Annotated in this window: 39 protein-coding genes and 2 pseudogenes; 13 read left to right on the forward strand and 28 right to left on the reverse strand. The window is 72.2% G+C overall.

The genetic code is table 11. From position 1 onward, the window contains the following. Positions 1-357 precede the first annotated feature (357 nt). The 6 genes from paaK to hppD form a co-directional block, all read right to left on the reverse strand. Positions 358-1,737, reverse strand: coding sequence for a phenylacetate--CoA ligase PaaK (gene paaK / locus KGA66_RS13885; protein WP_312886907.1), 1,380 nt, complete (start codon positions 1,735-1,737; stop codon positions 358-360). Beyond that, complete coding sequence (gene paaI, locus KGA66_RS13890) at positions 1,734-2,123, reverse strand: hydroxyphenylacetyl-CoA thioesterase PaaI (protein WP_211468546.1); 390 nt, start codon at positions 2,121-2,123, stop codon at positions 1,734-1,736. The genes paaK and paaI overlap by 4 nt, the downstream gene beginning before the upstream one ends. Before the next feature lie 107 nt (positions 2,124-2,230). Beyond that, on the reverse strand, positions 2,231-3,466 hold the full coding sequence (fahA, locus tag KGA66_RS13895) for a fumarylacetoacetase (RefSeq protein WP_211468509.1): 1,236 nt from the start codon (positions 3,464-3,466) through the stop codon (positions 2,231-2,233). Continuing rightward, positions 3,444-4,469, reverse strand: a complete 1,026-nt coding sequence (locus KGA66_RS13900) for a hypothetical protein (protein ID WP_211468510.1) — start codon at positions 4,467-4,469, stop codon at positions 3,444-3,446. The genes fahA and KGA66_RS13900 overlap by 23 nt, the downstream gene beginning before the upstream one ends. After that, on the reverse strand, positions 4,466-5,662 hold the full coding sequence (locus tag KGA66_RS13905; protein WP_211468511.1) for a homogentisate 1,2-dioxygenase: 1,197 nt from the start codon (positions 5,660-5,662) through the stop codon (positions 4,466-4,468). The genes KGA66_RS13900 and KGA66_RS13905 overlap by 4 nt, the downstream gene beginning before the upstream one ends. Before the next feature lie 32 nt (positions 5,663-5,694). Continuing rightward, positions 5,695-6,897, reverse strand: coding sequence for a 4-hydroxyphenylpyruvate dioxygenase (hppD, locus tag KGA66_RS13910; protein WP_211468512.1), 1,203 nt, complete (start codon positions 6,895-6,897; stop codon positions 5,695-5,697). Between the two features lie 131 nt (positions 6,898-7,028). Between hppD and KGA66_RS13915 the strand changes: the two genes are divergently transcribed. After that, the gene (locus KGA66_RS13915; protein ID WP_211468513.1) at positions 7,029-7,559 is read left to right on the forward strand and encodes an Lrp/AsnC family transcriptional regulator; all 531 of its coding nucleotides are present in this window, start codon (positions 7,029-7,031) and stop codon (positions 7,557-7,559) included. 68 nt (positions 7,560-7,627) lie between these two features. On the opposite strand, the gene KGA66_RS31005 is transcribed toward KGA66_RS13915, so the two are convergent. Next, positions 7,628-7,756: a hypothetical protein gene (locus KGA66_RS31005; protein WP_281416610.1), complete on the reverse strand. Its 129-nt coding sequence runs from the start codon at positions 7,754-7,756 to the stop codon at positions 7,628-7,630. Here KGA66_RS31005 and KGA66_RS13920 point away from each other — a divergent pair. Further along, the gene (locus KGA66_RS13920; RefSeq protein ID WP_246507785.1) at positions 7,700-8,134 is read left to right on the forward strand and encodes a DUF5990 family protein; all 435 of its coding nucleotides are present in this window, start codon (positions 7,700-7,702) and stop codon (positions 8,132-8,134) included. The two genes, KGA66_RS31005 and KGA66_RS13920, sit on opposite strands and share 57 nt — an antisense overlap. A gap of 27 nt (positions 8,135-8,161) precedes the next feature. On the opposite strand, the gene KGA66_RS13925 is transcribed toward KGA66_RS13920, so the two are convergent. The 3 genes and pseudogenes from KGA66_RS13925 to KGA66_RS32085 all read right to left on the reverse strand — a co-directional run. Then, positions 8,162-9,271 (reverse strand): aldose epimerase family protein, encoded by a 1,110-nt coding sequence (locus KGA66_RS13925; RefSeq protein WP_211468515.1) that lies wholly within the window; start codon positions 9,269-9,271, stop codon positions 8,162-8,164. A 332-nt stretch (positions 9,272-9,603) separates the two neighbouring features. Continuing rightward, positions 9,604-10,809, reverse strand: a complete 1,206-nt coding sequence (locus KGA66_RS13930) for a hypothetical protein (RefSeq protein WP_246507775.1) — start codon at positions 10,807-10,809, stop codon at positions 9,604-9,606. Positions 10,810-11,119: 310 nt separating this feature from the next. Beyond that, positions 11,120-11,729, reverse strand: a pseudogene (locus KGA66_RS32085) (LacI family DNA-binding transcriptional regulator); the annotation flags it as partial. Between the two features lie 315 nt (positions 11,730-12,044). Between KGA66_RS32085 and KGA66_RS13945 the strand changes: the two are divergent. The 3 genes from KGA66_RS13945 to KGA66_RS13955 are packed head-to-tail and all read left to right on the forward strand — an operon-like array spanning position 12,045 to position 17,083. Continuing rightward, positions 12,045-12,758 (forward strand): WXG100-like domain-containing protein, encoded by a 714-nt coding sequence (locus tag KGA66_RS13945; RefSeq protein ID WP_211468518.1) that lies wholly within the window; start codon positions 12,045-12,047, stop codon positions 12,756-12,758. Continuing rightward, positions 12,755-16,630 carry an RHS repeat-associated core domain-containing protein gene (locus KGA66_RS13950; protein WP_211468519.1) on the forward strand — a complete coding sequence of 1,292 codons (3,876 nt, stop codon included), beginning with the start codon at positions 12,755-12,757 and terminating at the stop codon, positions 16,628-16,630. The genes KGA66_RS13945 and KGA66_RS13950 overlap by 4 nt, the downstream gene beginning before the upstream one ends. Before the next feature lie 42 nt (positions 16,631-16,672). Continuing rightward, positions 16,673-17,083 (forward strand): Imm10 family immunity protein, encoded by a 411-nt coding sequence (locus KGA66_RS13955; RefSeq protein ID WP_211468520.1) that lies wholly within the window; start codon positions 16,673-16,675, stop codon positions 17,081-17,083. A 37-nt stretch (positions 17,084-17,120) separates the two neighbouring features. On the opposite strand, the gene ku is transcribed toward KGA66_RS13955, so the two are convergent. Further along, on the reverse strand, positions 17,121-18,188 hold the full coding sequence (ku, locus tag KGA66_RS13960; RefSeq protein WP_211468521.1) for a non-homologous end joining protein Ku: 1,068 nt from the start codon (positions 18,186-18,188) through the stop codon (positions 17,121-17,123). 301 nt (positions 18,189-18,489) lie between these two features. Here ku and ligD point away from each other — a divergent pair, with 301 nt between their 5' ends. The 4 genes from ligD (at position 18,490) to KGA66_RS13980 (ending at position 22,340) form a co-directional block, all read left to right on the forward strand. Then, on the forward strand, positions 18,490-19,368 hold the full coding sequence (ligD, locus tag KGA66_RS13965; RefSeq protein WP_312886908.1) for a non-homologous end-joining DNA ligase: 879 nt from the start codon (positions 18,490-18,492) through the stop codon (positions 19,366-19,368). Positions 19,369-19,477: 109 nt separating this feature from the next. Next, the gene (locus KGA66_RS13970) at positions 19,478-20,659 is read left to right on the forward strand and encodes an acetoin utilization protein AcuC (RefSeq protein ID WP_211468522.1); all 1,182 of its coding nucleotides are present in this window, start codon (positions 19,478-19,480) and stop codon (positions 20,657-20,659) included. Positions 20,660-20,813: 154 nt separating this feature from the next. After that, positions 20,814-21,329 carry a universal stress protein gene (locus tag KGA66_RS13975; protein WP_211468523.1) on the forward strand — a complete coding sequence of 172 codons (516 nt, stop codon included), beginning with the start codon at positions 20,814-20,816 and terminating at the stop codon, positions 21,327-21,329. Positions 21,330-21,470: 141 nt separating this feature from the next. Next, positions 21,471-22,340, forward strand: a complete 870-nt coding sequence (locus tag KGA66_RS13980; RefSeq protein ID WP_211468524.1) for a universal stress protein — start codon at positions 21,471-21,473, stop codon at positions 22,338-22,340. A gap of 115 nt (positions 22,341-22,455) precedes the next feature. Here the strand turns inward: KGA66_RS13980 and KGA66_RS13985 are convergent, their stop codons facing one another. Next, positions 22,456-24,825, reverse strand: coding sequence for a GNAT family N-acetyltransferase (locus tag KGA66_RS13985; protein WP_211468525.1), 2,370 nt, complete (start codon positions 24,823-24,825; stop codon positions 22,456-22,458). Positions 24,826-25,127: 302 nt separating this feature from the next. Here KGA66_RS13985 and KGA66_RS13990 point away from each other — a divergent pair, with 302 nt between their 5' ends. Further along, on the forward strand, positions 25,128-26,369 hold the full coding sequence (locus KGA66_RS13990; protein ID WP_211468526.1) for an acetyl-CoA hydrolase/transferase family protein: 1,242 nt from the start codon (positions 25,128-25,130) through the stop codon (positions 26,367-26,369). A gap of 446 nt (positions 26,370-26,815) precedes the next feature. Here the strand turns inward: KGA66_RS13990 and KGA66_RS13995 are convergent, their stop codons facing one another. From KGA66_RS13995 to KGA66_RS14060, 14 genes are all read right to left on the reverse strand, one after another. After that, positions 26,816-27,547 carry a CBS domain-containing protein gene (locus KGA66_RS13995; RefSeq protein ID WP_211468527.1) on the reverse strand — a complete coding sequence of 244 codons (732 nt, stop codon included), beginning with the start codon at positions 27,545-27,547 and terminating at the stop codon, positions 26,816-26,818. Positions 27,548-27,584: 37 nt separating this feature from the next. Continuing rightward, positions 27,585-28,163, reverse strand: a complete 579-nt coding sequence (locus tag KGA66_RS14000; RefSeq protein WP_211468528.1) for a universal stress protein — start codon at positions 28,161-28,163, stop codon at positions 27,585-27,587. 6 nt (positions 28,164-28,169) lie between these two features. Beyond that, positions 28,170-28,613 (reverse strand): CBS domain-containing protein, encoded by a 444-nt coding sequence (locus KGA66_RS14005; RefSeq protein WP_211468529.1) that lies wholly within the window; start codon positions 28,611-28,613, stop codon positions 28,170-28,172. A 122-nt stretch (positions 28,614-28,735) separates the two neighbouring features. After that, the gene (locus KGA66_RS14010) at positions 28,736-30,484 is read right to left on the reverse strand and encodes a GAF domain-containing sensor histidine kinase (RefSeq protein WP_312886909.1); all 1,749 of its coding nucleotides are present in this window, start codon (positions 30,482-30,484) and stop codon (positions 28,736-28,738) included. Positions 30,485-30,555: 71 nt separating this feature from the next. Further along, positions 30,556-31,014 carry a pyridoxamine 5'-phosphate oxidase family protein gene (locus KGA66_RS14015; RefSeq protein ID WP_211468531.1) on the reverse strand — a complete coding sequence of 153 codons (459 nt, stop codon included), beginning with the start codon at positions 31,012-31,014 and terminating at the stop codon, positions 30,556-30,558. 63 nt (positions 31,015-31,077) lie between these two features. Further along, entirely contained in the window at positions 31,078-31,767 is a 690-nt protein-coding gene (locus KGA66_RS14020; protein WP_211468532.1) for a response regulator, read from the reverse strand. Positions 31,768-31,870: 103 nt separating this feature from the next. Continuing rightward, the gene (locus KGA66_RS14025; protein WP_211468533.1) at positions 31,871-32,260 is read right to left on the reverse strand and encodes an HPF/RaiA family ribosome-associated protein; all 390 of its coding nucleotides are present in this window, start codon (positions 32,258-32,260) and stop codon (positions 31,871-31,873) included. Between the two features lie 94 nt (positions 32,261-32,354). Continuing rightward, on the reverse strand, positions 32,355-33,395 hold the full coding sequence (locus KGA66_RS14030) for a zinc-dependent alcohol dehydrogenase family protein (RefSeq protein WP_211468534.1): 1,041 nt from the start codon (positions 33,393-33,395) through the stop codon (positions 32,355-32,357). Between the two features lie 84 nt (positions 33,396-33,479). Beyond that, positions 33,480-35,204, reverse strand: coding sequence for an NAD(P)-binding protein (locus tag KGA66_RS14035; protein ID WP_211468535.1), 1,725 nt, complete (start codon positions 35,202-35,204; stop codon positions 33,480-33,482). After that, complete coding sequence (locus tag KGA66_RS14040) at positions 35,201-36,223, reverse strand: thiamine pyrophosphate-dependent enzyme (RefSeq protein WP_211468536.1); 1,023 nt, start codon at positions 36,221-36,223, stop codon at positions 35,201-35,203. The genes KGA66_RS14035 and KGA66_RS14040 overlap by 4 nt, the downstream gene beginning before the upstream one ends. Next, complete coding sequence (porA, locus tag KGA66_RS31600; RefSeq protein WP_211468537.1) at positions 36,220-37,527, reverse strand: hypothetical protein; 1,308 nt, start codon at positions 37,525-37,527, stop codon at positions 36,220-36,222. Before porA ends, KGA66_RS14040 begins: the two co-directional genes overlap by 4 nt. Then, positions 37,514-38,125: a 2-oxoacid:acceptor oxidoreductase family protein gene (locus KGA66_RS14050; RefSeq protein WP_211468538.1), complete on the reverse strand. Its 612-nt coding sequence runs from the start codon at positions 38,123-38,125 to the stop codon at positions 37,514-37,516. The genes porA and KGA66_RS14050 overlap by 14 nt, the downstream gene beginning before the upstream one ends. 41 nt (positions 38,126-38,166) lie before the next feature. Beyond that, positions 38,167-39,162, reverse strand: coding sequence for a type I glyceraldehyde-3-phosphate dehydrogenase (gap, locus tag KGA66_RS14055; protein ID WP_211468539.1), 996 nt, complete (start codon positions 39,160-39,162; stop codon positions 38,167-38,169). A 40-nt stretch (positions 39,163-39,202) separates the two neighbouring features. Continuing rightward, a complete protein-coding gene (locus KGA66_RS14060) occupies positions 39,203-39,685 on the reverse strand; it encodes a hemerythrin domain-containing protein (protein ID WP_369015871.1) in 483 nt (160 codons plus the stop codon). A gap of 280 nt (positions 39,686-39,965) precedes the next feature. Here KGA66_RS14060 and KGA66_RS14065 point away from each other — a divergent pair, with 280 nt between their 5' ends. Then, positions 39,966-40,802: a DsbA family protein gene (locus tag KGA66_RS14065; protein ID WP_211468541.1), complete on the forward strand. Its 837-nt coding sequence runs from the start codon at positions 39,966-39,968 to the stop codon at positions 40,800-40,802. Here KGA66_RS14065 and KGA66_RS32090 read toward each other — a convergent pair. Continuing rightward, positions 40,730-40,924: pseudogene (locus tag KGA66_RS32090) on the reverse strand (dsRBD fold-containing protein); the annotation flags it as partial. The gene KGA66_RS14065 and the pseudogene KGA66_RS32090 sit on opposite strands and share 73 nt — an antisense overlap. 768 nt (positions 40,925-41,692) lie before the next feature. On the opposite strand from KGA66_RS32090, the gene KGA66_RS14070 reads away from it, so the two are divergent. Beyond that, on the forward strand, positions 41,693-42,961 hold the full coding sequence (locus tag KGA66_RS14070; protein ID WP_211468542.1) for a helix-turn-helix domain-containing protein: 1,269 nt from the start codon (positions 41,693-41,695) through the stop codon (positions 42,959-42,961). Here KGA66_RS14070 and KGA66_RS14075 read toward each other — a convergent pair. Further along, a complete protein-coding gene (locus KGA66_RS14075; RefSeq protein ID WP_211468543.1) occupies positions 42,920-44,869 on the reverse strand; it encodes a RiPP maturation radical SAM C-methyltransferase in 1,950 nt (649 codons plus the stop codon). The two genes, KGA66_RS14070 and KGA66_RS14075, sit on opposite strands and share 42 nt — an antisense overlap. A gap of 564 nt (positions 44,870-45,433) precedes the next feature. On the opposite strand from KGA66_RS14075, the gene KGA66_RS14080 reads away from it, so the two are divergent. Then, positions 45,434-46,792, forward strand: coding sequence for an MFS transporter (locus KGA66_RS14080; RefSeq protein WP_211468544.1), 1,359 nt, complete (start codon positions 45,434-45,436; stop codon positions 46,790-46,792). Positions 46,793-46,861: the final 69 nt, after the last annotated feature.

Below are 46,861 nucleotides of genomic sequence, written 5' to 3' on the forward strand. Positions count from 1 at the left end.
GGCGGGTGCTGACTACTGGGGTGCATCGTGTTCCTCCCCCGGCCTCGGCGGCGCGCCCCCGCGCGCCGTCCCACGCTTTACGGAGCCTGGGCGGCGCGTCCGCGGAACGGCGTCATCCCCGGGCCGGATGACAACGTTGTCAGACGCGGGAATCTTGTCGCCTCCGCGTGGCCGCGTCAACAGCAGGACCCGAAAAAGCGATCCGGGACAAGAACTGACATGAAGTCAGATCCGTTGCCAGAGCGCGAGAACAACGGCATCAACGCAGGGTTCTGCCGAGGGTGCCCGGACACCGGGACGGCTCGCCTACCAGCGCGCGCCCGCGGCGGGGCAGCAGCGAATCGGGAGCGCGCCGCACTACCCTTCTCGCAGGTCCTTGACACGCTGGAGCTTGCCGACGGAGCGTTCCAGCGACTCCGGGTCGACGATCGCGACCTCGACGCTCACGCCGATGTTCTCCTTGACCGCCCTGGCGATCGCCGCGGCGGCGGCTTCGCGCCGCGCGAGGCCGCCCTCGCCACCGCCCTCGCCACCGCCCTCGGCGCGGGCCTCGGCGCGCACGGTGAGGTGGTCCATCCGCCCGCGCCGGGTCAGTTCGAGCTGGAAGTGCGGCGAGACGCCCGGCGTTCGCAGCACGATCTCCTCGATCTGGCTGGGGAACAGGTTGATCCCGCGCAGGATGATCAGGTCGTCGCAGCGCCCTGTGACCTTCTCCATCCGCCGGAACGGCGCGCGGGCCGTTCCCGGCAGCAGACGGGTCAGATCGCGGGTGCGGTACCGCACGATCGGCAGCGCCTCCTTGGTCAGCGAGGTGAAGACCAGTTCGCCGCGCTCGCCCGGCGGCAGCACCGCGCCGGTGTCCGGGTCGACGACCTCCGGATAGAAGTGGTCCTCCCACACGTGCAGCCCGTCCTTGGACTCGACGCACTCCTGCGCCACGCCGGGCCCGATGACCTCGGAGAGCCCGTAGACGTCCACCGCGTGCAGGCCGCCGCGTTCCTCGATCTCCTCGCGCATCCGCTCGGTCCACGGCTCCGCGCCGAAGATCCCGATGCGCAGCGACGAGGAACGCGGGTCAATGCCCTGACGTTCGAACTCGTCCAGCAGGGTGAGCATGTAGGTGGGGGTGACCATGATGATCTCGGGTTCGAAGTCCCGGATCAGCTGCACCTGCCGCGCGGTCATGCCGCCGGAGGCCGGGATGACCGCGCAGCCGGCCCGCTCGGCGCCGTAGTGCGCGCCCAGTCCCCCGGTGAACAGGCCGTAGCCGTAGGAGACGTGAACCTTGTGGCCGGCCCGGCCGCCCGCGGCGCGGATCGAGCGGGCCATCACGTCCGCCCACATGGCCAGGTCGTTCTCGGTGTAGCCGACGACGGTGGCGCGGCCGGTCGTGCCGCTGGAGGCGTGGATGCGGCGCACCTGGGACATGGGCACCGCGAACATGCCGAAGGGGTAGTTCTCGCGCAGGTCCGCCTTGCCGGTGAAGGGGAAGCGGGCCAGGTCCGCCAGGGTGCGGCAGTCCTGCGGCCGGACCCCGGCGGCGTCGAAGGCACGCCGGTAGTGCGGCACGTTCGCGTACGCGTGGCGCAGGGTACTGCGAAGCCTGTCAAGCTGGAGCGCGGCCAGTTCGTCGGCGCTGAGGCGCTCGCCCTCGTCGCGCAGGCCGTCGGGCAGCGGCTCGCCGAGGCGGCGGCCGGGCGCGGCGCCGGACCGGGATGACAACGATGTCGAAGTCACGGTTCCGCCGCCTCCCGCGCGGGACCGACGCTCCGGCTGCGGCCGCGGAACTCCGCGACCACCTCGGCGCCGCGGCTCACGCGCACGTCGTAGATGCCGTTCCTGCCGTACCGGGTGCGTTCGCGCGCGACGGCGGTCAGTTCGTCGCCCTCGTATACGGGCGCGATGAAGCTGATCTCCGCGCCGGCCGCGACCGTCACCGGTCCGTGGCTGTTGCAGGCGCAGGCGAAGGCCGAGTCGGCGAACAGGAAGACGTAACCGCCGTGCGCGATCCCGTGCCCGTTCACCATCGCGGCGGTGACCGTCATGCGCAGTTGCGCGGATCCGTCGCCGGCCGCGAGCAGTTCCACGCCCAAGGCCCGCGAGGCCGCGTCGTCGGCGAACATCCGCTGCGCGGGGCCGGTCTCGGCGCTGTCCAATCCGACCTCCAGTCGCCTACCGAACGTTCGGTGAGATGCCCGGTAGGCCAAACAACCAGGGGCGCACGCCGCTGTCAAGGGGTGGCGACGGCGGGCAGGATCCGGCCGGTGACCTCGCCGAGGCCGAGGCGGATGCCGCCTGGCCCGGGTGCGGTGGCGCTGATCGAGACCTCGTCGCCGTCCTCGAGGAAGGCGCGGCCGGCGCCGTCGGCGAGCTTGACCGGGTCCTGCCCGTTCCAGGTGTACTCGATCATCGAGCCGACCGACTCGCGCTCGGGCCCGCTCACCGTGCCGGAGGCGAAGAGGTCGCCGGTGCGCAGGCTCGCTCCGTTCGAGGTCATGTGCGCCAACTGCTGCGCCGCGGTCCAGTACATGGAGGCGAACGGCGGCCGGGTGAGCACCTGGCCGTTGAGCCGGACCTCCAGTTCGAGGTCCAGCCCCCAGGGCTCGGCGTCGCGGTCGTCGAGGTACGGCAGCGGTTCGACATCGCGCACCGGGGGCCGCACCCGAGCGTGCTGCAGGGCGTCGAGCGGCACGATCCACGGCGAGAGCGAGGTCGCGAAGGATTTGCCGAGGAACGGCCCGAGCGGCACGTACTCCCACGCCTGGAGGTCGCGCGCGGACCAGTCGTCGACGAGGCAGACGCCGAAGACGTGCTCGCCGAAGGCGGACAGCGGCACCGGCACTCCGAGCGGCGAGGGCGCCCCGACGACGAAGCCGACCTCGGCCTCGAAGTCCAGCCGCCGGCACGGGCCGAATCCGGGTGCCGACGCGTCAGGGGCCTTGCTCTGGCCCACCGGCCGGGTGACCGGCGTGCCGGAGACCACGAGCGTGCCGCTGCGGCCGTGGTAGCCGATCGGCAGGTGTTTCCAGTTCGGGGTCAGCGGCGGCGAACCGGGGCGGAACATGCCTCCGATGTTGGACGCGTGGTGCTCGGAGGCGTAGAAGTCCACGTAGTCGGCCGGTTCGAAGGGCAGGTGCAGCGTGACGCCGGCCAGCGGCGCCAGGTGCGGCTCGACCAGCGCGCGATGCGCGGGCTCGGTGAGCCAGGAGGTGATCGCGGCGCGCGCGGAGAGCCACACCGGCCGGCCGCCGGCCATCAGGGGGTTGAGCGTGGGCGCTTCGAGCAGCGTGGAGGGCGCGCCCAGGGCGCGCGCGACCGCGGCGACATCGAGCACGTATTCGCCGATCCGCACGCCGATGCGCCGCCGTTCGGGGCGTTCCGCCGTGGTGAAGACGCCGTAGGGCAGGTTGTGCACGCCGAAGGGCGAATCATCCGGTACACCGTCAACCCAAGTCAGAGTATTCACGTGCCCTCCCGGTATCGGCTTCGGGGACGACCAGGCCGAGCCTGGTCAGGTCGGCCAGCGGTTCGGCGATGCTGCACGTGCCGTACGCGGTGAACGCGGTGCGCACCCGGATCACGGCGTCCGGGCTCAGGCCGCGCAGGGTCTCGGCCAGCCGCCCGGCCGACCGCTCGGCGAGCACGTCCGCGACCGCGGCCACGTCGGCGCCCTGGCACGCCGCGTGCGTCGCGGCCAGGATGTTGAGGAAGCCGTGGTGCTCGAAGCCGGTGGCCGGGTCGGTGTGCCGGGCCGCCTCGTGCAGTCCCGCGGTGCACTTGAAGGCCACGCCGCGCACGACGCAGCCGACGATGAAGCAGGCCACCTCCTGCTCGGTAGGGAAGGCCGCCGCGACCGGGCCGCCGGTGCGCAGCTTCGCGCGGGCGGCGCTTTCGGCGACCACGTCGAGCGCTTCGCCCAGGTCGGGACCGCGCCGCACCTCGATCACCGCGCCGGCCGGATCCGGCAGTCGCCCGGCGAGCGCCGCGACGGCGCGGCGAGCGGCCTGCGCGGCGGCGGCGTCCGCGTCGCAGGCCAGTTCCACGCCGACGAGTTCGATCCCTGCTTCACGGGCGGGGCCGGCGGCGCGCAGCGCGTCCGTCAACGCGCCCGGTCCGTCCGGCACCACCAGCACGGTCGGCAGCGGCTCGGGCGGCGCCTGCGCGGCGAGCGGGCCGGCGGCGTGCAGTGCGCGCATCTCCTCGATCACCGCGGGCAGGTGCTTGGCCGCGGCGAGGAACGGCCCGACCAGGTCGCGGTACCAGGCGACGCGGTGGCCGCGATGCGCGGACACCGCGTCGGCGGCGCCGGCGTTGCCCGGCGGGAACATCGCCGCGTCGTCGCAGAGCCCTGTGAACAGCGGCGGTATTCCGTGCGCCGGGGCGGCCGCGGACGGCGCCGGCGCGAACGGCCGCCGAGTCCGGATCGCCGCGGCCGAGCCGTGCGGGCCGCGCCCGGCCGGCCGGCTCACCGCGGACCCCGGCCCGACCAGGTCCAGGCGTATCCCTCGTCCTCACTCGCGATGCCGCCCTCGCCCAGTTCCAGCGGCTTGAAGGTGTCGACCATCACCGCCAGTTCGTCGAAGAACTCCACGCCGATGCTGCGCTCGTACGCGCCCGGCTGCGGCCCGTGCGCGTGCCCGCCGGGATGCAGCGAGATCGAGCCCTGACCGATGCCGGAGCCCTTGCGCGCCTCGTAGTTCCCGCCGCAGTAGAACATCACCTCGTCCGAGTCCACGTTCGAGTGGTAGTAGGGCACCGGGATGGACAGCGGGTGGTAGTCCACCTTGCGCGGCACGAAGTTGCACACCACGAAGTCGGCGCCCTCGAAGACCTGGTGCGCGGGCGGGGGCTGGTGGATCCGGCCGGTGATCGGCTCGAAGTCCGCCACGTTGAACGTGTACGGGTACAGGCAACCGTCCCAGCCGACCACGTCGAACGGGTGGTGCGGGTACACGTATCGCGTGCCGCTGATTCCCTGCGCGGTGCGGTGCTTGACCAGGACCGGCACGTCTTCGGCCTCGGTCGTCAGGATCTCCTGCGGGCCCCGCAGATCGCGCTCGCAGTAGGGCGCGTGTTCGAGCAGTTGCCCGAACTTCGACAGGTAGCGGCGGGCCGGCGTGATGTGGCTGTTGGCCTCGATCACGTATGCGCGCAGCGGCTCGCCTTCCGCCGGGACCCAGCGATGCGTGGTCGCGCGCGGCAGGATCACGTAGTCGCCCTGCCGGACCGGAAGCGCGCCGAACACCGTCTCGACCGCGCCCGAGCCGGATTCGACGTACACGCACTCGTCGCCGATCGCGTTGCGGTAGAGCGGCGAGGTTTCCCCGGCGACAGCGTACGAGATGCGCACGTCGGCGTTGCCGAGCACCAGCCGGCGGCCGGTCACCACGTCCGCGGTCTTCCACTCCTGGCCCTCGGCGAGCGCGTGCAGCTTCAGGTGCCGGGGCTTGAGCGGGTGGTTCGCCGTCAGGGTCTGGTCGGGTAGCTCCCACGGCGAGGCGTCGACGATCGCCGAGGGTATGTGGCGGTGGTAGAGCAGGGACGAGTCGGAGGAGAAGCCCTCCTCTCCCATCAGTTCCTCGTAGTACAGGCCGCCGTCCTCGCGCCGGTGCTGCGTGTGACGCTTGGGCGGTATGTCGCCGACGGAGCGGTAATAAGCCATCGCAGCCTCCTCAGGCTCTCCGAATACCCGCCTCAGAGGTTGCCGCGCCGCGCCTGTTCGCGCTCGATGGCCTCGAACAGGGCTTTGAAGTTGCCCTTGCCGAAGCCGAGGGAACCGTGCCGCTCGATCAGTTCGAAGAACACGGTCGGCCGGTCCTGCACCGGCTTGGTGAAGATCTGCAGCAGGTAGCCGTCCTCGTCGCGGTCGGCCAGGATCCGCAGTTCGCGCAGGGTCTGCACGGGCACGCGGGTCTCGCCGACCCACTCTCCCAGTGTGTCGTAATACGTGTCGGGCGTCTCCAGGAACTCCACGCCCATCTCGCGCATCGCGTGCACGCTGGCGACGATGTCGTTGGTCGCCAGCGCCAGGTGCTGCACCCCGGGGCCGCCGTAGAACTCCAGGTATTCGTCGATCTGCGACTTCTTCCTGCCCGCGGCCGGCTCGTTGATCGGGAACTTCACCCGGTGGTTGCCGCTGGCGACGACCTTGGACATGAGCGCCGAGTACTCGGTGGCGATGTCCTCGCCGATGAACTCCTTGAGATTGGTGAAGCCCATCACCCGGTTGTAGTAGGCGACCCACTCGTCCATCCGCTCGACATTGCCGACGCAGTGGTCCACGGCCTGGAAGTAGCGGGCCGGGTGGTGCGCGGGCTTGGCGCGGAAGAGCGGGCCGGCGGGGGCGAAGCCGGGCAGGAACGGGCCGTCGTAGCGGGAGCGGTCGATCAGGGTGTGGCGGGTATCGCCGTAGGCGGCGATCGCGGCGACGCGGACCGTGCCGTGGTCGTCCTGGAGGTCCGCTGGCTCCCGCAGGACGACGGCGCCCTGCTCGCGGGCGTGCTCGACGGCCTTGTCCACGTCCGGGACCTCGATCGCGAGATCGACGACGCCGTCGCCGTGCGCGGCGACCGACGCGCCGACCGGGGATCCGGCGCGCACCTCGCCGGTGATCCGGAAACGGGCCTTGCCGGAGGTCAGCACGTACTCGGTCACCTCGCGACTACCGGTCTCCGGGCCGCGGTACGCCACACAGGTCATGCCGAAGGCGCTGGAGTAGTAGTGCGCGGCCTGTTTCGCGTTGCCGACGTAGAAGCGCACATGGTCCATGCCGATCACCGGGAACGGGTCGCCCGCGTCGTTGTGCGGGATGGCGCCGATCAGGGTGTCGGCCGAGATGTCGGATGCCGAGAGGGGGGGTGCCTCGTGGGCGGATCCCTTGCGGGCGGTCTGCGTCATCGCACTGCTCCAATGCCGAGGGTGAGGACATCGAGAACTAGCGAAAGTAGAGCGTGACCTGGCGCATATGACAATCTCAGCGGGATAAGGTAGGCAGTCTGCATAGCAGATCGCGGGTCTAGGGAGCCGAGATGGAGCAACCGCGCAGGAAACTGGATCAGCTCGACGTGCTGCTGATCCGCACCCTCGCGCGCAACCCGCGGGCGGGTTTCCTCGAGCTGTCCCGGATCACCAGGGTCTCGCGGGCGACGGTGCAGGCGCGGGTGCAGCGGCTCGAAGCCGAGGGCGTGATCACCGGGTACGGCCCGGACGTGGATCTGGCGGCGGCCGGCTACCCGGTGCTCGCCTTCGTCACCCTGGAGATCGCGCAGGGCCGGCTGGACGAGATCACCGAGGAACTGGGCAGGCTGCCCGAGGTGCTGGAGGCCCACGCGACCACGGGCCTGAGCGACGTTCACTGCAAACTGGCCGCGCCGTCGAACGAGGGTCTGCAGGAGACGTTGCTGCGGATCAACCGGATCCAGGCGGTGGTCCGCTCCACGAGCGTGATCGCGCTGTCGCCGGTGGTCCAGCCCCGGTACCTGCCGCTGTTGGCCTCGGAGCAGCGCGCGGTGCCCAGCCGCGTGCCCGCGTACCAGGCCGGTATGCCCGCCGAGTCGTAGCGACCGCGGGTCGCATCGCGTAACCCCGCATGACCCCGCATGACCCCGCATGACATCGCATCGAGCGCTCACGCCTCGACGGGATTGTCGGTGGCGGCGCTCATGATGGTGTGGTGCAGATACGGATCGAGGCGACGGCCCTGCCCGGGCGTACGTGCGCGCCGGGCGGTGATTTCCCCGGCGCGCGGAACGTGCATGTCGGCGTCCAGCGCAAGGATCGTCCCGGTGAGTTACTCGGTATGCACGCCGGTGACGCGCCGTCGGCTGAGTGGACGCTCGAGTGCGTGGCGACGCGCACTGACGACGGCGTCGAGTTGCGCGGTGAGTACATCCAGAACCGCCTCGGCGGCCGCTTCGTATACCTGTCCTGGGTTACCGTCGGCCGGGACGGCGCGGCGACGATGTTCCGGCGGGCCAAGTTGATGTTCGACGCGATCCCGTCCGGTGTGCTGGACGCGGCGCTTCGATCCGGTCGGCTGACCGCGCGGCTACGCCTGACCGACGCGAAGGGTCACCCGCTGTGTGCCCATGTACGGCCGCCGCTCGTCGAATGGAGGGCGGAGCGCGCCGAGTAGGCCCCGTTCCCGTTCCCCGTTCCCCGATCACCGCAGGTGGGTGAACCGCAGCACGGTCGTCGAGCGGTAGGTCTGCCCGGGCAGCAGCACCGTCGAGGGATAGTCGGGCCGGTTCGGCGAGTCCGGGAAGTGCTGCGTCTCCAGGGCGACCGCCGCGCGCGGGCCGTAGTTGCGCCCTGAGTTGCCGACGACGTCTGCGGGCAGCGCGTTCGCGGTGTAGAGCTGGATCCCCGGTTCCGTGGTCAGCAGTTGCATCGCGCGGCCGCTGGCCGGGTCGGCCAGGGTGCCGATCGGCCGCGGCTCGCCGGTACGACCGCCGTCGAGCACGTAGCAGTGGTCGTATCCGCGCGCGCCCTGGAGCTGCGGGTGCGGGTCGTCCAGCCGCGCGCCGAGCGCGGCGCCGGCGGTGAAGTCGAACGGCGTGCCGTCGACCGGCAGCGCGGACGCGAGCGGGATCAGGTTCTCGTCCACGGGAAGGTACGCGGACGCGGCGAGGGTGAGTACGTGTTCATCGATGGTGCCGCTGCCCTCGCCGGAGAGGTTGAAGAACGAGTGGTTCGTCAGGTTGACCACGGTCGGCGCCTGCGTGACCGCCTGGTAATCGATGTGCAGGGCGCCGTCAGCCAGCATGTAGCGCACGCCGGCTTCCAGACGCCCCGGGTAGCCTTGGTCGCCGTCCTCGCTGACCAGGCTCAGTTCGACGCCGGCGCGGCCGGCCTCGGCCAGGGGACGGGCCTGCCAGATCCGCCGGTGGAAGCCATCGGGGCCGCCGTGCAGCGCGTTCGGGCGGCCCGGGTCGTTGACCGGCAGCGTGTACTCGCGCTCGTCGAGGCGGAAGCGGCCGCCGGCGATGCGGTTGGCGTAGCGGCCCACGGCGCAGCCGAAGTAGTAGGACCCGGCGACGTAGTCGGCCAGATTGTCGTATCCGAGCACGACATTGGCCGGCGGCCGGGCGCCGCCGGCCGGACCGGGGACCGTCAGCGACTGGATGACGGCGCCGTAGGTGAGCACCGCCGCGGTCACGCCGGTGGCGTCCGTGAAGGTCCAGCGGTCGACCTGGCGGCCGTCGGGCAGTGTGCCGAACACGTCGCGGACGGGAGCGGATGCGGATGCCGGGGCGGCTGAGGAGGCGGACACGGGCGATGGTCTCCTGATCGGGTTCGGCGGGCTCGACGGGTGAGGGCTGCGGCCGGGATTCCCGCTGCTGTGGAGTGGGCAGGTGAACGCGGCGTGCCGAAGCCGAAGCCGAAGCCGAAGCCGAAGCCGAAGCCGGGAAGGGGTCGGGACCGCCACGTCGCCTTGGCAGTATCCCAGGCGACGTGGCGGCCGTTGACCGGGGACAGCGCCGGCCGGGGCCGGAAGGCGGCCAGGCGCGCGGCCCGAGCGACACGGCCGGAGGGGCGCGGCTCAACTGAGCAACTCGGTGATCGACGCGGCGAACCAGAGCCCGCTCGCACGCAGGCGTCCGGTCAGCCCAGGGCAGAGCCGCTCACGGACGGACGGCCCGCGCCGAGAAAGAAGATCCCGGGATAACCCGCGGTCCAGAATCCCTTGCTGGGATTGGCGGACAGCGTCGAGTCGCGGATCGTGAGGGTTCCGGTGCGGTCGTTGCTGACGAAGAACAGCGCGCCGCCGCCCTCGTTCGCGGCGTCGTGCTCGATGACGGATCCCGCGACGATGACCGTGTACTGATTCCCGTCGGTGTAGATCGCGCCGCCGCTGCCGCCGCCGGGCGTGCCGCTGCGCGCCGGGTTGGCGCCGTGGCCGATCGCCTCGTTGTACGTCATCACGCAGTTGAGCACGCGCCACGAGACGCCGATGCTGCTGAGCGCGCCGCCGTTGGAGCAGACGCCGCCCGCTGCGGGCGAGCCACCGAAGGTGCTGTCCACGACGTACACCGGAAGGCCCTGCCACTGTTCGAGCGCGCGCACGGCCGCGCCGCCGAGGTCGGGGCCGGTGGCGTCGCAGCGGTTGCCGACGAAGAGGGAGTGCACGATCTTGAGCCGGCCGCCGCGGTCGAAGATCGCCCCGCCTCCGCCGCCGTCGGTCTTCTGGCCCGTGGAGTCGCCGTGCGCGAGGGTCAGGTTCTGCACGGTCAGTTGCGGATACTGCTGGTTCTGGCAGTGCGAGGTGGTCCAGCCCTGGGCCTGGTCGCAGGTGTCGAGGTAGAGGATGCGCCGCGCGCCGGCGCCGTCGAGCGTGACCCGGCCGCCGCCGTCGAGCACGACCCGGGTCGCCGCGTTGCGCACCTTCGCGGTCGCGGCCATCGTGATCACCACCGGGCCGGGTCCACAGTCGAACGTGATCACGCCACCGGAGGCGACCGCGGCGACCACGGCAGCGGAGGTACAGCTCGCGGGCGTGCCGTGGCCGACGACGTGGTCGGGGTGCGAGGTGTCCACGCGCTGCCCGTCGGCCGGGACGGCCGCGTGCCCGTTCGGGTTGCCGGCGCTGAGCATGTCGGCTGCCGTCGCGGGTGCGGACGGCCGAGCCTTCGCGGGCGACGGGGTGGGCGGCGCGACGCTCGCAGAGGGCTGAATTACCGGTATGGCCGGCGTGCTCCGCGCCGCCGCGGCGCGCACCGTCGCGGAGCTCGAGGAGTTACCGCACGCGGTCAGCAGACCCCCGGCGAGCAGGAACGCGAGCGTCAAGGCGGCGCGACGCAGTATGGCCATCGCGCGATCCTAGCGTCCCGCGCTGGAAATCCGTCGCATGACTCTGCTCGACCTGGCTGCGCACGTCCGGTCATCCGCGCCCGGCTGGCAAGGCGCCGGAACACCCTCGCGGTGCTCAATCAACGCAGTGGGTCGTCTGTGGGCGTTTCGGCAACGCGGCAAGGCGGGATGCGGGGGCCGATTTTCACGGCGGACTTCCGGCGCGGGACACCAGTGCCTCGGCAGGATCGGGGAATCCCACCAGCGGCGAATAGGGCACTGGGCCTTTTGGCAAGCAGCGCCGGACAGGGCCGCGGCGCCGCGCCGGCCGTCAGGCGGACTGCCGCCGCACCAGCACCGGATCGAAGATCACCGAGGTCACCGGCCGCCGCGGATCGTCGATCTGGTCGAGCAGGATGCGGGTCATCCGCGCGGCCATGTCCTCGAACGGCTGGCGGATCGTGGCCAGCGTCGGGCGGCAGGCCGTGGCCGCGCGGCTGTCGTCGAACCCGATGACCGCCACGTCCTCGGGCACCCGCCGGCCGCGTTCGCGCAGGGCCAGCATGGCGCCCTGCGCCATCACGTCGTCGGCGACGAAGACGGCGTCCAGATCCGGGTGCTGCGTCAGCAGCCGCTCCATCGCCTTCTCGCCGCTGCCGAGCGTGAAGTTGCCTTCCTCGCTCGGGGACGTAGCCGTGGCCGTGGCCGTGGCGCACCATCGCCTCGCGGAATCCGCTCAGCCGGTCCTGCGCCGCGGCGACGTCGAGCGGCCCGGTGATCGTCGCTGCGCTGGTGCAGCCGCGCGCGAGCAGGTGTCCGGCAGCCAGCGCCGCGCCGTCGCGGTGGGCCAGGTCGACGTAGCTGATCGGCAGCATGCGCGCGGGCCGGGCGAAGAGCACCGCGCTGAGGCCGGCCCGCACCAGCAGTTCCGGGAGCGGGTCGTGCAGCCCAAGCCCAGTCATCCGGTGGACGCGGCGAATGCACCGCACCGCGCACGCTTCCGGCATTCGGCTTCCGGCTTCCGGCTTCCGGCTTCCGGCTTCGGCTTCCGGCTTCGGCTTCCGGCTTCCGGACCGGATCCGGCTCAGCCCCGGTTACTCCGGTACGGCTCTGCTCGGGCCCGCGCCCGGACCCCGCCACCACAGACCCCCGCACGCATCGACGCGCCCTGCGACCAGGTCTGCGACTTCTGATACGGTTCAGGCGGTTCGGGTATGAGGCGCTGGGAGGTACCGGTCGTGGCGCTGGATCCACCGATGGAAGTCGTGCAGCTGCTCCAGTTCATCGGAGTCGACTGGCCGATGATCAACGAGGACACCGTGCGCGAGGTCGCCGGGTACGTCCAGGAGTTCGCGGACAACATCCGGCAGGCCCATCAGGACGCGACCGACACGATCCAGAAGATGGGCTCGGCGTATCAGGGCGCTTCGTACGATCGGCTGGTCGAGCGCTGGGCGCAGATGTCTTCGTCGCACATGACCGAGCTGGTCGACGGCTGCAAGGTCGTGGTCGAGGCGCTGCACGCCGCGGCCGACTTCATCGTGGCGCAGAAGGGTGTCGCGATCGCGGAACTGGTCGTGCTGGCCGCCTCGTTCATCGCCGACCAGGCCGCCGCGGTGGCCACCTTCGGCCTGGCCGAGGCGGCGCTGGCGGCGATCGAACTGGCCGCGCGCAAGGCGATCGAGTTTCTGGAGCAGCAGCTGGAGCAGTACATCCTCAGCCAGGTCATCGAGCTCGGATTCAAGGCCCTGCAACCGATCATCCAGCGCGCGCTGGACGGATTCGTCTTCCAGGCCGCGTCCGCCGCGCTCGGCGTGCCGTCCGGCGCGGGAGGCGCGGTAGGCCAGGGCTTCCAAGTGGTCGCGGACGAACTGCGCTCCCACGCCCAGGTCCTGCACTCCCACGCCGACACCGTCGCCTCGCACGCGCAGGTCCTCACCGGCAAGCTGACGGGGGTGAGCTTCGCTTGAGCGGCGGCATAGCGCGGGCGCTGGAACAAGGCGTCGAGAACGACCTGCGTCCCGCGCTACAGGACGCGGGAAAGGCACTGGAGAACGCGGTCCGCTCTGTGGCCCACGGCGCCGAGGGCGTCGCCGAGCGCACCGAGGCGACCGAGTCGAAGGTACTCGGGAAGATCACCTCGATCGGCGGCAAGGACACCGAAGGCGCGCTGGGCGGCGCGGAACGCGACGCCGGGAAACTGGGCTCCGACGCATCCGGCGCGGCCCGCGGCGGTGAGGGGCCGACGCTCGGCCACGGCGAAGGCCAGGGCGGCGGTCCCAAGGAGAGCGAAGGTAACCACGACGCGCACACCGAGGGCGACCCGGTGGACGTGGTCACCGGCGCGATGGTCAGCTCCGTGACCGACGTGCACCTGGCCGGGCTGCTGCCGCTGGTGCTGCGCCGCGCCTACAGCTCGGCCTTCCGCGGCGGCCGGCGCTTCGGCCCCGGCTGGTCGTCCACGCTCGATCAGCGCATTGAGATCGACGGCGACGGCATCCACTACGCGGGCGACGACGCGCAGATCCTGCACTACCCGCAGCCGGCCGGCGCGCACGACGCGGTCCTGCCGGTCGGCGGCGCGCGCTGGCCGCTGACCTGGGACCGGGACAGCGACACGATCCGCATCACCGACCCGCGCACAGGCTGGACCCGGCATTTCACCGCGCTCGGCGCGACCCGCGCGGGACGAACCGAGATCCGCCCGATCACCGCGCTGTCCGACCGCAACGGCCATCGCGTGACATACGTCTGCGACGACGAGGGCGTACCGGTCGAAGTGCAGCACTCCGGCGGCTACCGCATCGCGGTGGACACCGGCTACACGGCCGGCGTCTTCCGCGTCGAGGGGCTGCGGCTGCTCGACGGCAGCGAGGGCGGCCAGGGCGCGACCCTTGTGGCGTACCAGTACGATCCGCGCGGGCGGCTGGCCGGGGTGGTCAACTCCTCCGGCCTTCCATTCGTATACGAATACGACGACAGGGACCTGATCACCGCCGCGATCGACCGCACCGGTTCGCGTTACACCTACGAGTACGACGACACCGGGCGGGTCGTGCGCGGCACCGGCGACGGAGGGTACCTGTCCGCGCGCTTCGAATACGACACCGAGCGGCGGATCACCAGGGCTTTCAACAGCCTGGGCCACGAGACGCAGTACCACTACGACGCGCACGGACACCTCACCAGGACCGTCGACGCCCTCGGCAACGCGACGGTGACCGAGTACGACCGCTTCGGACGGCTGGTAGCGGTCACGGACCCGCTGGGCAACACCACGCGCTACGTGCTCAACGAGAACGGCGACCCGCTGCGCGTCGAGCAGCCGGACGGCGGCGTGGTGTCAGCTTCCTACAACGCGTTGGGCCTGCTGGCCGCGCTGACCGGCGCGGCGGGGACCGCGTGGCGCTACGCCCACGACGAGCGCGGCAACCTGCTGACGGTCACCGATCCGCTCGGGGCGGCCACCGCGTACACCTACGACGAGCGCGGCCGGCTGACCTCGGTCACCGATCCGGCCGGCAACACCACGACCGTCGCGACAGACGCGGCCGGCCTGCAACTCGGCTTCACCGATCCGCTGGGGAACGCCAGCCGACTGGAGCGCGACGCCTTCGGGCGCGTCGTGGCGGTCACCGACCCGCTGGGCAACACCACGCGGCTGGGGTACCGCGTCGAGGGCGAGGCGCTGTGGCGGGTGCTGCCGGACGGCACGCGCGAGGAGTGGGAGTACGACGGCGAGGGGAACCAGACCCTGCACCGCAACCCGGCCGGGCTGGTGACCCGGTACGAGTACGGCCCGTTCTCGTTGCGGGCGCGGGAGATCCGCCCCGGCGGCGCCGAGTACGCCTTCGCCTACAACACCGAGCGCGACCTGGTGGCGGTGACCAATCCGGCGGCCGCGCTCTGGCGGTACGAGTACGACGCGGCCGGGCGCATCGTGGCCGAGACCGACTTCAACGGCCGCACCACGACGCGCGGCTTCGACGCGGCCGGGCGGCTGGTCGAGCGGGTGAACGGCGCGGGCCAGCGCGCCACGATGCTGCGTGACGCCGCGGGCCGGGTCACCCGGCGGGACCTGAGTGACGGCGCCGGGACCGTGTACGAGTACGACCCGGAAGGTCGGCTGCTGCGCGCGCGGTCCGGCGATTCAGTGCTCGAATACGGGTATGACGCGGCCGGGCGGCTCGTGTCGGAGAGCGCGGACGGGCGGCCGGTCGCGAGCCGTTACGACGCGGCGGGCCGCCGGGTCGAGCGCGTCACGCCCTCGGGCCTGGCCTCGCACTGGTCCTTCGACGGCAACGGCAACCCGTTGAGCATGGCCAACGCCGCCGGCGCGTTGTCGTTCCAGTACGACGCGGTGGGCCAGGAGACCACCCGGTTCCTCGGCGCAGGTGCCGCGCTCACCCAGGCGTTCGATCCGGCCTACCGCCTCGCGTCACAGGGCGTCTGGGTCTACGACGCGGCCGCGGCGCAGGTCGCGGCGCCGGAGGGCGGGGCCGGCGGCTACCGGCCGCTTGAGCAGCGCACTTATACGTATCGCCCGGATGGTTATCCGGTCGCGGTCACGGACACGTTGCGCGGCGATCGCGCCTACACGTTGGACCCCGAGGGCCGGATCACGGCGGTCAGCGGCGACGCCTGGCATGAGCAGTACAGCTATGACCGCGCCGGGAACCTCGCCGCGGCCGCCTGGCCCGGCGCCGGGGATGACGCGCGGGACGCACAGGGTGAGCGAGAATATCAGGGCACGATCGTGCGGCGCGCCGGGCGGGTCGGCTACGAGTACGACGCTCAGGGCCGTGTGGTGCGCATGGTCAGGCGCACCCTCTCCGGCCAGAGCCGGCAGTGGACGTATACGTGGGACGCGGACGACCGGCTGACCCGGGTCACCACGCCCGACGGCTCGGTATGGCAGTACACATACGATCCGCTGGGGCGGCGGGTCGCGAAACGGCGGCTGGCCGCGGACGGCGCGGCGGCCGAACTGATCAGCTTCGCGTGGGACGGGCGCCATCTGGCGGAGCAGACCCGGAAGTCGGCGGACGGGACCGTCGAGACGCTCACGTGGGACTGGGAACCGGGCGGTGATCGGGTCGCCGCGCAGACGCGCGCCGTCACCCGCCCGGCCGGCAGCGCGCTGCACGCGCCGCAGGAGGAGATCGACCGGCGCTTCTACGCGATCGTCGCGGACGCGGTCGGCACCCCCACCGAACTGGTCGCGCCGGACGGACGGATCGCCTGGCGCGCGCAGCACACGGTGTGGGGGCGCCCGGCGGGCACCGACCCCGAGACGACCGGGTGCCCGCTGGGTTTCCCCGGCCAGTACCGGGACGAGGAAACCGGCCTGCACTACAACTACCTGCGCTACTACGACCCGGAGACCGCGCGGTATCTGAGCCCTGACCCGCTCGGCCTGTTCCCCTCGCCGGACGACTACGCGTACGTGGCGAACCCGCTGCTGTGGTTCGACCCGCTGGGACTGGCCCCGCACCACGCGCACATCACGGTCTACGACCCGGCCGGCAACGTCCGCTACCACTACGGCCTGGTCAGCGGGCACACCGTGCCGGAGGAGGCCGCGCTGGGCTTCCCGAACGCGATGATGGCCACCCACACCGAGAACCGGTCGATGCGGATGCACGGCGGCAGCCCGACCGTGCCGATCCCGGGCGATCCGTACGCGAATTCGCATCCCGTCCAGGCCGGCGACCACATCGTGATCGACGGCGAGAAGCCGCCGTGCCCGCAGTGCAAGGGCGCGATGAACCGCGCGATGAACGAACTGGGCGTGAACGTGACGTACAACTGGGGCGGCAACACGTGGCACGCGACCGGGTGACGGGTCGCGCGCCGGACGGCCGGGCGAAGGGATAATCGCGGTATGCCTTCGCCTGACTTCGCTTCCGTCGCGCTGGTGACCGTCGAGGAGAACGTCGACGCCTTCACGGTCGGATTGGCCGCGGACCCCTCCGGCGCCGGAGCCTTCCTCATCCTGCAGTGCGCGCTGACAACGCCGACGGATCAGGACGCGGCGACCGGGATGGACACGTACTGCCTGATGGACGAGCAGGGCGCGGTGCATTACGGCGGAGTCGAGCGCGCCGAGTTGACCGCCGGCACGCTGCGGCTGCGGTTCGACGCGGACGCGGCGCAGGAGCTGGGCGTCACGGACCCGCAGCGCCGGCTGAGCCTGAGCGTCCCGGCCGCGGACACCGAGCGCCTGGCCGCCGGACTTCGCAGGGTTCTGACCTATGGCGCCCCGGACCGGCAGCCGGAGCTGGCCGGGATCTGAGCGCGTCCGGGCGGCGCGAAGGCCGGGCGGCGCGCCGTCACGAGACGCGGCGGCGGGCGGCGCCCTTGGCCGCGGCCTTCTTCGCCGGAGCCTTCTGCACCGCGTTCGTGCCGGCCGCGCCGGTCTGCGTCGTCGAGGTCTTCTTCGCCGCGCTCTTCTTGGCGGGCGCGGTGCGCGCGGCCGTCTTCTTGGCCGCGCCCTTGTTCGCCGGCGCCTTCTTCGCCGCGCCAGGAGCGGCGCCCCCGCTCTCGCCCTGGCTGCCCTCGCCCTCGCCGCCGGCCGCGGCCCGCGCGGCCGGCTCGGCACTCTCGTCGGCGCCGGCCGGGCGGCCGCCGCGCGCCGCCTTCACGCTGCGCTCCAGCACCGCCATCAGGTCGATCACGTTGTCGCCGGCCGCGGCGCGCGGCGCCTCGTGCGGGACGGGCGCACCTTCGAGCTTCGCCTCAACCAGGTCGTGCAACGCCACCTGGTAGTCGTCGCGCAGCTGCCCGGCCAGCTCGGGAAAGTCCGTGGACAGCGTCTGGATCAGCGACTGCGCCATGGCCAGCTCCTGCGGGCGCACCCCGGCCTCCTGCGGCGCGATCCCCTCGGCCGTGCGCACCTCGTCCGGCCAGACCATCAGCTGGAGCACCAGGACGTCGTCGTGTACGCGCAACACCGCCGGGGACTCCCGGGTCGACAGCGTGATCTTGGTGACCGCGACCTGCCCGCTCTCCCGCATCGCGTCGCGCAGCAGCGCGTACGGCTTGGCCCCGGCCTTCTCCGGCGCGACGTAGTAAGGCTTGGCGAAGTACACCGGGTCGATCTGCCGCTCATCGACGAAGGCGAGCACGTCGATGGTCTTCTTCGTCGGCACGGGCAGCGCCGACAGGTCCTCGTCGGTGAGCACGACCGTGTGCTCGTCGTCCGCGTCGAAACCCCTGGCGATCTCCCGGTACGGAACCTCCCGGTCCTCCAGCTCGCACCAGCGCTTCATGCGCACCCGCCCGCCGTCCGGCGCGTGAACCTGATGCAGCGAGACGTTGTGCTCCTCGACCGCGGGCGCTATCGACACCGGGACCGTGACCAGCCCGAAGCTGATCGCGCCCTTCCACGAACTCCTCATCCGACGCCGCCTCTCCTCCGGCACGGCCTCTCACGTTCGAGTCTCGTCCCACCTGGTGAATGACCAGGTGAGACGCCGGCGCCGCGTCGGTTGCTCCGCTTTGGCGTCGTTTACCCACGATTCCTGGTTTTTCACCTGTTTGTGTACACCTTCGCACTCGCGGACCGGCCCGGCCACCCGCCCCGACGACGCGGCGGTAACGGACCGTGAACGCCGATGACGTCATCCGCCGTCAAGACGAACGGGGCCACGCACATGAGCCGCTTGCCATCCGGGAATCAACCACACTGTGCCCACGGGCGTGGCGACGACGGTAGAAGGACATCGTCTCTCCCTGACCCACCTGGACAAGCCGCTGTGGCCCGACGGGTGGACCAAGGGACAGGCGCTGCACTACTACGCCCGGATCGCGGACGTCATGCTGCCGCATGTACGCCGCCGGCCGGCCTCCTTCCTGCGCTTTCCCGACGGCGTCGGCGCGCAGACGTTCTATGTGAAGACCCCGCCGCCCGGCACGCCGAACTGGGTGCCGCGCGCCGACGTGCCCAGCCGCACCGAGGGCACCAAACCGCACGTCACAGTGGACGACGTAGCCTCCCTGATCGCGCTGGGCAACCTCGGCTGCCTGGAAGTGCACGTACCGCAGTGGACCGCGCCCCATCCCGAACTGCACGACCTGCTCGTGGTCGATCTCGATCCCGGGCCGGGCACGAGCATCGTGCAGTGCGCCCGGGTCGCCCTCGCGGTGCGCGCGCTGCTCGCCCACGACGGGCTCGCCTGCGCCGTGAAAACCTCCGGTTCGAAGGGCCTGCACCTTTACGCGCCGCTGCGCCCCTCGCCCGCGGGCCGGGTCGGCGCCTACGCGCGCTCGCTGGCCAGGGCGCTTTCCGGCGCGCTGCCCGACCGGGTGACCGCGACGATGGCGAAGGCGGCACGCACGGGCAAGGTCTTCGTCGACTGGTCGCAGAACAACACCGCCAAGACCACGGTCGCGCCGTACTCGCTGCGGGCCGGTCCGTTCCCCGCGGTCTCGGCACCGGTCGGCTGGGCGGAGGTCGAGTCCTGCGAGCGACCCGAGGAGCTGGTCTTCACGCCGCAGCAGGTGCTGGACCGGGTCGAGCGGTACGGCGACCTGCTCGGCGGGCTGCTCGACCCGGTCCTGGCCGGCCCGCTGCCATGAGCTTGAGATTTGAGGCCCACACGGTCCGAACGGCCCATGTCCCGGGCGCCGCGAAGCGCCATAGTGGAGTGACCCGCGGCGTGCGGGCCGGAGAAGACGAGGCGCGGCGATGGATGCGAGCTTGCTGGTTCCGTGGGACGAGAGGCTGACGGCCTACGACTTCGGCCACGACCATCCGCTGGCCCCGGTACGGGTCGAGCTGACCATGCGGCTGGCGCGGGACCTCGGCGTCCTCGACGCCCCCGAGGTGTTGCTCGCGCCGGTGCCGGCGGCCCCGGACGAGGTCCTGGAACTGGTGCACGCACCCGAGTACATCCACGCGGTCAAGAACGTGGCGCACGTCCCCCAGTCCGAGCGAGCCCGCTTCGGCCTGGGCACCGACGACAACCCGCTGTTCCCCGGCATGCACGAGGCATCGGCGCTGGTGGTCGGCGCGAGCGTGGCCGCGGCGGACGCGGTGTGGTCGGGCGCGGCGGGCCACGCGGCGAACATGGCCGGCGGGCTGCACCACGCGATGCGCGCGCACGCCTCCGGCTTCTGCCTGTACAACGACGTGGCGATCGCGATCGCGCGGCTTCTGGAGCAGGGCGCCACCCGGGTGGCGTACGTCGACATCGACGCGCACCACGGCGACGGGGTGCAGGCCGCGTTCTACAACGATCCCAGGGTTCTGACGATCAGCGTGCACGAGCATCCGAGCACGCTGTTCCCCGGCACCGGGCTGGCGCAGGAGTGCGGCGGCCCGGACGCGCAGGGCATGGCGGTGAACCTCGCGCTGCCGGCCGGCACCCGCGACGCGCACTGGCTGCGGGCCTTCGAGGCGGTCGTCCCGCCGCTGCTGAGCGCCTTCGATCCGCAGATCCTGGTGACCCAGCACGGTTGCGACTCGCACGCCCTCGACCCGCTGGCGCACCTGATGCTGAGCGTCGACGGGCAGCGGCTGGCGGCCGAGGCCCTGCACCGCCTGGCACACGAGCACGCCGGGGGGCGTTGGCTGCTGTTCGGCGGCGGCGGGTACGCGGTCGTCGAGGTCGTGCCGCGCATCTGGACGCACGTTCTCGCCGAGGCTGCGCACCGGCCGATCCCGCCGCGCACCGAGACCCCGGAGCAGTGGCGCGTCTTCGCGGCCGAACGCTCGGGGCGGCTGGCACCGCTGACGATGAGCGACGGGCAGCATCCCGAGCTGCGGCTGTGGGTGGACGGTTTCAACCCGGCGGACCCGATCGACCGGGAGGTGCTGGCCACCCGCCGCGCCGTCTTCCCGCACCACGGGCTTGACATCCTGTTCTGAGTCTCCGCGGGCGACCGTCCGTCCACGCGTACTGATCCGCGCACGACAGGGCCGACTGCCGAACCCGCCCGGGACCTTCGACCGTATTCGCACCCCCGCGCCGCGCGCGACGCTGTCTATGGAACCGACAGCCGACCAACAGGAGCATCGCACCATGGACACAATCGGCCACCCACGCGTGGTCGTCGGCGTCGACGGCTCGCTCACCGGCCTGGCCGCCTTGCGCGCCGCCGTGGGCGAGGCACGCCGACGCGGACTGCCGCTCTACGCAGTGCGCTCCCGTACGACCGCCATCTCCCTGACCAACCCCGAGTCGATCAAGACCGCTTTCCTGGACGCGCTCGGCAGCTACCCTGCCGACCTGCAGATCGAGACCGCGGTCTCGACGCTGCCGATCCGCGACGCGCTGCGCGCCGCGGCCTGCGACCCGCGCGACCTGCTGGTCGTCGGCACCAGCGGCAAGGGCCCGTGGCACGCGCTGTGGTCGGGATCAGTCGCCCGCGCGCTGCTGCGCCGGGCCCGCTGCCAGGTGCTGGCCGTGCCCGCGCCGGAGATGGCCCACACCGTGCACCGCCCGCACGCGGGGCACCGGCGAAGCCAATGGGACCCGCTGCGTGAGCTGGAGAACCAACGGCCGGAGTTCCACGGCCGCCCCTATTCGGGGATCTAGCCGGACCGTGCCGGGAAGCGTCTTCAGGCCCGGACGCGACCGCCGGTTCACCCGCCCGCGGCGAGGGCGGATCCGGCCGGCCGCGAGCTGGCGAGGCGCTGTGGCAATGCCGTTCGTTTCATCAGCTCAGGGAGCCCGACGATGACACAGATCGCAACGAACTTCCGGCGCATCGTCGTCGGAGTCGACACCTCTGACAATGCGCTGCGCGCCGCGCAATGGGCGGCGAGGCAGGCCGTCGACCTCGGGCTGCCGGTTCATCTGGTGCACGCGCTCGACCTGGACCCGGTGCCCGGCGGCGTGGTCGAGAAGGCCGCGCTGGCCGAGGCGCGTCGCGACGACGGCGCGCGACTGCTGCGCCGCGTGGCAGACAAGATCGCCGAACTTCACCCTTACGTCGCCGTGCACAGCGAGATGTCCCCGCTCAGCGCGCCCGAGGCGCTGGTGGGCCACAGCGGCGAGTCCACCCTCGTGGTCACCGGAACCCGCGGGCACGGCGGTTTCGCGGGGCTGCTGCTCGGCTCGGTCAGCCTCAAGCTCGCGGCGCACGCGCACGGCCCCACGGTCGTGGTGCGCGGCGAGGAGTCGGGCAAGCCCTTCAACGAGATCGTGCTGGGTGTCGAGCCTCAGGAGGCCGAGGCGCCGATCCGCTTCGCGTTCGCCATGGCCGCGCAGTTCCGTTCGACGCTGACCGTGGTGCGCGCCTGGTGGCCGCACCCCGCTTACAGCGGCTACTACGGCGACGACCCGGAGCTGAACGAGCCCAACCAGACCGCCGAGGCCGAGGTACTGGTCAAGAGCCTGCGGGAGGAATACCCCCAGGTGGACGTGACGGCTGCCGCGATGCGCGGCAACGCCGTGCCGATGCTGATCGAGGCGGCGCGCGGCTCGCGGCTGCTCGTGATCGGCTCGCACCGGCGGCGCAGCCCGCTGTCGGTCGGTACCGGGTACGTCGTGCAGGGCCTGCTGTCGCACTCCCCCACGCCGGTGGCGGTCGTGCCGATCGCGTGAGAGGGCGCCCCCCGCCCGATCACCGGCCTCGCCCGTCGCACGCAACGAATGCCACCGCCGCCGGCCCAAAAGTCCGGCGGCGGCGGCATTCGTGTGCTCACTTCGCCCGCGGCGCCTACTCGACCGGCGCGCGGCGCAGCCTCCGCAGATAAGGATCCTTACGCCGCGACGGAGCGACGTGGACGTCTCCGGTGACGACCCGCGCCATGCCGTCCTGCTCCGCGATCACGTTCAGGCGCACGGACGCGAGCTGCGGGAAGGCGTCGATGAGAGCCGCGACCCGCCCCAGCGCCTCGGCCAGCCGCGCGCCGTCCACGCGCCGGCCGGTCTCGTCCGCGGGCAGGGCCGCGCTCGCCAGGTCGGCCAGTTCCTGCGCGCCGGCCGGAACCAGCAGCGTCGCCTCGGCGCCGGAGTCCCCGTCACGCAGGCAGGTCAGCAGCGGGCCGAAAACAGGGTCCTGCCATGCGGTGACCGTCAGCCGCCGGGCCGGCCCGGCTCCGGCGGTGTATGCGCCGTGCGCGAGCGGGATCCCGAACGCTTCGAGCAGCGCCGCGCGCTCCGAGTCGTAGAGTGCTCGCCCGCGCGGGGCGGTGGCCAGCGCGCCCTCGACCACGCTGCGGGCCGCCGCGCGGTCGGTGTGCCCGACTTCGGGTTCGTGGTCTTCCGGCCGGTCGCGCGCCGCGGTGGCCGCCGCGGCCGCCGCCAGCGCCTGCGCGGCCATCGCAGCGTCGTTGTAACAGGGCACGGGGCTGCGCGCGGGCCGGGCCTTGCCGTTGCGTCTCGCGGCGCGCTTGGGCGCGTTCAACACGGTGACCGTCTCCGCCTGCTCGGCCAGCACCGCGGCGACCGGCACGGTGACAGCCTCCAGCACCGAGCGGTCCGCGAGCCCGCCGTGCGGCGCCACCGGGACCGTCGGGGCCAGCGCGATCAGCAGCGCGTCGCAGGGTTCTGCGTTCATGGTCTCGGTCAGCGCCGCGCGCAGCCTCGCCGCGTCGGCGGTCGCGGTCACGTTGCGCGCCGCCACGACGTCGAGCCCTGCTTTCACGCAGGCCTGCACGGCGAGGCTGAGCATGCCCCGGGTGTTGCCGAGCACGGCGACGCGCCGGCCGCGCGGCGGCGGCTGGTGCGCGAGCAGCGCGGCGGCGCATACCAGGGCGCCGAGAGTCGGTACCACGGTGATACCGGCCTGGGCGTAGAGCGCGGTGCGCGCCTGGTTGGGCGACTGCTCCGGATCGACGGCGAGCAGAGGCATCCTGCGCGAGAGCCGCCGCGCGGTGCGCGCGAACTTGCGCGGGTTGCCGAAGGATTCCACGTGCAGCAGCCCCAGATGCACTCCCTCGTCGCCCTCCCAGTGCATCAGCAGGTCGTTCGCGCTCACGTCGTACTTGTCGCCGACCGCGGCGAAGGTGCCGATCCCGATGCCCAGCCGGACCAGGTGCGCCAGCACCGCCAGGCCCACGCCCCCGGACTGCACCGCGACGCCGGTCGGGCCGCCGGTGAACGGCCCCGGCGCCAGGCTCGCGTTCAGTCCGCCGCGCACCCCGGTGTTGACCACGCCGAGACTGCCCGGACCCAGCAGCCGCATGCCCGTGGCGCGGCAGGCGTCCAGCAGCGCGCGCCCGGAAGCGTCGTCGAACCCTGTCGCGGTCGCGATCACGGTGCGCGCCCCGTGCGCGCCGCAGACGCGCGCCGCGCCTGCCGCCAGGTGCGGCGGCGAGGTGATCACGGCGAGCTGGACGCGTGCGTCCGGGTCCAGGTCCGCGGCGTCCGCTCCGGCGTGCCATATCCGCCCGGCGAAGCCGCCGAGGTGTTCACGCACCGCCAGCGTCGCGGAGTCCTGCGGATCTCCGACCACGGCGATCGAGTCCGGGTCGAGCAGCGGGCGCAGGCTCGCATCGTCCGCGATGCGCTCTCGGCGCGCGGCCGCGTCCAGCAGCGCGACGCGCTGCGCGGCCAGCAGGTCGAGATCGACGGTCACCAGCCAGGTGCCGTGGTCCCAGACCTTGTGCACGGGCAGGCCGAGGGTGGTGAACACGTCCAGCATCGCCCGGTTCTCGCCCTGCGTGATCGCGGTGAAGGTCTGGATGCCGGCCTGGTCGGCCTCGTCCAGCAGGTGCTCGGCCAGCAGCGTGGCCACGCCGCGGCCCTGCACCAGGTCGGCGACGACGAACGCGATCTCGGCCTGTTCGGGGTCGCTGTCGCGGATCCATTCGGCCATGCCGACCACGGCGCCGCCGAGGAACGCGAGCAGGGCGCCGCGGGGGCGCGGCTGCACGGCCGGAGTCGGCGCGCAGACCGCGTCGGCCATCACCCGGCCGGGATTCTTGGGGAAGCCGAAGAAGCGCCGATAGACGCTCCTGCTGCCGAGCGCGGCGGCGAAGTCGTGCACCGCCTGCCAGTCCTCCGGCTCGGCCGGGCGGATCAGCACGCAGCTGCCGTCGGTCAGCAGCGCGTAGGAGCCGGGGGTGTCGAAATCTGTGTCCATCGCGAACGACCCTTCTGCCCGCGCAGGCGCGGCTCATGCCACGAGTGTGTGCCCGGCCGGTCTCGCGAGGGCCGTGCCGGACACACTACGAGCATGGTGTGCCGCGGCGGCTGAGCGAAGGGCCGGAAGTCCCACGGCCGCGACCGGGCGGGGGCGCGGGTCGGGGCCGCGGGCGCTGACCCGGCCCGCCGTCTTCCTCCCTGATCCGGTTTCGGGCGTGGCGGCGGCCCGGGGCGTTTCGCGGGCCGCGCGGGACCTTGGTCCCTCAAATCGGCGGCGGCCCGCGCATTAGCGTCGAGGGTATGAGAACCGTCGACTCCGCGCGCCTGCTCCAGCTCTTCGAAGGCATCACCTACCCGAATCCGCGGCTGGTCGCTTCAGGCAACCACGCGGCGCCGTGGCATCTGCTGGAGCTGGCCGACAAGGCGCTGCCGGAGTACCGGCTGTTCCAGCTGAACGCGCAGCCGGGGATCGCGGTGCGTGAGGGCGTGCGCCACGAGTCGCCCTTCGTCGGGCCGGGTATGCGCGGCCTGCCGGCGCTGGACTACCTGCCGGCCCGCCTCTCCCTGGTGCCGCGGATCCTGGCCGGGACCCACCGGCCGGACGTGGTCCTGCTGCACACCTCGCCGCCGCGCGACGGGAAGGTCTCGCTCGGCATCGAGGTGAACATCATGCCGGCCGCCGTCGAGCAGGCCATCGCGGCCGGGGGCCTGGTCGTGGCGCAGATCAACGCGCACATGCCGTACACCTTCGGAGACGGCGAGCTGCCCGTCGACATGATCGACTTCGCGGTGGAACACGACGCGCCGCTGCCCTCCCCCGCCGCCCGGCGTGATCCTGACCTGACCCGGTGCGCGGCGCGCATCGGCGAACTGGTCGCCCCGGGGATCGTGGACGGCGCCACGCTGCAGACCGGCATCGGCGCGGTCCCGGACGCCGTGCTCGCCGCCCTGACCGGGCATCGCGGCCTGCGGATCTGGTCGGAGATGGTCAGCGACGGCGTCGTGGAGCTCGAGGCGCGGCGCGCGCTGGACGAGGCCGCGCCGATCACGGCCTCGTTCCTGTTCGGCTCGCCGGAGCTGTACGCGTGGTCGGACCGCAACCCGAGGCTGCGGATGTCGCGCACGGAGACGGTCAACGACCCCGCGCGGATCGCGACGCAGCCGGCGATGACGTCGATCAACACGGCCTTGCAGGTCGATCTCTACGCCCAGGCCAACGCGTCCTATGTGCACGACCGGATCTACTCCGGGTTCGGCGGCCAGACGGACTTCGTCGTCGGGGCGCTGCATTCGCGCGGCGGGCAGGCGATCATCGCGCTGCCGTCCTGGCACGCCAAGTCCGCCTCCTCGACGATCGTGCCGAGGTTGACCGCGCCGGCGACCTCGTTCCAGCACACCGCCATCGTCACCGACCAGGGCCGCGCGGACCTGTTCGGCCGCAGCCAGCGCGAGCAGGCCGCGCAGCTCATCGAAAGCGCCGCCCGCCCGCAGTCCCGCGAGCAGTTGCGCGAAGCCGCCGTACGCCTCGGGCTCGCCGGCTGAGCTTGCTCACGGTCAGTCGACGGCCGGGACGGCGCTGTTCGGGACGGCGCCATGATCTCCAGTGTCCGCAACAGGACGGGACTCGCCGCGCATCATGCTCGTACCCGGATGCGGTCTCCTGCGTCACGGCCGCCAAGCGTATTCGAACACGCCGAAACGTGTGCGGAAACCAACGCGTCTGTCTTCGCCTGCGCGGGCAGCGGCCCCTCGTCCCAAGCCGAGCCGGGCGCGGTCAACTCAGGCAGGCCAGGCCGAGCGCTGCCTCAGGTGCCGAGGTCACGGCCTCAAGCTTAGGACCCGCTTCAGGCAAATCCGAGCCGCCGAGTGCGGGCACGGCGCGGCGCGGCGAAAGGGTGGTGCCTCTCACCGCGCCGCGTCCCGGCCGCCGGGTCTCTGCTCGGCCGAACCCTGCTCACCCGAACTCTGCTCGGGCGGTCTTCGCCCGGTCAGAACAGCGGCCCGGGGTTCAGCCGGTCGCGCATCCGCGCCAGACCCTTGCGCGGTTCAAGCCGATCTACGACCTCGACGACGCCCTTGACCGCGCGCGCGACACGGATCGCCTCGGTGACGTCGGCGACACGCGTGACCGTCCCGGTCAAGGTGACCACGCCGCGCTCGACCTCGACGCCGACCACGTCCGTCTCCGCCAGCGCCGCCGCCAGCGCCCGCTGCACTTCCGCGCGGATCTCGCCGTCGTCACGCAGGTAGGCTCGCAACAGATCGCTGCGGGCGACGATGCCGACGACCACCCGGCGCTCGTCGATCACCGGCAGGTGCGTCACGGCGTGACGCTCCATCAGGTAGGCGGCGCGCGCCAGGCTGGTGTCCGCCTCGACCGCCACGACGTTCGTCGACATCAGGTGGCCGGCCGCGCTCGCCTCGCTGCGCGCCTGCGCTTCACGTCCGCGCCGCGACAGCAGCTCCCAAAGCTCCGACTGGCCTTCCGCGCCCGCCGCCTCCTTGGGGATCAGGTCCGTACGCGAAACCATTCCGATCAGATGCCCTATCGAGTCGACGACAGGCATCGCGCCGATGCGGCGGTTGACCATCGTCGCCGCTACCTCGCGGAACGTGGCGTAGGAACGGACCGTCACGACGTCGTTCGTCATCACGTCCCGGACCGACGCCGCCTTCGCCGATGTCGGCGATGTCGCCGTCCCTGTCTTGATGGTGCTCATGACGAGCCTCCTGTCTCGCTTCGCCGCGGCGCGAAGCTCAGCCGTGCGCCATCGGCACCGGCCGACGATTCGGGTAGATCATGCGCGCGCCCACCATCGGCGAGTGCTGGACCACCGGGACGTGCCTCGGTTCGGGTCGCCGCTCGCGCGCGGCCGGCAGCCGGGCGGGAACCGGCACCACCACGACCGGGCAGGTGGCGCTCGCGACACAGGCGCGGGCGATCGAACCGAGCGCCGGCCCCTGATACGGTCCCTCACCCTCGCGCCGGCGGTGGTTGTCCGCGTGCCCGAGCACCAGCATCCGAGCGCCGATCGCGAAGCGCACCAGGACCTGGCTCGGCACGCCGACGTCGAAGACCCGCTTGACGTGCTCCAGGCCGGATTGCGCGATCATGCGCTCGACCCGCGCTTCCTCGTCCAGGGCCTGCGCCTCGGTCGGCACGTACACGCCGCGGCCCGCGTAGGGGGCGCCGCGTCGGCCGCGCGGGTCCGTTACATGCACCGCGATAAGCGGCGCGCCGTGCGCCTCCGCCTCGCCGGCGGCCCAGTGCAGCGCCGCCATCGAGGCCTCAGTGCCGTCGACGCCGACGACGATCGGAGCGGGACCGTATGTCATCGAAACTCACTCCTGCCAAGCCCGCTGCTTCACGTCGGCCATGTCGGCGAGCGCCCGGGTGATGTCCCGCGCGGTGACCACGCCGAGGACGCGCGAGCCGGCGTCCAGGACGGGAACCGCGTCCAGGTTGTGTTCTGTCAGGGTTCGTGCACACGTGCGCAGGTCGTCGTCCGGGCTCAGCGAGATCCAGGAGGCGCAGCCCAGGCTCTCGACCGGGGTCGCCTTGAGCCGCTTGGGATCCAGCGGCCAGAGCCCGGCCAGGTGCCGGGTGCCGATGACGCCGAGCGAACGGCCGGCGGCGTCGACGACGATCACGTGCCGGGCGGGTCCGGTCAGGAAGCGTCCGACCACTTCCCAAGCGCACGTGTTGTTACGCACGATCGCGGAGGGCTGGCTCATGACGTCCGAGGCGGTCTTCGACGCAAGGCCGGCGAGCGCGTATTCGTTCATACCGCCATGCTCCCGCCGGGCAGGCCCCCGGATCAGGGACCTTCGACCCCAGGCGGGCCGCCACTGGTCGTGTCTTCCTTCGCGCCCGCCCCGTATGCGATCACCGCGCGTCTTCGCGGCCGCTACGCGTTCTGCGCGCTCTTGGCTCCTTCGAGCTTCTTGGGCACCTTCCAGGTGAGCACCGTGCCGCCGCCCGCGCGCGGCTCGGCCGTGAACATGCCGCCGAGTTGCTGCGCGCGCTCGCGCAGGTTCGCCAGGCCGCTGCGTCGCGCCCCCGGGCCGATGCCGACCCCGTCGTCGGCCACGGACAAGGCGACCGAGGAGGTGTCCGCCGACAGGTCGACGTCCACCCGCGAGCCCCGGGCGTGGCGCGCGGCGTTGGACAGCGCCTCTCGCAGCACCGCGAGCAGGTGCTCGGCGATCTCGGCGCCGACCAGGTGGTCGACCGGCCCGGTGAACCGCACCCCGGGGGTGAAGCCCAGCGCCACGGCGGCCTGCTCGCACACCTCCATCACCTGGGCGCGCACGCTCGGCGCGTCCTCAAGGTCCTCCTCGTGGGCGTGCAGGGCGAAGATCGTCGAGCGGATCACCTTGATCGTGTCATCGAGGTCTGCGACCGCCTGCGCGATGCGCCGCGCGACCGCGGGCTTCTGCGTGATCTTATACGCGCCCTGCAGGCTCATCGAGGTGGCGAACAGCCGCTGGATCGCCAGGTCGTGCAGGTCGCGGCCGATGCGATCGCGGTCCGCGTAGAGCGAGAGCAGTTCGCTGTCGTGCCGCCGCTCGGCCAGCTCCAGCACCACGGCGGCCTGCACGGCCAGGTCCGTGGTCAGACCGAACACGGTCGTGTCGAACGCCGGCGCGCCGGCGACCCGGGCCAGGGCCAGCGCGCCGCGCACCTGCCCGGCCGTGCCCAGCGGCACCGCGAGCACCGGGCCGAACTCGATCTCGGGCACCAGCCCCCCGGCGCGCGCCTCGGTGCGCACGTCGGCGAGCACTTCCGCGCGCGCGGTCTTGTAGACCGCGCCCAGCAGCGTCTCCTCCACGTCGAGGGCGACGCCGCGCAGCCGCTCGGCACCGTTCCCGTCGGCGGCCACGACCAGCAGTTCCCCGGTCTCCGACGAGGGCAGCGCGATCACCGCGAGGTCGGCGGTGGCGAAGCCGCGCACCCGTTGGGCGAAGGAGGCGAGCACGTCGTCGACGTCCTCGCCCGACAGCAGGCCCCGGGTCAGTTCGGCGGTCATCTCCAGCCAGGCCTCGCGGCGGCGGGCCTCGTCGTAGAGCCGGGCGTTGTCGATGGCCACGCCCGCGGCCGCCGCCAGGGCGGTGAGCACCGCCTCGTCGTCGGCGTCGAACGGCACGCCGCCGCGCTTCTCGGTCATGTACAGGTTGCCGAACACCTCGTCGCGCACCCGGATCGGCACGCCGAGGAACGAGTGCATCGGCGGATGGTTGGCCGGGAAGCCATAGGAGTTCGGGTGCTGCGCCAGGTCGTCGGTGCGCAGCGGCTCGGGGCGCCGGATCAGCTCCCCGAGCAGACCGTGGCCCTCCGGGTACGGGCCGATCGCCCTGATCTGCTCCGGGGTCAGCCCCACGGTGATGAACCGCGAGAGCCGCCGGCGGTCCTCGCCGAGCACGCCCAGCGCGCCGTACTGCGCGTCGACGAGCGTCGCGGCGGCCTGGGCGATCCGCCCGAGCGCCTGCTCCAGGTCGAGACCGCTGCCGATGCCGACCACGGCCTCCAGCAGTTGGCGTACCCGGTCGCGCGCGGAGCGCACGGAAGCCAGCCGCATCTGCAGCTCATCGAGCAGTTCGTCGATGCGCAGCGTCGGCAGAATCCGCGCGACCTCGTCACCGAGCTGGTCGGCCACAGTCAACCGCCTCTCCAAGGGGACGGCTGCGGCCGGACGTCCCTCACGTCCGCGCCGCCGACCCTCTTGGATCACCGTACTGCGCCCGATCCGCTCACGACGACTCCAGCGGGCACCGCCGCGCGTTCACCCAGCCAGCGGCCGGTGACCACGGTCAGCGGAATACGGATCAAGTGGTCCTTAACGCCCGGAGCCCACGGGACGGGACCGTCCTGGCGGGCGCGGGCGAGTTCCAGCTCGTCCGTCACCAGTTGCGCGGTGCCGAGCACCGCGACCGACCAGCCGGAGCGGGTCGCGCGGTCCAGCTGGTCGGCCTCGAAGGCCACCACGGCGCCGCGCACCGCCTGTCCGAGCGATGAGGCGGAACCGGTCCAGATCAGCACGGCGCCGGCCCGCACCGCGAAGTTGACCGGCCGGATCGCCGGCAGGGCTCGCCGGGTGTAGACCAGGCGACCCACTTCCTGCGTCTCCAACAGCGCGATGGCTTCAGCGCGGGAGAGCACTTCGAGGCCGTTCACGTCCGTTTCCATAGACTGATCGTCCGCTGCCGCGCGGTGGGCGGACAGGGCCGTTGGGCCCGAATCGCTCCCGCCTTAGCCGTGCGCGTGCCCGCCCGCCTTGAGCTCGGAGACCAGTACCGCCGCCTGCACCCGCCGTTCGATGCCGAGCTTCGCCAGCAGCGAGGAGACGTAGTTCTTCACCGTCTTCTCCGCGAGGAACAGCCGCTCGCCGATCTGACGGTTGGTCAGGCCCTCGCCGATCAGTTCCAGGATCCGCCGCTCCTGCGCGGTGAGCGCGGCCAGCGGGTCCTTGCGTTCCCCGCCGCGCAGCCGCTGCATGACGGAGGCGGCCAGCTTCGGGTCGAGCAGCGAGCCCCCCGCGGCGACCGTGCGCACCGCCCCGACCAGGTCCATGCCGCCGACCTGCTTGAGCAGGTAGCCGGACGCGCCGGCCAGGATCGCGTCGAACAGGGCCTCGTCGTCCGAGAACGAGGTGAGCATCAGGCAGGCCAGTTCCGGCATCCGGGAGCGCAGTTCCCGGCAGACGGTCACTCCGTCGCCGTCGGGCAGGCGCACATCGAGCACCGCCACCTGGGGGCGCACCGCGGGCACCCGTGCCAGCGCCTCGGCCGCCGTGGACGCCTCGCCTACGACCTCGAATTCGCCCTCGATCTCCAGCAGGTCCTTCAGGCCGCGGCGGACCACCTCGTGGTCGTCGAGCAGGAACACCCGGGTCGGTCCGGGGGGTGCGGCGGGGCGCTCGGCCTCGTTCGACTGTGTCATGTCCCGACGGTAACCCCATTTGACCCCTCGCCGCACGGGTCCAAGGTCCCGGGCGCGGCGCCGGTGAGACAGGCCGCTGTGCCGCCCGCGGTGCGCACCAGGCTCACAGCAGTTGCCGGCGGTGCGCGGACCGCGAGTACCAACGCCAATGCCAGCGCCACCGCGCCTGAACTTCGCGTGTGTGCTGCCGGACCAACCGCATGTAGAGCCGCTGCCTCACCGCGTCCACGCACGCGGGGACGCTGTCGCCTTCCGCGTGCGCTTGGACGATGCGGCCGTTCACGTCGAGGCTCACCCCGACCCGCACCGGATGCGACGCCGCCGGGTTGCCGGAAACCGCCACGGTCACGTGCACCCTGCGCAACTGTTGGCGCGTGTACGCGGCCAGGGCGTGCAACTTGTCGACGGCATACCGCCGGTCCTCGGACGAGAGCGGCCCGGTCACCTCCACCAGGACGGACTCGGCCGACGCCCGCTGCGAGAGTCTGGACATGGTCTTCCCCAAAGCGACTTGTTCCCCGTGCGGATCGGCTCGGGGGCGCGACGCGGCCGCTCGGCTCGCGGCGGCCGCGTCGGCCCGGATCGGCTCAGCGCCGGAAGAGGGCGACCTTCAGCGCGCCGGTGTCCGCCGCGCGCTCGAAGACGTCGTAGGCGTCCTGCATCTCGTGCAGACCGAAGCGGTGGGTCACGAACGCGCCCGTGTCGAACCGGCCAGCGGCCGTCATCCGCAGCAGCGTCGGCGTGGAGAACGTGTCGACCAGTCCGGTCGTGATGGTCACGTCCTTGATCCACAGGCTTTCCAGGTGCAGCGTCGCGGACGCGCCGTGCACGCCGATGTTGGCGACATGGCCGCCGGGGCGCACCAGGCGGGTGCACAGCTCGAACGTCTCGGGCGTGCCCACGGCCTCCATGACCACGTCCGCGCCGAGCCCGTCGGTCGCGGCCATGACCTGCGCCTCGCAGTCGCCGCCGGGGGTGAGCACCAGGTCCGCGCCGAAGTGCTTGGCCGCCTCCAGGCGCGGGGCCGCCTTGTCGATGCCGATCACGAGGCTGGGGCTCAGCAACCGTGCCGTCGCGATCGCGGCCAGCCCGATCGGGCCGGTGCCGACCACGGCGACGCTGTCGCCCGGGCGCACCGCGCCGTTGAGGACGCCCACCTCGTACGAGGTGGGCAGGATGTCGGCCAGCAGCAACGCGGCCTCGTCGCTGACGGAGTCCGGCAACTTGTACGTGGAGGTGTCGGCGTACGGCACGCGCACGTACTCCGCCTGAGTGCCGTCGATCAGGTGGCCGAGGATCCAGCCGCCGCCCTCCCGGCACTGTCCGTAGCGGCCGACGCGGCAGTAGGAGCAGCGGGCGCAGGAGGTGATACAGGAGATCAGGACCCGGTCGCCGACCTTCACGCCGCCGACCGCGAGCCCGGTCTCCACCACCGTGCCGACCGCCTCGTGCCCCAGGATCCGGCCCTCGGTCACCGCGGGCACGTCGCCGCCGAGAATGTGCAGGTCGGTGCCGCAGATGGTGACCGCGTCAACACGCACGACCGCGTCGCCCGGGTCGATCAGCCGCGGGTCCGGCGCTTCCTGCCAGGAGCGCCTTCCCGGTCCGTGGAATACCAGCGCCTTCATGACCGCCTCCTCGTGCTGTTGGAACCGGGCCGCCGCGGGGCGGCGGCCCCTGCCTCTCACGATGGGCCCGCGCCGGCCGCGGCCCTAGGGACCAACGTCCTGTAGCGCCGCGTCCCGATGCTCGGTGCGATCCGCGGGCTCGTCCCGCGCCGGCTCGGGCACCATCTCGATCGCCGCGGCCGGGCACTCCGCCGCGCACAACCCGCAGCCTTTGCAGTACTCCAGGTCGATCGCGTAGCGCGGCTGCCCGTCGGCGTCGAAACCGAGCTTGGTGATCGCGTTGTCGGGGCACACCCCGTAACAGTTGTCGCAGCCGAAGCAGTTGCCGCAGGACAGGCAGCGGCGCGCTTCGTACAGGGCGTTGTGCTCGGTCAGACCCTGGACGACCTCCGCGAAGGTGTCGACGCGACGGGCCGCGTCCAGTTGCGGGCGCAGCATCGCGGGGGCGTCGCTGTAGTACCAGGTGTTGAGCCTGCCGAACGGCACGGGGGTCTCTGCCGACGGCTGTTGCCGGGGCACGTCCCGCTGCTCGCCCGCCACCGCGCTCAGGTACCGGTCGATCCGGCGTGCCGCCGCGGCGCCCTGGCCGATCGCGCCGGTCGCGGTGCGTTCCGGTCCGGCCACGGCGTCGCCGCCCGCGTACACGCCCGGCCGGCCGGTCGCCAGGTCCGCGTCCACGTCGATCACGCCGTCGCCGACGCCGACCCCGGCCGCGCCGGCGAGCCAGCCGAGATCCGCGCTCTGGCCGAGGGCGAGCACCAGCGTGTCGGCTTCGAGCGTCTCGAACCGCCCGGTCGGCTGCGGGAATCCGGACTCGTCCAGTTCCATGCGCTCCACCGCGATCAAGCCGCGGTCGGCGTGGGCGATGGTGGAGAGCCAGCGCACGCTGACTCCCTCGGCCAACGCTTCTTCGAGCTCTGATTCGTGCGCGGGCATGCGCTCGCGGGTGCGCCGGTAGACCACCACGGCGTCGGTCGCGCCGAGCCTGCGCGCGGTGCGCGCCGCGTCCATCGCGGTGTTGCCGCCGCCGTAGATCGCGACCCTGCGGCCGAGGCGCAACGGCCAGCGGTCCTCGGCCGCGGCCAGCACCGTGAGCGCGTCGAGCACGTGCGCGCTGTCCCCGGCCGGGACATACGCGTTCTTACCCGCCTGTGCGCCGACGCCGAGGAAGGCCGCGTCGAACCCGCCCTCGCGCAGCGCGGCGTCCAGGTCGTCGACGCAGGACTGCGTCTCGAACCGCACGCCGAGCGCGGCGATCCGGGCGATCTCCGCGTCCAGCACCTCGCGGGGCAGTCGATACCGCGGAATGCCGTAGCGCAGCATTCCGCCGAGTTTCGCGGCCGCCTCCCGCACGGTCACCGCGTGGCCGCGCAGGGCGAGCTGGTAGGCGGCGGAAAGGCCGGCCGGACCGGATCCGACGACCAGGACGCGGCGGCCGGTCGGCTCGGCGCCGCGCGGCACGGTCCAGCCGCGCCGGATCGCCTCGTCGCCGAGGAAGCGTTCAACCGCGTTGATGCCCACGACCTGGTCGAGTTGCCCGCGATTGCACGCGGTCTCGCAGGGGTGGTAGCAGACGCGGCCCATGACGGCGGGCAGCGGATTGTCCCGCATCAGCCGCCGCCACGCGGTCTCGTAGGATCCGTCCTCGGCCGTGTAGAGCCAGTCGCGCACCGCCTCCCCGGCCGGGCAGGCGGCCGCGCAGGGCGGCAGGCCGTGCGCATAGACGGGCCGCTCGACGCGCCACGCGCCGGTGTGGTTGGCGCGGCTGCTGCCCGGGTCGAGCGTGGTGGCGAAGGGATGTGCGCTCACGGCTGCCCTCCCAGCCCGTATACGCGGATGTTGCGGTCGGCTTCGGCCTGGATGCGCGCGACGAGGTCGGGGCGGCCGCCGGCGGCCTGGTCGGCGAACAGGTGCGCGAAGCGGCCCTGCGCGCGCAGGTATTCGTCCACGGGCACCTGCTGCCGGATCGGCGTCACCGACACCAGCTCGCCGTGTTCGGCCTCGAACAGGGGGAACAGCCCGCACTGGGTGGCGAGGCGGGCCAGGCGGATGGTCTGCGAGGAGGGCGCCGCCCAGCCCAGCGGGCACGGCACCAGCACGTGCAGGTAGCGCGCGCCGGTGAACTGCATGGCCCGCTCGACCTTAGCCTCCAGGTCGCGCAGGTCTGCGACGCTGGCGGTGGCCACGTACGGGATGCGGTGCGCCATGGCGATGGCGGGCACGTCCTTGCCCTGCCCGAAGCGGTTGCCTGGATGGCCCGGCGCGACCGGCGTGGTCGCGGTGCGGGCAGCCGCGGGTGTCGCTCCGGAACGCTGCACGCCGGTGTTCATGTACGCCTCGTTGTCGTAGCACACGAACAGCACGTCGTCGTTGCGTTCGCACATGCCGGACAGCACGCCCATCCCGATGTCAACGGTCCCGCCGTCGCCCGCCTGCCCCAGGACCCTGATTTCCTCGTGGCCCTGCGCTTTGAGCGCCGCGGCGACGCCCGAGGCGACCGCCGGGGCGTTGCCGAACAGCGAATGCAGCCAGGGCACCCGCCAGGCGCTCTCCGGGAACGGCGTGGACACCACCTCAAGGCAGCCGGTCGCGTTGACCACGACCAGCTTGCCCTCGGTGGCGCGCATGGCGGCGTCCAGGACGTACCGCGCGCCGAGCACTTCGCCACAGCCCTGACAGGCCCGGTGCCCCGATATCATGGTATTGGCTCTTTGTGGATCGGCCTGCGCCGCGCGCTGCTCCCGCGGCAGCAACCGGTTGCCGACGGCGAGCGAGCCGACCTGGTAGAACTTCACCCCGCTCGCGGTGCGGTGCGTGATTTCGGTCATCGCGGCGACTCCGGTGCGCGCAGCCGGGACAGCAGCCGCTCGGCGGTGCTGCCGGGCGGATCGTCCGAGGCGCGGCCGTATCCGGCCCGGGCCAGCAGGTCGCGATCCAGTCCGAGGAAGGAGAAGCGGGCGACCCGGCCCGCGACCGCGTCGTGCACGAGCATCCGCAGCGCCTTCTTCGTGATCGGGCGGCCGCCGAGCCCCGCGATCACGGTGAAGCTGCGCGCGGAGACGGCCGGCGGCTCGGCCAGCGCGGCGATCAGCTCCGGGGTCACGATCCCGGCCGCCCCGGTGGAGAAGGCCCGCTCGATCACCACCACGTTCTCGGCCCCGGCCAGCAGGGTGCGCAGCCGCTCGGCGGGGAACGGCCGGAAGCAGGTCAGTTCGACCGCGCCGACCGGCATTCCGTCCGCGCGCGCCTCGTCCACGACGTCCTCCAGCGTGCCGAGGACCGAGCCGAGCGCCACGAACACGGTGCGCGCGCCCTCAAGCCGGTAGCCGCGCGCCAGCTCGACCGCAGGCCGGCCGACCAGCTTGCCGTAACGCTGCGCCAACTCGGGGAAGCGCACCAGCGCCTGCTGCATACGGCCGTGCGCGATGAACCGGACCTCGGTGAACGCCTCCGGTCCGACCATCGCGCCGATCGACAGCGGCGCGCCGGGGTCGAGCACCTGGCGCGGCGCGTAGGGCGGCAGGAACGCGTCCACGATCCGCTGCTCGGGCACGGCGATCCGCTCGACGGCGTGCGTGAGTACGAACCCGTCCATGCACACCATGACCGGCACCGAGAGCTCCTCGGCCAACCGGAAGGCGAGCGGATGCAGGTCGCATGCGTCCTGGTTGTCGCGCGCGTAGAGCTGGATCCAGCCGCTGTCGCGCTGCGAGAACGAGTCGCTCTGGTCGTTCCAGATGTTGATCGGCGCGCCGACGGCGCGGTTCGCCACGGTCAGCACGATCGGCAGGCCGAGCCCCGCGGCGTTGAACAGCGCCTCGGACATGAACAGCAGGCCCTGGCTGGAGGTGGCGGTGTACGTGCGCGACCCCGCGGCCGACGCGCCGATGCACAGCGACATCGCGCCGAATTCGGATTCCACGTTCACGAACTGGCACGACTCCAGCTCGCCGGTGCGCGTCAGGGCGCTGAGAGCCTCGACGATGTGCGTCTGCGGCGAGATCGGGTAGGCCGGCACCACCTGGGGCCGGCAGCGCGCCACGGTCTCGGCCACGGCGCGCGAGCCCTCGACCGCGCGGCCGGCCGGCTCGGGCGCGGCCCCGCGGTGCGGCGAGAGTTCAGTGGCGGCCACCGGGCACCTCCGGGTATTCGGGCTGGATGGGCCCCGCGACGGGCCCTTCGCGCAGCGCGTAGTCGTACGCGTCCGCGGCCGCCGCGGCGTTCGCCTCGGCCACCGGGCCCGGGAAGCGCTGCGCGATCGCGTCGCGCACCGCCTCCAGCGAGACGATCCCGGTGACCGCGGCGAGCGCGCCGAGCATGGGGACGTTCGGCAGCGGTCGGCCGGTGCGCTGACGCGCGAATTCGGTTGCGGGGACCGCGAAGACGCGTACCCCGCACAGCATCAGGCCGGCCGCGAAGTCGCGCGCTGACGCACCGGTGGCGTTGATCAGAGCCGTCGCGCCGGGCTTGAGGCCGTCGGCGACGAACCGCTGCCGCAGCAGCGTCGGGTCGAGCACGACGACCAGGTCCGGCTCGGTGACCGGTTCACGGGCCCGGATCGGGTGCTGATCGATCCGGCAGTACGCCTCGACCGGCGCCCCGGTGCGTTCCGAGCCGAAGCTGGGGAACGCCAGGGCGTGGCGCCCGTCGGCGATGGCCGCCCACGCGGTCAGCTCGGCGGCGGTCACGACGCCCTGGCCACCGCGCCCGTGCACTCTGACTTGGAACATCAGGGCCCGCCTCTTCTCTCGCGCCACGCCATGGCGGACGGCTACAGCCTCGCGCCCACGTATTCGGCGAGGTCCGCCAGCCGCTCGGTGTAGCCCCACTCGTTGTCGTACCAGCCGAAGACCTTCGCCAGGCCGCCGTGCGACTGGGTCAGCGCCTTGTCGAGCACGCAGGAGGCCGAGTCGCCGATGATGTCCGTGGAGACCAGCGGCTCCTCGGAGACGCGCAGGATGCCGCGCAGCCGCTCGCCGGCCTCTTGCTCGAAGGCCGCGTTGATCTCCTGCGGGGTGGCCGGGGTGACCAGCTGGGCGGCGAGGTCGACCAGCGACCCGGTCGGCACCGGCACGCGCACCGCGATGCCGTCGAGCAGACCGGCGGTCTGCGGAATGACCAGGCCGATGGCCTTCGCGGCGCCGGTGCTGGTCGGAATGATGTTGAGCGCCGCCGAGCGGGCCCGGCGCAGGTCCTTGTGCGGGCCGTCGAGCAGCTGCTGGTCGTTGGTGTAGCCGTGGATCGTGGTCAGGAAGCCCTCGACGATGCCGAAGTGGCGTTGCAGGACGTCGACCATCGGCGCGGCGCAGTTGGTGGTGCACGAGGCGTTGGAGATCACGTGGTGGTGTGCGGGGTCGTACTCGGTCTGGTTCACACCCATGACGACGGTCAGGTCGACCGCGCCCTTGGCCGGGGCGGAGATCAGGACCTTGCGGGCGCCGGCCTTCAGGTGGGCGCCGGCCGCGGCGCCGGTGCGGAACTTCCCGGTCGACTCGATCACCACGTCCACGCCCAGGTCGCCCCAGGGCAGGGTCTCGGGCTCGCGCTGCGCGGTCACGGCGATCTTGCGGCCGTCGACGATGAGCGCTTCGTCGGTGTACTCGACGGTGGCGCGCAGCCGGCCGTAGGTCGAGTCGTGCCCCAGCAGGTGGGCGAGCGTCGCGGCATCGGTGATGTCGTTGACCGCGACCACTTCGAGCCCGCGCTGCAGCGCGATGCGGGTGAAGACCCGGCCGATCCTGCCGAATCCGTTGACGGCGATTCTCATCAATTCCTCCTGGCCATACCGGCGATCATGCTTCGGTGTTTCATCCGGCGCTGGTGTGCACGCCTGGCAGCGCGGTGCCCACTCGGGCGCGCACCGCGTCGATGCGCTCCCATTCCTCGGTGCTCAGGCTGGCCAGAGCCGCCGGGAACACGCCGTCCTGTTCCTTGAGGATGTGGTGGCGCAACACGTCCAGCACCGCCATCAGCCGCTGCGGCCAGTCCGGCGCGGCGGGTACGCCGTGCGCCGCCTCCCGCAGTACCGGCTCGATCAGCCGGTGTTCCGCCTCAAGGGACTCGATCTGCTCGGGGAATTCGCCGGCGAGCGCCGGGAACAACCCGTCCTCTTCCACGCGGGTGTGCGGTTCGAGCAGCGCCTCGATCTGCCGCGCCGCCTGCACCATGCGGGCCACGTCGCCGTCGAGATGGGCGCTGCGCGCCGCTCCGATCACATCGACCACGAGGTCGTGTTCACGCGTCAGGTCGCCGATCGCGGTCACCGACTGGCATCCGCAGTACTCGCACACACCGTCCTCCTGCCTGTGTCCGCAGCGTCGCGCCTCCGCGGCGCTGCGCTTCTTCCATCAGGCTGCGCCGCGCGGGGAATCGCGGTCAGGGGCGAAAGGCCCGGCGCGCCGGCGCGAACGGCCCGCGCGGACGCGGGATCGGCCTCGGCACGACGGGACACGGGCGCGGACTCCGGCGCGCGGCAGCGGCACCGCGGACACGGGACGAAGGTCCGTTCTTTTTTCACAGATCCATTCGTAATAATTAGGCGAGGGTACTGCCGACCGACGGAGGCAAGCGATGGGACTGATCGTGTACGCGGACTTCAACGACCCCGCGTGCTATCTGGCGAGCCAACGCATTGACGAGCTGTTGGAACGCGCGGTGCCGGTGCGGTGGCGGGCGGTCGAACACGAGCGCGGGCTGTCGCTGCTGGGCACCGCCACCCCGGCCGACCAGGGGAGGCGGGCGCGTGAACTGGCCGAGGCGACGCGTCTCGCGCTGCCCGGCGAGTTGCCGGCGCAGGCACCCCCGCCGGTCACGACGAACACGCGCGCGGCCGTCGCGGCGTACGCGGAGGCCGTCGCCGACGGGGTGCAGGACGAGATCCGCCGGCGTCTCTTCGGCGCGATCTGGACCGGGCGGCAAGACCTCACCAGTGCCTACGCGGTCCGGCGGATCATCACGGACGTGATGTACCCGCGCGCGCCGGTCGGCCCGCGCCGCTGTTCGAGCCTGCCGCAGCCGATGACCGGCGATCCCGACCAGGCGTGGGCCACCCGGCGCCTTGGCGGCACGATCGCACCCGACGGCGGCCCGCTGACCACCGCCGGGATGCTGCGACTACGCGCCTGGCGTGAGGAGTGGTGCGCGCTCGGCCGTCCGCGGCTTCCGGTGCTCATCGACGCCGACGGCACGGTCCACACCGCGGCGGCAGCCCTCCGCCGGCTCGCCGATCTGGTGACGCGGGCACGTACCGGCGGCGTGACGACTCAGCCGCGCAGGTGCACCGGTCCCACACCCACGTCCTCAAGGTCCGCGGTGGCGGTGCCGATCAGCTTGCGGCCCAGATCCGTCAGCGCCCGGCCCACCGCCAGTTCGTCGCCGATCTCGGGCACGTCGGTCTCGCCGGGGTGACGGCGGGCCATGCCATAGCCGTGCAACGTGTTCTCCCCCGTGTCCAGCACCGCGTCGGCGCGAGTCTGCCCTTCCTGCTCGAACAGGAACACCTCGGCGTGCCACTTTCCGGTGTGCAACATCGTGATCCGCCTCCTCGACTCGGCCGGCACCGCGCCGTCGCGGCGCCCGGACCTCGATACTCACCTCGACTCTTCAACGCCCCGGCGCCGCCGGTCAGGGTCATTGGTCCCGCCACCGGCGGCGCCGCGGCCCGATTCCACCGGGCCGCACGGCGCGGGACGAGCGGGCCGCGCCGCCGACCGGCGCCGGGTCCGGCCCCGGAAGCAGACCCGGGAGCGGAGGCGGGAGCGGACCCGGGAGCGGAGGCGAACATGCCGAAATGGTTTGCAATGTGTCGGCGCGCGCCCGAAATTCCCTGGCGCCGTGGAAAGGGCTGCCCGAAAGGGCCGATTCACCGTCCGGTGGTTGCGCCGGGACACGGGCGCCTTACATACTGGCCCCGGCGCGCCCGCGCGTCGCAGGTCCCTGTTCACCGCCGCCATACCCGGCGGTCCCACACTCAGGCTATGGGAACGATCCCGCGTGACCGGATCGCGCTCGTGGCCTGATTTCGCGTTCTCATCAGGAACCTGCCGCGACAGACACATTCGAGCACTTACAACGTTACCGGGACGGATTCTCCCTGGCCACAGGCCACTGCTCGGCGGCGTTTCACTCTTTTTCAAATCAGTCCTATGCGCCACTCGCGACCGGGCCGCACAACCCGTACCATGCGTACCGAATCAGTGTTCGGGCCCTTCCCGTTCGATGCGAACGCGTGCTCGCATTCCGTGTGCGAGCCGCTCTCACGGAAGAACACGGTAAGGAAACTGAGGGGGATCATCGGCGTGGACGGTGGCGGTTTCGGGCAATTCCTCATCGACCAGCGCAAGGCCATCGGGTGGACCCAAGAGGAACTCGCGGAACGCTCCAACTTAAGCGTCAGGACCATCAGGAATCTTGAGGGGGGCTATATCAGCAATCCACGCCGGGCATCCGTGGAACTGTTGCTCGACGCGTTCTCCTCGGCGCTTTCCTCGTATTCAGGCCAGCCGGCCGCGGTCCCCGCAGCCGCGCAGGCGCCCGCGTGGCGCACCCGCGCGGGAGGGTCCGCGGAGGGCGCGAACGAGGCGATCGTGGGAAGGGCCGAGGATCTGCGGCACCTGGCCGCCGCGGTGCGCAACCACCGGCTCGTGGTGCTCACCGGCCCGGGCGGGGTCGGCAAGACCAGGCTCGCCGCGGCCGCCGGCGCACAACTGCGCACGTCGCTGCGCGACGGCTTCGCGATCGCGGAGCTCGGCCGGCTCGCCCCGCAGCGCCCGCAGCACGCGACGGACGAGAACGCGGTACGCGAGGTGCTGAACGCGGCGCTGCGCGCGGCGGCGGATCCGGCCGATCCGCGGCTGCTGCTGCTGGTGGACACGGCCGAGCACGTCGTCACGGCGCTGACCCAGGTCGCGCAGCAGTTGCTCGACGACTGCCCGCACCTGCGCCTGATCGTGACCTCCCGCCGCCCGCTGCCGCTGGCCGCGGCGCACGTGTGGGAGGTCGGGCCGCTGGACTTGGGCGCGAACGAGGAGGGCAGGGCGTCCCCGGCGGTGGAGCTGTTCCTGCGCCGGGCGCAGGCCAGCTGCCCGACGCTCGACCTCGGTGGGCGGATGGCCGCGGTCGCCGAGTTGTGCCGCCGGCTCGACGGCATGCCGCTGGCGATCGAGCTGGCCGCGCACCGGGTGCGCTCGGTGTCGCTCGACACGCTGCTGCGGGACGGGCCCGGCTCGCAGGTGCTGGGCCGGGCCGCGCACGCCGGGCTGCCGCACCAGGCGACGCTGGCGGAGAGCGTGCGCTGGAGTTACGAACTGCTGGCGCCGAATCACCGGGCGTTGCTGCACGAGCTGGCCGGCTTCGCCGGGCCGTTCACCATCGAAGACCTCGAACAGCTGCGCCACCGGGCCGCGACCCCGTCATCGGACCTGGTCGGCCAGCTGTCCGAACTGGTCGACGAGTCGCTGGTGCAGGTGCGTCGCGGCCCGCAGTACAAGTACCGGCTGCTCAGCTTCGTCGGCGAATACGTGCGCTCACTCCAGGTCGTCAGGCCGCGCCGGCCCGCGCACGTCTGACACGAGCGGCAGCGCTCTGCGGGCGCCTACGACGGTGCGCCGCGGTCGCGGCATCGGGTCCGCCTCGCCGTCCGAGAGCGCCAGGCTCATCGCCCGGCCGCCCTCCTCGATGAGCAGGCCCCGCTCCCGCAGCGCCGCCACCCGGGCGAGCGGGTCCGGCACCTGCGGCAGTTCCGCGCCGAGCCGGTCGAGCCGGCTCGGCCGGTCCAGGTGCCCGAGCACCGCCGCTTCGGCCGCGTCGAGCCGGTAGCTCCGCGTGGCTCCGCTGCGCGTGTCCAGCACCTGGGCGCCGTCCGCGTCGAACTGCGCCGTCAGCACCGGGCGCTGCTCGGGCAGCGCAGACCAGTTCAGCGCCCACGAGCGCACCATCCCGTCGAGCTTGCGGCTCCACTGCGCGGCCGCGACCTGGTAGTCGGCGAGGCTGCGGTCGGCGAAGTAGTACGCCAGGTCGGCCAGGTCACCGGCCGGGAACGGGTAGGTCAGCCGGTAGTGGTCCACGGGTTGCAGGTCGAGGCCGTACTGCTCGGCGTCGTTGAAGTAGGGGCTGTAACGGTCGAACCGCACCGGGAAGCAGCCGTCGGGCGGCGGCAGGTGCCGCAGCAGCGGGAGGTCCGCCGCGTATTTCTCATACGTGGACTCCGGTTCGCCCGGGAAGCCGATCAGCAGGTTCCAGGACGGGTTGATGCCGTACCGCACGCAGTTCTTGAGCAGCTGGACGTTCTGGAAGACCGAGGTGCCCTTCCGCATCAGCTTGAGCGTGTGCGTGTTGAGCGCCTCGATGCCCGGCTGGATCTCGGTGACGCCCGCGCGTGCCAGCACGCTCATGTCCTCGCGATCGAGACCGACCTTCACCTCGTAGAAGACCGAGACCCCTTCCGGCGGGGAGAGCCGCGGGAAGACCTCGGTCAGGTACTCCATCGGCAGGATGTTGTCGGTGCAGGTGAACCGGGTGCACCAGGGCGCGTGTTCGAAGAGCCGCTCGAACAGCCGCACCGCCAGCTCGGGGGCCATGGCGCGATAGCCCATGTTCTGGCCGTTGAGGCCGCAGAAGGTGCAGTGCGCGCGCTCTCCCCACCAGCAGCCGCGCGAGGTCTCGAAGAACAGGATCGGCGCGAGCCCGTCCCGCTCCCCGGTGTCGGCGGCCATCCGGTCGAAAGACTCGATGAAGGGCTCGTAGTCGGGTTCGAGGTAGTCGTCGATGTCCCGGTCGGGGCCGATCGCCGAACGGTACTTCGGGTCGGTGCAGTTGCGCCGGGAGACCACGCCCCGGATGCCGTGCGCGCTCTCGGGGTCCTCGTCCGCGACGGCGCGCAGGAACTGCGGGAAGGTGCGCAGCGCGGGGCCGGAGAAGAAGAAGTCCACCGGTTCGGTGTTCGCCGCCAGGGTCGCCCCCATCGGCGCCTCGCAGTTGGCCCCGCCCATGACGGTGACCACGTCCGGGTTGCGCTCCTTGATGATCTGCGCCATCGCCAGGCTCGGCACGGTCTGCGCGAACATGGAGCTGAAGCCCACCACGTCGGCGTCGGCGAGTCCGTATTCGTGGCACACGGCCTCACAGAACCCGTACAGCCGCTCGCGGCGGCGCTCCAGCGCGTCGCGCAGGCCGGCCTGATCGGCGCCGGCGAAGTAGCGCGCGAAGTACTCCTGCGCGTTGTCCGGCTCGTCGGGGAACGCGACGGCGCGGAAGAACCAGTCGCCGACGCCGGCGATGTGCCCGGCCAGGTCCTCGGTCACCGCGTCGTAGAGGTCAGCGCCGAGGAAGCGCACGAAGTCGTGGTTGAGGTAGTGCACCCGCACGTCGTAGCGCTCGCCCAGGTCGCGGCGCACCAGCGCGGACAGTTGGCTGAGCGCGAACGAGGGGCGGCACCGGTCGGCGAAGGGCATGGTGACAAGGACGAGTTCGCGCACGGGCTCGGTCTCCTCGCGCAGTGAGCCCGGGACCCGCTCGGTGCCGGCGCGGCCGGCGGCGCCCAGGGCACGGATATGTTGGCTTAGAGCGCGCGGCCGGGGCGCCGCGCCGGGTGGTTCCGGACCGCGAATTCGTTCGCGTCGAATAAGCGGTCGAGTGCCGTCACTGTATCCGATGCGTGGCCTGATTAGGCGGCGCGAAGCGGCGGCTTTCCGCTTACCTTTCCACTGATACCGCGGCGGCGACCGGAAATTGCAGCCGGAGCGGAAACGAGGGGCTTTTCCGCGCGCCGGCGTTGCCGCACGGACCGGCAACTTGCCGCAGTTGCCTTGCCCGGCTCAGGAGTCTGCTGTAGGGCGCGGCGGAAGTGTCGCGCAAGTACGGCGAATTGCCGGTCGACCGGCAACGCAAGACGTCCGGGCGCCTTGCCTTGTGCGCCGGGCGAGGGCGCTGCGATTCTGCTGGACGACGTGGTGGGGCGGCGGGCGCGGTGTCCCGCGGCGAGCCGGCCCGCCGCCCTCGCTCTCTTCTCGTCCGCACCGGGCACGCTAAGGGGAACTGTGGTGACGACTGCGAACGCCGCGGGCGCGTCGGAGGCACAGGAGGCGGCGGTCGAGCAGGCCGCGGTCACACCGGCCGCGGCCGCAGCGCCGTCGCTGTGGTCGAATCGCGACTATCTGGGCTGGTGGACCGGCGACTCGGTCTCGGCCCTGGGCACCAGCATCTCCAACATCGCCTTCCCGCTGCTGGTGCTCTTCTCCACCGGTTCGGTGGCGAAGGCCGGGGCGATCGGCGCCGCCAACCAGATCGGCCGGCTGGCCACGACGCTGCCGGGCGGAGCGCTGGCCGACCGGATCTCGCGCAGGGCGCTGCTCGTGCTCGGCCCGCTGGTGCAGAGCGCGGCGCTCGCGCTCGTCGCGGTCCTCGCGCACCGCGGCCACATCTCCATCCCGCAGCTTGCCGCGCTGGCCTGCCTGAGCGGGCTGGCCTCGGGTCTCGCACAGGGGGCGTATCGCCCGGCGCTGCGGCGCATCGTGCCGAAGGAGCAGCTGGGCGCGGCGACCGGGCAGTCGATGGGCCGGGACATGGCGGCGGAGCTGCTGGGCACTCCGGTGGGCGGCGTGCTGTTCTCGGCGGCCCGGTGGGTGCCGTTCCTCGTGGACGCGGTCTCGTTCCTGTTCGCCGCGCTCGGCGCGGCGCTGATCCGCCGTCCGCTCGGCCCGGACCGCGCGGACGGCAAGCGGCCGGCGTCCGTGTTCGGCGACATCGCCGCCGGCATCCGGCTGGTGCGCGGCGAGCCGTTCCTGCGCTTCGTGGTCGTCTGGGGCTCGCTGCTGAACGTGGCGGCGGAGAGTTTCGCGCTGCTGTTCATCGCGCTGATCCGTTACCGCGGCGGCGGCCCGAGCGCGGTCGGCGTGGCCAGCGCGATCGCACTGGTGGGCGGGATCGGCGGCGCGGTGGCGGCTCCCGCGCTGCTGGGCAAGGTACGTGCCCGTACCCTGATGTACGCGGCGGGATGGGCCTTCGCCGTCTCCCTGGTCTTGGTCGCCGCGGTTCCCCGGCCGTGGCAGATCGGCGCGGTGATACTGGTGGCGATGTTCACGATGGTCCCGTTGAACGTCGTGCTGGACACGTACGTGGTGCGCCTGGTGCCGGACGCGTACTCGGGCCGGGTCTCCGCGGTCACCCGCTTCGGCTCGCAGGCGCTGTCGTGGACCGGCCCGTTGGCCGCCGGCCTGCTCGCGGCGCTGTTCGGCGTTCCGGGGGGCGTGCTCGCGCTGCTGATCGCGGTGGTGCCGCTGGCGCTGGCGCTGCACGTGACCAAGTCGCTGCGGATCCTCGACAGCCCGGTTGCGCAGGTACGGGAGCTGACGGTGGACGACGCCGACGCCGACGCCGCGGCCGCAGCCGCAGCCGAGTGAGAGTCCGTCTCAGAACGCAGACGCGCTTTCCTCCCGCCTTTTCTCTGGCCTCGCCCAGTCCCCCCGCCC

The organism is Actinocrinis puniceicyclus (genome assembly GCF_018283645.1).
In the GTDB taxonomy this organism is placed as follows: Bacteria; Actinomycetota; Actinomycetes; order Streptomycetales; family Catenulisporaceae; genus Actinocrinis; species Actinocrinis puniceicyclus.

What these genes read in the sequence shown, in the direction of transcription:
- paaI (WP_211468546.1), bottom strand. Translation starts at nt 2,123, where the DNA reads ATGTTCGCCGACGACGCGGCCTCGCGGGCCTTGGGCGTGGAACTGCTC.
- KGA66_RS13905 (WP_211468511.1), bottom strand. Translation starts at nt 5,662, where the DNA reads ATGGCTTATTACCGCTCCGTCGGCGACATACCGCCCAAGCGTCACACG.
- hppD (WP_211468512.1), bottom strand. Translation starts at nt 6,897, where the DNA reads ATGACGCAGACCGCCCGCAAGGGATCCGCCCACGAGGCACCCCCCCTC.
- KGA66_RS13915 (WP_211468513.1), top strand. Translation starts at nt 7,029, where the DNA reads ATGGAGCAACCGCGCAGGAAACTGGATCAGCTCGACGTGCTGCTGATC.
- KGA66_RS31005 (WP_281416610.1), bottom strand. Translation starts at nt 7,756, where the DNA reads ATGCACGTTCCGCGCGCCGGGGAAATCACCGCCCGGCGCGCACGTACG.
- KGA66_RS13930 (WP_246507775.1), bottom strand. Translation starts at nt 10,809, where the DNA reads ATGGCCATACTGCGTCGCGCCGCCTTGACGCTCGCGTTCCTGCTCGCC.
- KGA66_RS13945 (WP_211468518.1), top strand. Translation starts at nt 12,045, where the DNA reads ATGGAAGTCGTGCAGCTGCTCCAGTTCATCGGAGTCGACTGGCCGATG.
- KGA66_RS13955 (WP_211468520.1), top strand. Translation starts at nt 16,673, where the DNA reads ATGCCTTCGCCTGACTTCGCTTCCGTCGCGCTGGTGACCGTCGAGGAG.
- ku (WP_211468521.1), bottom strand. Translation starts at nt 18,188, where the DNA reads ATGAGGAGTTCGTGGAAGGGCGCGATCAGCTTCGGGCTGGTCACGGTC.
- KGA66_RS13970 (WP_211468522.1), top strand. Translation starts at nt 19,478, where the DNA reads ATGGATGCGAGCTTGCTGGTTCCGTGGGACGAGAGGCTGACGGCCTAC.
- KGA66_RS13975 (WP_211468523.1), top strand. Translation starts at nt 20,814, where the DNA reads ATGGACACAATCGGCCACCCACGCGTGGTCGTCGGCGTCGACGGCTCG.
- KGA66_RS13980 (WP_211468524.1), top strand. Translation starts at nt 21,471, where the DNA reads ATGACACAGATCGCAACGAACTTCCGGCGCATCGTCGTCGGAGTCGAC.
- KGA66_RS13985 (WP_211468525.1), bottom strand. Translation starts at nt 24,825, where the DNA reads ATGGACACAGATTTCGACACCCCCGGCTCCTACGCGCTGCTGACCGAC.
- KGA66_RS13990 (WP_211468526.1), top strand. Translation starts at nt 25,128, where the DNA reads ATGAGAACCGTCGACTCCGCGCGCCTGCTCCAGCTCTTCGAAGGCATC.
- KGA66_RS13995 (WP_211468527.1), bottom strand. Translation starts at nt 27,547, where the DNA reads ATGAGCACCATCAAGACAGGGACGGCGACATCGCCGACATCGGCGAAG.
- KGA66_RS14000 (WP_211468528.1), bottom strand. Translation starts at nt 28,163, where the DNA reads ATGACATACGGTCCCGCTCCGATCGTCGTCGGCGTCGACGGCACTGAG.
- KGA66_RS14005 (WP_211468529.1), bottom strand. Translation starts at nt 28,613, where the DNA reads ATGAACGAATACGCGCTCGCCGGCCTTGCGTCGAAGACCGCCTCGGAC.
- KGA66_RS14015 (WP_211468531.1), bottom strand. Translation starts at nt 31,014, where the DNA reads ATGGAAACGGACGTGAACGGCCTCGAAGTGCTCTCCCGCGCTGAAGCC.
- KGA66_RS14020 (WP_211468532.1), bottom strand. Translation starts at nt 31,767, where the DNA reads ATGACACAGTCGAACGAGGCCGAGCGCCCCGCCGCACCCCCCGGACCG.
- KGA66_RS14025 (WP_211468533.1), bottom strand. Translation starts at nt 32,260, where the DNA reads ATGTCCAGACTCTCGCAGCGGGCGTCGGCCGAGTCCGTCCTGGTGGAG.
- KGA66_RS14030 (WP_211468534.1), bottom strand. Translation starts at nt 33,395, where the DNA reads ATGAAGGCGCTGGTATTCCACGGACCGGGAAGGCGCTCCTGGCAGGAA.
- KGA66_RS14040 (WP_211468536.1), bottom strand. Translation starts at nt 36,223, where the DNA reads ATGACCGAAATCACGCACCGCACCGCGAGCGGGGTGAAGTTCTACCAG.
- KGA66_RS14050 (WP_211468538.1), bottom strand. Translation starts at nt 38,125, where the DNA reads ATGTTCCAAGTCAGAGTGCACGGGCGCGGTGGCCAGGGCGTCGTGACC.
- gap (WP_211468539.1), bottom strand. Translation starts at nt 39,162, where the DNA reads ATGAGAATCGCCGTCAACGGATTCGGCAGGATCGGCCGGGTCTTCACC.
- KGA66_RS14065 (WP_211468541.1), top strand. Translation starts at nt 39,966, where the DNA reads ATGGGACTGATCGTGTACGCGGACTTCAACGACCCCGCGTGCTATCTG.